At 42.6% G+C, this 43,114-nt stretch carries 40 protein-coding genes, 1 tRNA gene and 1 rRNA gene; 26 read left to right on the top strand and 16 right to left on the bottom strand.

Translation table 11 applies throughout. The features are described 5' to 3' along the window. Positions 1 to 309 precede the first annotated feature (309 nt). Entirely contained in the window at positions 310 to 1,653 is a 1,344-nt protein-coding gene (locus FZC78_RS22005) for a sodium-dependent transporter (protein WP_148942223.1), read from the bottom strand. Positions 1,654 to 1,815: 162 nt separating this feature from the next. On the opposite strand from FZC78_RS22005, the gene FZC78_RS22000 reads away from it, so the two are divergent. The 4 genes from FZC78_RS22000 to FZC78_RS21985 all read left to right on the top strand — a co-directional run bounded on the left by FZC78_RS22000 (position 1,816) and on the right by FZC78_RS21985 (position 5,740). Next, the gene (locus FZC78_RS22000) at positions 1,816 to 2,373 is read left to right on the top strand and encodes an RNA polymerase sigma factor (RefSeq protein ID WP_148942222.1); all 558 of its coding nucleotides are present in this window, start codon (positions 1,816 to 1,818) and stop codon (positions 2,371 to 2,373) included. Further along, entirely contained in the window at positions 2,366 to 3,601 is a 1,236-nt protein-coding gene (locus FZC78_RS21995) for a hypothetical protein (RefSeq protein ID WP_148942221.1), read from the top strand. The genes FZC78_RS22000 and FZC78_RS21995 overlap by 8 nt, the downstream gene beginning before the upstream one ends. 160 nt (positions 3,602 to 3,761) lie before the next feature. After that, on the top strand, positions 3,762 to 4,178 hold the full coding sequence (gene yugI / locus FZC78_RS21990) for a S1 domain-containing post-transcriptional regulator GSP13 (RefSeq protein ID WP_148942220.1): 417 nt from the start codon (positions 3,762 to 3,764) through the stop codon (positions 4,176 to 4,178). Between the two features lie 1,238 nt (positions 4,179 to 5,416). Beyond that, positions 5,417 to 5,740: a hypothetical protein gene (locus FZC78_RS21985; RefSeq protein ID WP_148942219.1), complete on the top strand. Its 324-nt coding sequence runs from the start codon at positions 5,417 to 5,419 to the stop codon at positions 5,738 to 5,740. A 111-nt stretch (positions 5,741 to 5,851) separates the two neighbouring features. Here FZC78_RS21985 and FZC78_RS21980 read toward each other — a convergent pair whose 3' ends face one another. Then, positions 5,852 to 7,261: a sigma-54 interaction domain-containing protein gene (locus FZC78_RS21980; RefSeq protein WP_148942218.1), complete on the bottom strand. Its 1,410-nt coding sequence runs from the start codon at positions 7,259 to 7,261 to the stop codon at positions 5,852 to 5,854. Between the two features lie 348 nt (positions 7,262 to 7,609). Between FZC78_RS21980 and pruA the strand changes: the two genes are divergently transcribed. The 4 genes from pruA (at position 7,610) to FZC78_RS21960 (ending at position 13,595) form a co-directional block, all read left to right on the top strand. Continuing rightward, positions 7,610 to 9,160 (top strand): L-glutamate gamma-semialdehyde dehydrogenase, encoded by a 1,551-nt coding sequence (gene pruA / locus FZC78_RS21975; protein ID WP_148942217.1) that lies wholly within the window; start codon positions 7,610 to 7,612, stop codon positions 9,158 to 9,160. Positions 9,161 to 9,272: 112 nt separating this feature from the next. Further along, positions 9,273 to 10,469, top strand: a complete 1,197-nt coding sequence (locus FZC78_RS21970) for an ornithine--oxo-acid transaminase (RefSeq protein ID WP_148942216.1) — start codon at positions 9,273 to 9,275, stop codon at positions 10,467 to 10,469. A gap of 120 nt (positions 10,470 to 10,589) precedes the next feature. Further along, on the top strand, positions 10,590 to 11,834 hold the full coding sequence (locus FZC78_RS21965; RefSeq protein WP_148942215.1) for a Glu/Leu/Phe/Val family dehydrogenase: 1,245 nt from the start codon (positions 10,590 to 10,592) through the stop codon (positions 11,832 to 11,834). Positions 11,835 to 12,197: 363 nt separating this feature from the next. Continuing rightward, positions 12,198 to 13,595 (top strand): aldehyde dehydrogenase, encoded by a 1,398-nt coding sequence (locus tag FZC78_RS21960; protein WP_148942214.1) that lies wholly within the window; start codon positions 12,198 to 12,200, stop codon positions 13,593 to 13,595. 348 nt (positions 13,596 to 13,943) lie between these two features. Here the strand turns inward: FZC78_RS21960 and FZC78_RS21950 are convergent, their stop codons facing one another. Beyond that, on the bottom strand, positions 13,944 to 14,177 hold the full coding sequence (locus tag FZC78_RS21950; protein WP_148942213.1) for a DUF378 domain-containing protein: 234 nt from the start codon (positions 14,175 to 14,177) through the stop codon (positions 13,944 to 13,946). A 287-nt stretch (positions 14,178 to 14,464) separates the two neighbouring features. Between FZC78_RS21950 and FZC78_RS21945 the strand changes: the two genes are divergently transcribed. From FZC78_RS21945 to FZC78_RS21930, 5 genes are all read left to right on the top strand, one after another. Then, positions 14,465 to 15,628 (top strand): iron-containing alcohol dehydrogenase, encoded by a 1,164-nt coding sequence (locus FZC78_RS21945; protein WP_148942212.1) that lies wholly within the window; start codon positions 14,465 to 14,467, stop codon positions 15,626 to 15,628. Positions 15,629 to 15,717: 89 nt separating this feature from the next. Next, on the top strand, positions 15,718 to 15,969 hold the full coding sequence (locus FZC78_RS21940; RefSeq protein WP_148942211.1) for an SGNH/GDSL hydrolase family protein: 252 nt from the start codon (positions 15,718 to 15,720) through the stop codon (positions 15,967 to 15,969). Positions 15,970 to 16,002: 33 nt separating this feature from the next. Then, positions 16,003 to 16,179 (top strand): hypothetical protein, encoded by a 177-nt coding sequence (locus FZC78_RS23955; RefSeq protein ID WP_187445057.1) that lies wholly within the window; start codon positions 16,003 to 16,005, stop codon positions 16,177 to 16,179. Between the two features lie 335 nt (positions 16,180 to 16,514). Beyond that, positions 16,515 to 17,864 carry a glucose-6-phosphate isomerase gene (locus FZC78_RS21935; protein ID WP_148942210.1) on the top strand — a complete coding sequence of 450 codons (1,350 nt, stop codon included), beginning with the start codon at positions 16,515 to 16,517 and terminating at the stop codon, positions 17,862 to 17,864. A 599-nt stretch (positions 17,865 to 18,463) separates the two neighbouring features. After that, complete coding sequence (locus FZC78_RS21930) at positions 18,464 to 18,868, top strand: YugN-like family protein (protein ID WP_148942209.1); 405 nt, start codon at positions 18,464 to 18,466, stop codon at positions 18,866 to 18,868. Here the strand turns inward: FZC78_RS21930 and FZC78_RS21925 are convergent. From FZC78_RS21925 to FZC78_RS21915, 3 genes are all read right to left on the bottom strand, one after another. After that, positions 18,860 to 19,876, bottom strand: coding sequence for a potassium channel family protein (locus tag FZC78_RS21925; RefSeq protein WP_148942208.1), 1,017 nt, complete (start codon positions 19,874 to 19,876; stop codon positions 18,860 to 18,862). The genes FZC78_RS21930 and FZC78_RS21925 overlap by 9 nt on opposite strands. A gap of 193 nt (positions 19,877 to 20,069) precedes the next feature. Next, complete coding sequence (locus FZC78_RS21920; protein WP_187445056.1) at positions 20,070 to 22,268, bottom strand: beta-propeller domain-containing protein; 2,199 nt, start codon at positions 22,266 to 22,268, stop codon at positions 20,070 to 20,072. Between the two features lie 81 nt (positions 22,269 to 22,349). Beyond that, positions 22,350 to 23,402: a class I SAM-dependent methyltransferase gene (locus FZC78_RS21915; RefSeq protein ID WP_148942206.1), complete on the bottom strand. Its 1,053-nt coding sequence runs from the start codon at positions 23,400 to 23,402 to the stop codon at positions 22,350 to 22,352. Positions 23,403 to 23,569: 167 nt separating this feature from the next. On the opposite strand from FZC78_RS21915, the gene FZC78_RS21910 reads away from it, so the two are divergent. Then, a tRNA-Ala gene (locus tag FZC78_RS21910) sits at positions 23,570 to 23,642 on the top strand. A gap of 285 nt (positions 23,643 to 23,927) precedes the next feature. Here FZC78_RS21910 and FZC78_RS21905 read toward each other — a convergent pair. Then, positions 23,928 to 24,815, bottom strand: coding sequence for a TetR/AcrR family transcriptional regulator (locus tag FZC78_RS21905; RefSeq protein WP_148942205.1), 888 nt, complete (start codon positions 24,813 to 24,815; stop codon positions 23,928 to 23,930). A 181-nt stretch (positions 24,816 to 24,996) separates the two neighbouring features. Between FZC78_RS21905 and FZC78_RS21900 the strand changes: the two genes are divergently transcribed. After that, entirely contained in the window at positions 24,997 to 26,526 is a 1,530-nt protein-coding gene (locus tag FZC78_RS21900) for a DHA2 family efflux MFS transporter permease subunit (RefSeq protein WP_148942204.1), read from the top strand. A 311-nt stretch (positions 26,527 to 26,837) separates the two neighbouring features. Here FZC78_RS21900 and FZC78_RS21895 read toward each other — a convergent pair whose 3' ends face one another. The 3 genes from FZC78_RS21895 to FZC78_RS21885 are packed head-to-tail and all read right to left on the bottom strand — an operon-like array spanning position 26,838 to position 28,796. Continuing rightward, positions 26,838 to 27,545, bottom strand: a complete 708-nt coding sequence (locus tag FZC78_RS21895) for a hypothetical protein (RefSeq protein WP_148942203.1) — start codon at positions 27,543 to 27,545, stop codon at positions 26,838 to 26,840. Next, positions 27,535 to 28,422 (bottom strand): ATP-binding cassette domain-containing protein, encoded by an 888-nt coding sequence (locus FZC78_RS21890; RefSeq protein WP_148942202.1) that lies wholly within the window; start codon positions 28,420 to 28,422, stop codon positions 27,535 to 27,537. The genes FZC78_RS21895 and FZC78_RS21890 overlap by 11 nt, the downstream gene beginning before the upstream one ends. Continuing rightward, the gene (locus FZC78_RS21885; RefSeq protein WP_148942201.1) at positions 28,419 to 28,796 is read right to left on the bottom strand and encodes a GntR family transcriptional regulator; all 378 of its coding nucleotides are present in this window, start codon (positions 28,794 to 28,796) and stop codon (positions 28,419 to 28,421) included. Before FZC78_RS21885 ends, FZC78_RS21890 begins: the two co-directional genes overlap by 4 nt. A gap of 328 nt (positions 28,797 to 29,124) precedes the next feature. On the opposite strand from FZC78_RS21885, the gene FZC78_RS21880 reads away from it, so the two are divergent. Both FZC78_RS21880 and FZC78_RS21875 read left to right on the top strand, forming a co-directional pair. Continuing rightward, positions 29,125 to 29,949, top strand: a complete 825-nt coding sequence (locus FZC78_RS21880; protein ID WP_148942200.1) for an aldo/keto reductase — start codon at positions 29,125 to 29,127, stop codon at positions 29,947 to 29,949. A gap of 477 nt (positions 29,950 to 30,426) precedes the next feature. Then, entirely contained in the window at positions 30,427 to 30,738 is a 312-nt protein-coding gene (locus tag FZC78_RS21875) for a hypothetical protein (protein ID WP_148942199.1), read from the top strand. Between the two features lie 901 nt (positions 30,739 to 31,639). On the opposite strand, the gene FZC78_RS21870 is transcribed toward FZC78_RS21875, so the two are convergent. Both FZC78_RS21870 and FZC78_RS23950 read right to left on the bottom strand, forming a co-directional pair. Further along, the gene (locus FZC78_RS21870) at positions 31,640 to 32,494 is read right to left on the bottom strand and encodes an STAS domain-containing protein (RefSeq protein WP_148942198.1); all 855 of its coding nucleotides are present in this window, start codon (positions 32,492 to 32,494) and stop codon (positions 31,640 to 31,642) included. A 232-nt stretch (positions 32,495 to 32,726) separates the two neighbouring features. Next, positions 32,727 to 32,870 carry a hypothetical protein gene (locus FZC78_RS23950; RefSeq protein ID WP_187442847.1) on the bottom strand — a complete coding sequence of 48 codons (144 nt, stop codon included), beginning with the start codon at positions 32,868 to 32,870 and terminating at the stop codon, positions 32,727 to 32,729. 174 nt (positions 32,871 to 33,044) lie between these two features. Here FZC78_RS23950 and FZC78_RS21865 point away from each other — a divergent pair, with 174 nt between their 5' ends. Both FZC78_RS21865 and FZC78_RS21860 read left to right on the top strand, forming a co-directional pair. Next, on the top strand, positions 33,045 to 34,439 hold the full coding sequence (locus tag FZC78_RS21865; protein ID WP_148942197.1) for a bifunctional metallophosphatase/5'-nucleotidase: 1,395 nt from the start codon (positions 33,045 to 33,047) through the stop codon (positions 34,437 to 34,439). Positions 34,440 to 34,694: 255 nt separating this feature from the next. Next, positions 34,695 to 35,126: a hypothetical protein gene (locus tag FZC78_RS21860; protein WP_148942196.1), complete on the top strand. Its 432-nt coding sequence runs from the start codon at positions 34,695 to 34,697 to the stop codon at positions 35,124 to 35,126. A 73-nt stretch (positions 35,127 to 35,199) separates the two neighbouring features. Here FZC78_RS21860 and FZC78_RS23945 read toward each other — a convergent pair whose 3' ends face one another. Then, positions 35,200 to 35,367: a hypothetical protein gene (locus tag FZC78_RS23945; protein ID WP_187445055.1), complete on the bottom strand. Its 168-nt coding sequence runs from the start codon at positions 35,365 to 35,367 to the stop codon at positions 35,200 to 35,202. 143 nt (positions 35,368 to 35,510) lie between these two features. Between FZC78_RS23945 and FZC78_RS21855 the strand changes: the two genes are divergently transcribed. The 3 genes from FZC78_RS21855 (at position 35,511) to FZC78_RS24430 (ending at position 38,437) form a co-directional block, all read left to right on the top strand. Beyond that, a complete protein-coding gene (locus tag FZC78_RS21855; RefSeq protein WP_148942195.1) occupies positions 35,511 to 36,674 on the top strand; it encodes a hypothetical protein in 1,164 nt (387 codons plus the stop codon). A gap of 153 nt (positions 36,675 to 36,827) precedes the next feature. Next, complete coding sequence (gene nagE, locus FZC78_RS21850) at positions 36,828 to 38,198, top strand: N-acetylglucosamine-specific PTS transporter subunit IIBC (RefSeq protein ID WP_148942194.1); 1,371 nt, start codon at positions 36,828 to 36,830, stop codon at positions 38,196 to 38,198. Between the two features lie 149 nt (positions 38,199 to 38,347). Continuing rightward, a complete protein-coding gene (locus FZC78_RS24430) occupies positions 38,348 to 38,437 on the top strand; it encodes a putative holin-like toxin (protein ID WP_240628433.1) in 90 nt (29 codons plus the stop codon). Between the two features lie 521 nt (positions 38,438 to 38,958). Here the strand turns inward: FZC78_RS24430 and FZC78_RS21845 are convergent. Next, positions 38,959 to 39,156: a cold-shock protein gene (locus FZC78_RS21845; protein WP_113930824.1), complete on the bottom strand. Its 198-nt coding sequence runs from the start codon at positions 39,154 to 39,156 to the stop codon at positions 38,959 to 38,961. Positions 39,157 to 39,409: 253 nt separating this feature from the next. Beyond that, on the bottom strand, positions 39,410 to 39,628 hold the full coding sequence (locus tag FZC78_RS21840; protein WP_148942193.1) for a hypothetical protein: 219 nt from the start codon (positions 39,626 to 39,628) through the stop codon (positions 39,410 to 39,412). A 204-nt stretch (positions 39,629 to 39,832) separates the two neighbouring features. Here FZC78_RS21840 and FZC78_RS21835 point away from each other — a divergent pair, with 204 nt between their 5' ends. From FZC78_RS21835 to FZC78_RS21825, 3 genes are all read left to right on the top strand, one after another. Further along, the gene (locus tag FZC78_RS21835; protein WP_148942192.1) at positions 39,833 to 40,549 is read left to right on the top strand and encodes an MgtC/SapB family protein; all 717 of its coding nucleotides are present in this window, start codon (positions 39,833 to 39,835) and stop codon (positions 40,547 to 40,549) included. A gap of 218 nt (positions 40,550 to 40,767) precedes the next feature. Continuing rightward, positions 40,768 to 41,676, top strand: a complete 909-nt coding sequence (locus FZC78_RS21830) for a DMT family transporter (protein ID WP_148942191.1) — start codon at positions 40,768 to 40,770, stop codon at positions 41,674 to 41,676. A gap of 5 nt (positions 41,677 to 41,681) precedes the next feature. After that, positions 41,682 to 42,239, top strand: a complete 558-nt coding sequence (locus tag FZC78_RS21825) for a GNAT family N-acetyltransferase (protein WP_148942190.1) — start codon at positions 41,682 to 41,684, stop codon at positions 42,237 to 42,239. A gap of 72 nt (positions 42,240 to 42,311) precedes the next feature. On the opposite strand, the gene FZC78_RS21820 is transcribed toward FZC78_RS21825, so the two are convergent. Continuing rightward, complete coding sequence (locus FZC78_RS21820; RefSeq protein ID WP_148942189.1) at positions 42,312 to 42,491, bottom strand: hypothetical protein; 180 nt, start codon at positions 42,489 to 42,491, stop codon at positions 42,312 to 42,314. Between the two features lie 367 nt (positions 42,492 to 42,858). Between FZC78_RS21820 and FZC78_RS21815 the strand changes: the two genes are divergently transcribed. Then, positions 42,859 to 43,114 (top strand): 16S ribosomal RNA (locus tag FZC78_RS21815); the annotation flags it as partial.

Raw genomic sequence — 43,114 nt, 5'->3', positions numbered from 1 at the left:
ACTTTCCCATTTTTTCGCAGAGGATATAACAAAAAATCGTATTAGATCGTGGGCTGATAACTTCCTGGCTGTGTCTTCATACCCCCACTTCTCACAAAGGTCGGCTACTTCCTCATCCGTAATGAAAGTTTGAAGAATCTCAGAAAGTTTGTTAAAGTTAGTCAATGAAACCACTCTCCTTTTTGTGTTGTTAGCGGTAACAATCATTCTAAAGGAGGGTGGTTTTTTTTGTCTAATGAAACCGTTTATTTTACATATTGTGGTTAATCAACACCCGTGAGGGACAGTCCCTTATCGTGCTTTAAAGGGTTAAAGGATATTCATTGAGTTCAGAAAAACGGCTATGATGGCAATCGGAACGGCGAAGCGGATCAGGAAATAGAGTATTTCAAACTGTCCGTCTGACATGCCGGATCCTCTCTGCAGTTCTTCTTTTACATCGGATTTCTTCAATACATATGCGGTGAAGATGCTGATCAGCAGCGCCCCGACTGGCAGGCCGATGTTGCTGGCGATAAAGTCGGCGAAGTCAAAAAATGATTTCCCGATGATTTGAAAATCGGTTAAGACTCCGAATGAGAGAGCACTTGGGATCCCGACAACAAATACAAGGGTACCCGCAAACCAAGCAGACTTTCCGCGCTTCCGGGGATTGCCTCTTTCCATAACGGCAACGATGATTTCAAGAATAGAGAAAGCGGATGTCAAAGTAGCAAACAGCAGCAAAACGAGAAAGATGGCAAGGAACACTCCGCCGAACGCAATTTCGTTAAAGACCGCAGGAATGACGACAAAGACCAGTCCTGGTCCTACATCAGGCTGGAATCCCAGCGCGAAAACGGAAGGAAAGATGACCAGTCCGGCGAGTAATGAGATAAGGATATTCAATCCGGCAACACTGAAAGCGGAATTTGGCATGTTTTCTGTTTTAGGCAAATAGGAAGAATAGGTGACCATTACAGAAATCCCGACACTTAGGGCGAAAAAAGCTTGTCCCAATGCAAGCAGAGCTGTCTCAGCCGTTAGATAGCTCCAGTCCGGCTGCAATAAATATCGAACACCTTCCATTGCCCCCTCCAATGTCAGTGAACGAACAACGAGGATAAAAAACAGAACGAATAGAGCAGGCATCATAAATTTACTGGCTCGTTCAATGCCTGCTTTTATGCCTCCTTTTACCACAAGGACCGTCAGCACCATGAAAACAAATTGAGCCAGCAGGACTTCCCATGGCCGGCTGATGATGCTTTCAAACAACGCTCCATAGCCTTGCTGTGACATGCCGGTCAGCCCTCCTGACAGGCTCCGCACCAGGTAAGAGAGAATCCATCCTCCCACCACACTGTAAAATGATAAAATAACCAATGAGATGAATGTACCGAAATAGCCGACCAGCGGCCAGAGTGAAGCAGGAGCAAGAGCCCGGTAAGAAGTGACGGCATCTCCCCCGCCGCGTCTTCCTATGACAAACTCAGCCAGCAGAATTGGGGTACCGATAAGTATAGTAAAAAGAATAAAGAGCAGGAAGAATACCCCGCCTCCATTGGTGCCGGCCATATAAGGGAATTTCCATATTGCGCCCAGTCCGATAGCGGAACCGGCTGCGGCCAGAATGAAGCCTAATTTGGATGACCACTGATCACTGTTTTTCAAAGTTTTTCTCTCCTTCCTTAAGATGATTTCACCATGTTACTATGATTTCCACTCAGTGTACAGACGATTTCTACTAATCAGATATATTTCCTTATAAATTGAAACAATTATTGGAAAACAAGCGTTACATAATGACAAAAGAAGAGAAAAGGAGGTCAGGAAATGGAAGATGCTTTTCTTATTAAGGAGGCTCAAAATGGGAATTTGTCTGCTTACAGTGAACTGGTTAAGAGGTTTTCACCGGTTGTCGAGCGGTTTGCGTTTCAATTGGGAGCTTCCCTCAAGGATATTCAGGACATTTCTCAAGAAGTTTTCATAAGAGTTTACCGATTTTTACATCAATTTACCCATTCAAAATTCACTACCTGGCTTTATAAAATCACCTTGAACGTAACGAGGGATTTTATAAAAAAAGAAAACCGCTACCTCTTCAAAGCAGAAAAGCTGGCTAAGGAACCCTTTCTCACTGATGAGCTTCCTGAAGACATGCTTTTCAAGGAAGAAGAGGAAAGGCTTCTTCATGAATGCATAAAAAAACTAGATGAAAAATACAGAATCCCGATTATTCTGCATTATTTTCATGATAAGAAGTACGAAGAGATCCAAGACATCCTTTTGTTGAATCTCTCGACTGTCAAGACCAGGCTGCTTAGAGGGAAGAACCTGCTGAAAAAAGCTCTTATAGAAGAGGAAAAGAAGGAAGGGAAGAAACATGGATGATCAATCATTGAAAGAACGGATGAAGAAGCTTAATGACCAGTATGAGAGGATGCCTGCTAAAACAGATGTATCTCAAGTCATGAAAGCCATCGAAAAAGAGCAAAAACCCGCAAAACAGAAACGGACTGGCATTCATTGGCCATACGCTGCAAGCTTTATCGGTGTTCTGATCATTGCCTCTATTCTAATGTTTCAATTTATTGGAGGAGAAAGCCCTGGATTGCTTAAAGATGTGAAACAGGCGGTGATGCCGGCTCAAGACCCGGCGGAGATTGCCCATGAAATAGAAAGCCATTACACTATCCGAAAAACACAGGCGGTTGGAAGCCTTGGCATGACGGAAAAAGGGTTCCGGCGATCAGAAATGGGGGGAGTTGCAGAAGATTATGTTTTCTTCAATCTGCAGCAGCTAAAAGAGGGAGAAGTGCCGGTACAGGACGGTAATCACTTGAAGAGAGTGAAGGAAAACCTGGATGCTATGTTAAAAACACCTCAGCAAATTCTGTTTGATATAAAAGGAAAAACACTCACGGAAAAAGAAGCAGGTCAGTGGGTAAAGGAGTATCATAAGATCCATCAAGGGCTTCTGCCGATATATGAAGATGAAATACAAAGATACAGAAAAGAGTGGGAAGCAGAGGCTTCAGATGGCAGCCTCGTGAGCCGTGACTTCTTGATGGATAGAGAGAGCAGTTATTCGGACGAATTGATTCAATTGGTGGAAGGTGCAACAGATAATGGGATTTTACTAACTTACTCAGAAGTTTCCGGCGGATTCCGGGCTGAAACTGATCTGGAATATATTTCATTCATACTTTCATCTTCTGAACTTCCCGAGGTATTTAGAAATGTCCTAAGACTTAAGGGTTTACCGGAAAGCCTGAATGACGGCATCATTACCACGAACTGGATGAGAGCGGGGGGAGACCTTCTTCTTTATGAAGAAACGCTTGAAGGTCTTCCTGAAGGCTCTGAATTTCTTGAAGAGTTCAAAATGGAATACAATACCTTGCTGAGGGCCTATACTAAAGGATCCCCTGCGCAGCCTCTTTTTCATGGAGATGGAACACTGAAAGAGGATATAAAAGAATCCTTTGAGAAAATGATTGAGCTTCATCCTGATTCAGAAACTGTTGGACGAATCATGCCTTACTATCAAAAGTTGAAAGAGAATGGTTTTACTGAACCAGATCACTGGGATGAATTTTATCTGCCTGATGAACGTTAAAATTAAGGAAAAAAAACGGTTGTGAAGATGTTTTATGATAGGTAAAACGGGAAAACTATCTAATAAGAAGTTGAGAACTTTTGCGTAAGCTTGCCAACTGTGATATAATTTATAATTGCGTAAAAAGGAGAAAATTTATATATAATTAGGAGTTGTTCCCATGAGTACAAAATACGAAACAGGAAACGTTGTAACAGGTAAAGTAACAGGCATTCAGCCATACGGTGCATTTGTTGCTCTTGATGAAAATACACAAGGACTTGTTCATATTTCCGAAATCACACACGGATTCGTTAAAGATGTCAATGAGCATCTTAGTGTCGGAGATGAAGTTAATGTAAAAGTCTTATCAGTTGATGAAGCGGCAGGCAAAATCAGCCTTTCTATCCGTGCGACTGAAGAGCCGCCTGCAGAAGAGCCAAAAGCTGCAGCAGCTGCGAAAAAGCCTAAGCGCCGTCAAGGAAGCGTGAAATCTGCTCCGGCAGCTGAATCTGCTCCAACGGGCTTCAACACTCTTAAAGACAAGCTTGAAGAGTGGATCGAGCAATCCGAGCGTGAAGACCTAATCAAGAAATAATGATTGAACAAGAACCGGAACCGGCTTTTTTCAGCCGGTTCTTTTTTTTGTGTAAAAAACTCTTCTTGTGAGTTTGGTTGTTATTTTTTGTGTCCCTTTTTGGTTTTTTGAGAGACACCAGAATGCGCTTTTGGGTGTCAGGTGACCCTCGTCGTTTTCTTGAGTGACACCAGAATGCGCATTTTGGGAGTCAGGTGTCCCTCATCGTTTTCTTGAGTGACACCAGAATGCGCTTTTTTGGTGTCAGGTGTTCCTCGTCGTTTTCTTGAGTGACACCAGCGTGCGCTTTTTACGTGTCAGGTGACCCTCGTCGTTTTCTTGAGTGACACCAGAATGCGCTTTTTGGGTGTCAGGTGTCTCTCATCGTTTTCTTGAGAGACACCAGAATGCGCTTTTTACGTGTCAGGTGTTCCTCGTCGTTTTCTTGAGTGACACCAGCGTGCGCTTTTTACGTGTCAGGTGTCCCTCGTGGTTTTCTTGAGTGACACCAGAATGCGCTTTTTGGGTGTCAGGTGTTCCTCGTCGTTTTCTTGAGTGACACCAGCGTGCGCTTTTTACGTGTCAGGTGTCTCTCGTGTTTTTTTTGAGTGACACCAGCGTGCGATTTTTACGTGTCAGGTGTCTCTCGTCGTTTTCTTGAGTGACACCAGAATGCACTTTTTGGGTGTCAGGTGTTCCTCGTGGTTTTCTTGAGTGACACCAGCGTGCGMTTTTTACGTGTCAGGTGTCCCTCGTCGTTTTCTTGAGWGACACCAGAATGCGCTTTTGGGGTGTCAGGTGTCCCTCGTGGTTTTTTTGAGTGACACCAGCGTGCGATTTTTACGTGTCAGGTGTCTCTTGTCGTTTTCTTGAGTGACACCAGAATGCACTTTTTGGGTGTCAGGTGTTCCCCGTCGTTTTCTTGAGTGACACCAGAATGCACTTTTTGGGTGTCAGGTGTTCCCCGTCGTTTTCTTGAGTGACACCAGCGTGCACTTTTTGGGTGTCAGGTGTCCCTCGTCGTTTTCTTGAGTGACACCAGCGTGCGCTTTTTACGTGTCAGGTGTCCCTCATCGTCTTCTTGAGAGAGACCAGCGTGCGTATTTTCTTATGTCAGGTTTCCCTCGTACAGGATATTGCGGAGTGAATCATCGGGCACCCAATCCTCTGCTCATTATAGTCTTTTGAAAACCAAGTTTTTAAAAGAGGGGGAAAAGGGTATAGAGTAATAGACACATAAATTGAAATGGAGGGTTACCATGAAAAAATCGACTAAGGGTCTAATCGTGGGATCACTGGTTTCAGCAGGTGGAGCAGCGCTGGCTACGGCAGCCATCAAGAAGAAGAAAGGTGATGATCCTGAAGTGATAGAGGATACGGATATGAGAAACAGCAAGAAGATCGATCAGAGAGAAAGTCCCGATGCGGATAAAACAGACGAGGAAAAAGGCCTTACAGAATTAGACCACGCTTATCGAGCTGAATGGTCGGCAAATGGCTTTCCTCAGACACACCAGGCTATGGAAGAGCTGAAGGAAGAAGACGAAAAAGATGAAAATGACGAAGAAGATAAAAAAGAGTAAAGCAGCCTTGCCAATATCGGCAGCTGACTAGTCTAAGGTACAAACAAGAAATCCCAACAACCAATAAAGCAGCTGGCCTATTTCGGCCAGCTGCTTTATTTTTATTCTTCTTTAATCTGGACGCCCAATATCAAATTTCTTGATTCGGTATTGCAGATTCTGCCTGCTCATCCCAAGAACCTTTGCGGTTTTCGTGATATTGTAATCGTGATGTAGAAGAGCTTTCTGGATATAGTAGATTTCCGCCTGTGCCATGTAATCTTCCAGCGGTTTGATCTCTTTGTCTCCGTCAAACAGAAAATCTTCAGCGTTAGTGTCCAGTTCCTTCTCGCTTGAAAGCTGTGTCCGCTGCCTGAAGTGGACCGGCAGCTGGTTGTAGCCGATGATGTCTTCGGTCCCCAGCAAATTAAAGGCGCCTTCAATAACGTGTTCTAATTCGCGAACATTTCCGGGCCAGTCATAGTTTTTGAATCTATCCAGCACGGAATCTTCCAGACCTTTGATTGCCATGCCGAAAAGGCCGTTATATTTCTCGATGAAGTAATGAATCAAAGTCTCCAAATCACCCATTCTTTCCCGTAACGGTGGAATAAAGATGGAAACGACGCTAAGTTGATAGTAGAGCTCTTTCCTGAGTCTGCCCTCCGAAATGGCATCAATGGGGTCCTCATTAATCGTGCAAACCATTCTGCATTTCAAAGGCCGGTCCACATTTGAGCCGAGCCGCCGTGTTTTTTTCTCTCTTAATGCTCTTAACAGCTTGGTTTGCAGCGTCAGGCTCAGCGTGTTGATTTCATCAAGAATCAATGTCCCGTTCGCAGCCTGTTCAAATAATCCTGCTGATTCCATGTCCTCTCCAGAATCCTTTTTATGGATCCCGAATAACAGTTCCTCCATCACTGAATCGGGTATGGAGGAACAATTCTGATTGATCACGGGTTCCTTTGCCCGAGGGCTGCCGTTATGGATGCTCTGGGCGAAAAGTTCTTTACCCGTCCCTGTCTCGCCGGAAATCAAGACAGGGGAAGATGTCCTGGAAGCACGCCTGCTATTTTCGATGACTTCCTTGAATTCGGTATCTTCCCCAATAATATGATCAAATGTATAGTGGAGATCTTCTTTCTTGCTGCGATTCTCGCGGATCAGTTTTTCCAATTTGGTAACATCACGTGCAATTTCCATCGCCCCTGTAAGCGCACCTTCGTTGAAAATCGGATAGGTGTTATTGATGGTGGTAATCTCGCTGCCTTTGATATTAAAATAAGTCTGCTTAACATTCAGCGCCGGGTTTCCAGTGCGCAGTACCTTCAACAGGGTGCTTTCCTCGCCGTAATGAAATTGAAAGACTTCAAGAAGGTTTTTATCGAGGACATCCTCGACCGCCATTCCTTCGATATTCATCATTTTTTTATTGTAGATGACCGTTTTTCCTTCTGAGTTAATAACATGAACGCCTGCATCTATGGAGTCCAATACTTTTTCATAGAGATATATTAACTCCTGCATCCCGTTCCCAAGCATATGGTTTCTCTCCTTTTTGTCTGCTGCCTCTGTAAAAATTTCAGGAAAATTTCAAAGAATCAGGTTTATAAGTTTGAAAGACTGTTTAACAGTGTAATAGTGTAGTGTGCAAGATAGTTTTTCAGCAAGCGTTGAAGCTTATCATGAATGGATGAAATTTCAGCTTCATACATATGAAGTCCAGCCATTTTTAAAAAATTATAAAAAAATCAAACAAAAAGCTTGAAAAACGCAACTATCTTTTGCATTATTATATATGTAAGGGTTTTCTGAATGCAAATATTTTTTGCTCTTTAAACTCTTCATAATTATGAAAATACTAAATTTTTATTTTAGATAAAGGGGGAAATGAAATTGATTCCGTACAAACATGAACCATTCACAGATTTTTCTAAAGAAGAAAATCAGCAAGCTTTTAAAGAGGGCCTAAAGCTGGTGGACAGCTATCTGGGTCAAGATTATCCTTTGACAATCGGCGGAGAAAAGATTACGACTGAAGATAAGATCGTTTCTGTGAACCCGGCAAACAAGGAGCAGGTTGTTGGACGTGTTTCCAAAGCAAGCCGTGAATTAGCTGAAAAAGCAATGAACGAAGCATATGACACGTTCCAGTCTTGGAGAAAAGTAAAGCCTGAGACTCGTGCAGACATTCTGTTTAAAGCAGCTGCGATTGTCCGCCGCCGCAAGCACGAATTCTCAGCTATCCTTGTAAGAGAAGCAGGTAAGCCTTGGAATGAAGCAGACGCGGATACAGCGGAAGCAATTGACTTCATGGAATACTACGGCCGCCAAATGCTGCGCATAGCAGAAGGCTTCAAAGTGGAAAGCCGTCCTGGCGAATATAATCAATTTAACTACATTCCATTGGGAGTAGGTGTAGTCATTTCCCCTTGGAACTTTGCATTCGCAATCATGGCTGGTACAGCTGTAGCGGCGATCGTTTCCGGTAATACAGTCCTTCTGAAGCCGGCATCAACGACTCCTGTTGTTGCAGCCAAGTTCATCGAAGTTCTTGAAGAGGCCGGACTTCCTAAAGGCGTAATCAACTTCATTCCAGGAAGCGGATCTGAGATGGGTGATTATATCGTGGATCATCCGAAAACACGTTTCGTATCATTCACAGGCTCACGCGATGTAGGTACACGCATCTATGAGCGCGCATCTAAAGTACAGCCTGGCCAAATCTGGCTGAAGCGTGTCATCGCTGAAATGGGCGGTAAAGATACAATTGTGGTTGATAAAGAAGCAGACCTTGAATTAGCGGCTAAATCAATCGTGGCTTCCGCATTCGGATTCTCAGGCCAAAAATGTTCTGCATGCTCCCGTGCGATCATCGTGGAAGATGTCTACGATCAAGTTCTTGAACGTGCCGTTGAACTGACAAAAGAATTAACAGTCGGCGACACAACAGACCGTGAAACATTCATGGGACCTGTTAATGACCAGGCTGCATTCGATAAGATCATGAGCTACATTGAAATCGGTAAAGAAGAAGGCGAATTGATGATCGGCGGAGAAGGTGACGACTCTAAAGGTTACTTCATCAAGCCAACGATCTTTGCACACCTTGATCCGGAAGCACGCATTATGAAAGAAGAAATCTTTGGACCTGTTGTCGCTTTCTCAAAAGCAAAAGACTTCAACCATGCGATCGAAGTAGCGAACAACACAGATTACGGCTTGACTGGCGCTGTCATCACGAACAACCGTGCACACATCGAGCAGGCACGTGAAGATTTCCATGTCGGCAACCTTTACTTCAACCGCGGATGTACAGGAGCAATCGTTGGATACCAGCCATTCGGCGGATTCAATATGTCCGGTACCGATTCCAAAGCGGGCGGACCAGACTACTTGCTTCTTCATATGCAAGCTAAAACAACATCAGAAATGCTATAAGACTGACAATATAATGGAGCCTTCAAGCGGAGGCTCCATTGATTATAAATAGACATATTTTCATGCAATTTTTTCATACTTACTAAAACTAATTGATCAGGAGGAAAATCGAATGTCAAAAAACTCTCAATCTATTATTGATCAAACCCAAGAATATGGTGCAAATAATTATCATCCCCTGCCAATCGTCATCTCTGAAGCTGAAGGTGTATGGGTGAAGGATCCTGAAGGAAACAAATATATGGATATGCTCAGCGCATATTCCGCGGTAAACCAAGGCCACCGCCATCCGAAAATCATCCAGGCCCTCAAAGATCAAGCCGATCGTGTGACCCTGACTTCACGCGCGTTCCACAACGATCAGCTTGGACCATGGTATGAAAAAATCTGCAAACTGACAAATAAAGATATGGCACTTCCAATGAATACGGGTGCTGAAGCAGTTGAGACAGCTATCAAAACTGCTCGCCGCTGGGCCTATGACAAGAAAGGTGTGGCCGATAATCAGGCTGAAATCATCGCTTGTGTAGGAAATTTCCACGGCCGTACTATGTCCGCTGTTTCCCTTTCTTCTGAAGACGAATACAAGAGAGGTTTCGGACCGATGCTTCCCGGAATAAACTTGGTGCCGTACGGAGATATTGATGCATTGAAAGAAGCCATCACTCCGAATACAGCTGCATTCTTGATTGAGCCAATTCAAGGGGAAGCGGGAATCGTCATCCCTCCTGAAGGATTCTTGAAAGCAGCATATGAGCTATGTAAAGAAAATAATGTCTTGTTCATCGCAGACGAAATCCAGGCCGGCCTTGCGCGTACTGGTAAAATGTTTGCCTGTGAATGGGAAGATGTTGAACCGGATATGTACATCCTTGGTAAAGCTCTTGGCGGCGGTGTGTTCCCAATCTCCTGTGTTGTGGCAGACAACGAGGTTCTGGGTGTATTCAATCCAGGTTCCCACGGTTCAACTTTTGGAGGAAACCCGATGGCATGTGCCGTATCGGTTGCGTCACTGGAAGTGCTGGAAGATGAAAAACTTTCCGAGCGTTCTCTTGAACTGGGAGAGTACTTTATGAACAAACTGAGGGAAATCGACAACCCTAAGATCAAGGAAGTCCGCGGAAGAGGATTATTCATCGGTGTTGAGCTGACTGAACCTGCCCGCGGCTACTGTGAACAACTGAAAGAAGAAGGCCTGTTGTGCAAAGAAACTCATGAAACAGTCATCAGGTTCGCTCCTCCATTGATCATCAGCCAGGAAGACCTTGATTGGGCTATCGAGCGCATCCAGAAAGTCCTTTCGAAATAAGAGGGGTGAATTGCAGCCTCAGGAACCTGTCAGTTTCAGGAGGAATCTATTAAGACATCATAAGGTTGTATGTTACAATAACATCGTTTTAGACTACACAATAAAGAGGCGAATTTTTCAATGGGAGAAAACCTGAATCTGTTTACATCTACTCAACATGTCATCAACGATGCGCTTGGCAAGCTTGGCTACACCGAAGAAATGTTCGAGTTGTTGAAAGAGCCGATTCGTATGCTGACTGTACGTATTCCTGTACGTATGGATGATGGAAAGATTAAAGTTTTTACAGGTTACAGAGCTCAGCATAATGATGCAGTCGGCCCTACAAAAGGCGGCGTCCGCTTCCATCCTGAAGTGGATGAAGAAGAAGTGAAAGCATTATCGATGTGGATGAGTTTGAAATGCGGAATTGTCGATCTGCCGTATGGCGGGGGAAAAGGCGGTATTATCTGTGATCCGAGAACGATGTCCTTCACTGAGCTAGAGAAGCTCAGCCGCGGCTACGTCCGGGCAATCAGCCAAATTGTCGGTCCAACGAAAGACATCCCGGCCCCTGACGTATATACAAACTCACAGATCATGGCTTGGATGATGGATGAATACAGCCGTCTGCGTGAAAATGATTCCCCTGGTTTCATCACAGGAAAGCCATTGGTTCTGGGCGGATCGCAAGGGCGTGAAAAAGCAACAGCTCAAGGCGTCACAATCTGCATCGAGGAAGCTGCCAAGAAAAAAGGCATCGATATTAAAGGCGCCAGGGTTGTCGTGCAGGGCTTCGGTAATGCGGGCAGCTTTCTGGCAAAATTCATGCATGAAGCAGGCGCGAAAGTCATAGCAATATCAGATGCACACGGAGCACTTCATGATCCTAAAGGCTTGGATATTGATTATCTGTTAGATCGCCGTGACAGCTTTGGAACCGTCACAACCTTATTTGATAACACAATCTCTAATCAGGAATTATTGGAGCTGGACTGCGACATTCTTGTCCCTGCGGCCATTTCCAATCAAATCACTGAAAACAATGCTCATAAAATCAAAGCATCCATCGTAGTCGAGGCAGCGAATGGCCCGACAACGTTTGAAGCAACACGAATCCTTTCAGAGAGGGACATTCTCCTGGTGCCGGACGTATTGGCGAGTGCCGGCGGAGTAACGGTTTCATACTTTGAATGGGTGCAGAATAACCAGGGTTATTACTGGACAGAAGAAGAAGTGAATGAAAAACTTCACTCCAAAATCGTGGATGCGTTCAATAACGTGTATGAAACGTCTATGAACCGCCGAGTCAACATGCGCTTGGCAGCCTACATGGTAGGAGCCCGCAAGATGGCGGAAGCTTCCAGGTTCAGAGGCTGGGTTTAAAGAAATGCCGATCAGGTTTTGTGCCTGGTCGGTTTTTTAGTTTTTGAGGAATGGCGGCTCACTGGTTGGAAGGTGTTGAAATCAGTAGGTATGAGATTTTTGAGAAATGTCGTTTGGCCGATAAACAGGTGGTTTTCGCCGATAAATTTTAAATAGCGCCGATAAACTTAAAAAACCGCTGATAAAAGAGCTGCGCTCGCCGAAAAACCCTCCTTTACCGCCGATATCCTGCCCGGCAGCTCCAGTATGGAAGTTGAATCACCTGTAACCAATTTAGAGAGCAGGCCAACCGAAGTTTAGAAGTAAATACTTGGGTAAAGGTATATAATGATACTAAATCACTCAATTCAAGGAGAGTTTTTAATGAGCGGGATAACCATACCAGAGAAATCAAAAGAGGAAGTGACGGAAGCGGTTGACCTTCAGAAAGCCTATTATGGATCAGGCAAAACAAGGCCGCTTCAAGCAAGAAAAGCACACCTCAAGAAATTGGGTGAAGTGCTTCGTGAGAATGAATCCAAAATCCTGAAAGCTTTGCATGATGATTTAAATAAATCTGAAAGAGAAGCCTACACGACGGAAATAGGGATCTTGCTTGAAGAAATCAACTTTACATTGAAGAATTTGGACTCCTGGGCAAAGCCGAAAAAAGTGAAAACAGCGGTGACTCATTTTGGGTCAAAAGGGTATCGTATACCGGAACCATACGGCGTTTCTTTAATCATTGCGCCCTGGAATTATCCTATCCAATTGGCGATTTCTCCGTTAATCGGGGCTTTGGCGGCAGGAAACACAGCTATTCTGAAACCATCTGAAATCACTCCGAATACCTCCAGGGTTCTGGCTGAACTCTTTGAGGGTTTTGAAAAGGGATTGATTCATGTTTTGGAGGGCGGAGTCGAAACGAATCAGCTTCTTCTGGATCAGCCATTCGACTATATTTTTTTCACAGGAAGTGTTCCTGTAGGGAAAATAGTGATGGAAGCAGCATCAAAGCGTTTGATTCCTGTCACGCTTGAATTAGGCGGGAAGAGCCCTTGCATTGTGCATGAGGATGCTGACTTGTCTCTCGCGGCAAAGAGGGTGGCATTTGGAAAACTGGCCAATTCCGGACAGACCTGCATAGCACCGGATTACCTGTTCGTCCATGAAAGTGTGAAAGAATCATTCATAGAAGAATATAAAAAAGCGGTTCATGAGTTCTATGGGAATGAACCTTTCCAAAGTGACCAATATGGTAAGGTAGTGAATGAGCGTCACTATACACGCTTGAAAAGCTATTTAAGTGATGGAGAAGTGATTTACGGAGGAGGATTCAGTGACGAGACCCTTCAGATTCAACCTACCCTGTTGAAGCCCCGGTCAACCGAAGTACCTGTCATGACAGAAGAGATTTTTGGACCGATTTTCCCGGTGCTTACCTATGGCAGCCTGGAAGAAGTTAAGTCTTTTGTTACAAGCAGGCCTAAGCCGCTTGCTCTTTACTTGTTCACTGGAAGCGAAAATGTGGAAAGGGATATTACTGAAAATCTTTCCTTTGGGGGCGGATGCATCAATGACACGCTCATGCATATCGTGACTCCCCATCTTCCATTTGGAGGTGTAGGGGAAAGCGGGATAGGCAGCTATCACGGTGAGAGCAGTTTCTCGACGTTTTCACATTATAAAAGTATCCTGAAGCAAACCACGCTTTTTGATTTTTCGTTTAAGTACCCCAATTCCCAAAATGGGCTGAAGATCCTGCGGAGGCTTCTAAAATAGAAACAAAAGCGTAAGCGCCTTGAACAGCCCCGACAGGCAAATGTTCCTCAGAGAAAAAAAGGCGGTCTTCCCTTTTATTCTCTGAGGGTTATTTGACCCCGAGGGGCTAGGCGCTGAAGCTGGACGGAACAAAAGCGTAAGCGCCTTGAACAGCCCCGACAGGCAAATGTTCCAAAGAGAAAAAAAGGCGGTCTTCCCTTTTATTCTCTGAGGGTTATTTGACCCGAGGGGCTAAGTCCGTTCCGGTGGGTACGGACCCTCAGGCGCTGAAGCTGGATGTGGTTAACGCAGTAAACTTGCCCCCAAAAAAGACAAACTCCCTTTTCCGGAGTTTGTCTTTTGTCATTTTTATCGAGTTGGACGGGCTTCAGGAGACTGCTCTGCTTCTTCAGAAGGAGCAAACAGAAGACCAATATTGATTAGGCCGGCAATACCGACTAAACCATAAACCAGACGGGCAAGCGCTGAATCTTGTCCGCCGAAGATAGCGGCAACAAGATCAAATTGGAAGAACCCTACAAGGCCCCAGTTGATAGCTCCAATGATAGTAAGGACCAGTGCAATGCGTTGAATTGTACTCATGTTGTTACCTCCTAATTGAGTAGGCGCCGGTTACGATAGAAAGTACACTCGGCACTTTTTATTTAATGTTTCACTAATAGCTTGTTGTTTTTCCCGCTTAATTATGCATCCCCTTTTTAAAAAATATCATTGTGCATTTTCTTTGCAATAAGGGAACATTATACTCGATAATAAAGACAAGGTATGGAAGCCCGGTTTTTTACATATGGGCCGGCCTTAATCAACAATAGTATTTAACAAGCACCAACGAATACAAATTCACCATAATAAATAGAGGAGGTAACAAAATGAACAGTTTTGCTTTTTATAATCCGACGAAATTGATCTTTGGTAAAGATGAGGTAGAAAAATTAAAGGAAGAAATTCCTCAGTACGGTAAAAAGGTTCTGCTTGTTTACGGAGGCGGAAGCATTAAACGCAATGGTCTTTATGATAGAGTGACGGGTCTTTTAAAAGAAATTGATGCTGAAGTCCATGAACTTTCCGGTGTCGAACCGAATCCGCGTATTTCCACTGTAAGAAGAGGAGTGGAAATCTGTAAAAACGAAGGCGTCGAGCTATTGCTGGCAGTAGGAGGCGGAAGTGTCATCGACTGCACCAAAGCGGTTGCTGCGGGTGCTAAGTATGATGGCGACGCTTGGGATCTTGTGACAAAGAAAGCTGCTGCTGAAGAAGCTCTTCCATTTGGAACCGTTCTTACCCTTGCAGCAACAGGATCGGAAATGAATGCTGGATCGGTCATCACCAATTGGGAAACACATGAGAAATATGGCTKGGGAAGTCCGGCTGTATTCCCTAAATTCTCGATCCTAGATCCGCAGAATACCTTTACAGTCCCTAGAGACCAAACCATTTATGGAATGGTTGATATGATGTCGCATGTCTTTGAACAATATTTCCATAACGCGACACATACTCCTTTGCAGGACAGATTGTGTGAATCCACCTTAAAAACAGTGATTGAAACGGCTCCACAGCTTCTGGAAAACCTGGAGAGCTATGAGCATAGAGAAACTATCCTATACTCCGGTACAATTGCGCTCAACGGAATGCTTCAAATGGGCTATCAAGGCGATTGGGCGACTCATAATATTGAACATGCCGTTTCAGCTGTCTACGACATTCCACATGCCGGCGGACTGGCAATCCTTTTCCCTAACTGGATGAGACATAATATTGACGTTAACCCAGCTCGTTTTGCACAAATGGCTGTTCGTGTTTTCGATGTGGATCCTGAGGGTAAAACAGATAAAGAAATCGGTTTGGAAGGAATTGATAAGCTCTCCGCATTCTGGAGCAGCCTAGGGGCTCCTTCAAAACTTGCCGATTATGACATCAATGACGAAAACATCGATGTAATGGCAGACAAAGCAATGGCCAATGGAGAATTTGGTAATTTCCGCTCCTTAAAGCATGAGGACGTAAAAGCAATTTTGAAAGCTTCACTATAAGATTACTATGGGACTGTCCTTTAAAGGTGCAGTCCCCTTTGTTCATTTTTCTCTCCATTACAGGAAAGGATTTTAATATGAGGCCTGTATTGCATACGATTTTGGGCATCTTCGTGGTTTCTGCTCTAGTGGGCTGGGCACACTATGAGGCAAAGGAGAAAACCATCGTTGCGTTTGGAGATTCCCTGACATATGGATTTGGAGATAAAGGTGACGAAGGATATGTTGATAAGCTGGAATCTGTCCTCAACCAGAAGTACGAGACAGGGCCGATTGAGATTGCCAATTATGGGATTGTCGGCCAGGAAACCAACGGCGTACTGAAACAGCTTGAGAGCTAAGAAACCAGGGGAGAGGTCTGCAAAGCTGATGGAATGATTGTATTCATTGGCACAAATGACTTGATCAACAGCAACGGAGGCGAAATGGATAATCTTCAAGAGGAGAAAATACGTGATGGAAAGGAAGATTATCAGCAAAACCTGACTTCCATACTGGACACCTTAAGAAGAAAATCCTTCAGCACCGATTCACTTAATCGGCTTGTATAATCCGTATCCCGGTAATTCGGAGATAGAAGGACACTTCAACCAATGGAACGCCTTGAATAAGAAGCTTGCGGCGGAGTATGAGGGAATCAATTTCATTCCCTTGAATGGAGTTTTTAAAAATAAGTCCAAAGCGGAATATTTCAGTAATTCCCTCCATCCAAATGAAAAGGGATATAAACTGATTGCATGGAGAATTTTGAACGATTCACGGCCATTTCGTGAAAGTTTTTAGAAAAAAACCATTTGGTATCGCTTTCAAGTCATGTCCTTTCTTGATTATCATCACAGCTTTCGATAAAGTGGTTTTAGGAATAATTTAATAGGAGGTAATAGATATGACACATGTACGCTTTGATTATTCAAAAGCTCTTTCCTTTTTTGGAGAACATGAAATTACATACTTAAAAGATGCTGTCAAAACGGCGCACAACTCTTTGCATGAAGGAACAGGGGCAGGAAGCGACTTTCTAGGCTGGGTAGACCTTCCGGAAAATTATGATAAAGAAGAGTTTTCCCGCATCCAGAAAGCTTCTGAGAAAATCAAGAACGATTCGGATGTCCTTCTTGTTATTGGAATCGGCGGTTCGTACTTGGGAGCAAGGGCAGCGCTTGAAATGCTGAACCACAGCTTTTATAACGCTCTTTCAGGAGAACAGCGCAAGACGCCTCAAGTCCTGTTTTTAGGAAACAATATCAGCTCCACGTATATGACGGATTTGATGGATCTTCTTGAAAATAAGGATTTCTCCATCAACGTCATTTCCAAGTCAGGAACCACAACGGAACCTGCCATCGCATTCCGTATTTTCCGTAAAAAACTGGAAGAGAAATACGGTGCTGAAGAAGCGAAAAAACGTATCTATGCAACGACTGATAAAGCAAAAGGCGCCCTTAAAACATTAGCGAACGACGAAGGCTACGAAACTTTCGTGGTACCTGATGATGTAGGAGGACGCTATTCTGTTCTTACAGCAGTGGGGCTTCTGCCAATTGCGGTTAGCGGAATCGATATCGAAGCCATGATGAAGGGCGCAGCAGCAGCACGACAGGACTTCAGCACGGATAACTTGGAAGAGAATCCTGCGTACCAATATGCGGCTGTAAGAAATGTCCTTTACAACAAAGGAAAAACAATTGAAATGCTCATCAACTATGAGCCGGGTCTTCAATACTTCTCCGAGTGGTGGAAGCAGCTGTTCGGCGAAAGCGAAGGAAAAGACCAAAAAGGAATTTTCCCTGCATCAGCTAATTTCTCCACTGATCTTCATTCCATGGGGCAGTATGTCCAGGAAGGAAGAAGAGACCTATTTGAAACGGTCATCAAGGTTTCAGAACCGCGCCATGAACTGACCATTGAAGAAGCGGATAGCGATCTTGACGGCTTGAACTACCTCGCCGGCCAAACAGTCGACTTCGTTAACAATAAAGCTTTCCAAGGTACATTGCTTGCCCATACAGACGGCGGCGTGCCGAACCTGATTGTCGAGATCCCGGCAATGGATGCTTACACATTCGGATATCTTGTGTACTTCTTTGAAAAAGCTTGCGCGATCAGCGGCTACCTGCTTGGAGTTAATCCATTCGACCAGCCTGGAGTAGAGGCTTACAAAGTGAACATGTTCGCTCTATTAGGCAAACCAGGATTTGAAGAAAAGAAAGCTGAGCTTGAGAAGCGTTTGAAATAAGAAATAGAAAAAGCTGACATCATTGGGTGTCAGCTTTTTTTGTATAAACTCAATCTCCACTGTGTTCATAACCCAAACAGAGTAAAAGTGGTAACTATTTTTGCAGAAGGATTTACGGACCAATGAGCAGTCCTTTTTTGGAGGATACCGGCACGTAACCAGGATTTGCGGGCCAATGAGCAGTCCTTTTTTGGAGGATAACGGCCCGTAACTAGGATTTGCGGTCCAATGAGAACCCCTTTTTGGAAGGATAATGGCCCGTAACCAGAATTTGTGGGCCAATAAGCTCCCCATTTTCGAAACCAGGATTTGCGGGTCAATGAGCAGCCCTCTTTTGAAAGATAACGGCCCGTAACCAGAATTTGCGGACCAATAAGCAGTCCTTTTTCGAAGGATACCGGCCCGTAACCAGAATTCCAGGGGTGGCTGATGGAAAAAATTTGTCCTCCAGTTCCACAACAGCGCTTAGTAATTATCTGAACGGAATGATTTCTACTCTAGACGCCTCCACACTTTTGATCACTCAATGACTTTTTGTGTTTAATGACTTATTCCAGCCACTCTGGGAAAAACTAACGTAAAAGAAAGGAGTGTTTGGAATGATTGAACTTCCTTCTAAACTGGAGGGGCAGCATTTTCAGTTATATAAGCTAGAGCAGCAGCTTAAGCCTTTAGGGTATGATATTGGCGGCAATTGGGATTATGATCATGGCTATTTTGACTATAAAATTGATGATGAGGTAGGGTATCAATTTTTAAGGCTGCCGTTTGCTGCAGTGGACGGACAGCTGGATTCCCGTGGAGCCACTGTGGAATTCGGAAGGCCGTTCCTGCTGTCGCATAAGTACCAGATCGGGCTGGATGATCATGCTTCCACAGGAACATTTTCCGGCACGACCAACCAGTTCTCAGAACCGCAGGATCCAGATGCCAGTTTTCCAGAAGAATATATTGCTGTTGGCGTTGAGCTGGTGAAGGAACTGGAAGACCAGCTCCTAACCTGATTTCTTTTTGCCTTTCTCAGTGGAAATCACCAGTAGTCCGTCGTCAGCATAAATGATTGTTTCCAATGGAGGGTTCACGATTGTGCGCTCTCCTTTTTTTAATCCCAAAAGGATAATATTCTGCTTCAGCAGCAAATTGCTTATTTCTTGAAAGGTTTTATTATGGCATTCTTCAATAGGGTCGATGACTTGAAGATTATTTCCCTTTAAATGATTCAAGAGCTCAAGGATGGTTGTGCTCATACCCTTGGATAAGATACTGTCCATGATGATATAACTGGTCTGTTTATTCGTTTGGATGACTTCATCAGCACCTGCTCTCTCAGCATTGGCGATATGATCGCCTGTCAAAACTTCAGCTACGCAATAAAGCTTTGGGTTGATTCCTTTCATTGCCAGCAGAGTCATCACTGTGTTCATGTCAGCATCGATTTCATTTTTATTCTGATCGGCGGTGATGACTGCAATTTCAGCAGTATTGACTCCTGCCTTTTTTAAAATATCATCCCTAAATGACTGCCCTTTTATAAAATGGATGAGAGGATTTTTATAAGGATTCTCCGTTAAGGAATCATCGATTAAGGTAACCAGATTGCTGCCGTCAAAGGAAAGCAATTGATCAATGATTTCTCTTGACCGTTCGTTCCAGCCGACAATGATTGTATGTTCTTTTCCCATAAAAGAAGCTTTCCCTTCTAAGTAAGCATTTTGCTTGGTAACAGTAGAGGCAGCCAGCGTGACAAAATAGGTTGTCAGAAAACCGGCTCCCAGAAAAATGAGCAGCATGGCAATGATTCTTCCAGAAGTTGTTAAAGGGACGTAATCTCCATATCCGACTGTTGAAGTCGTAATCAACGCCCACCATATGCCATCAAAAATAGTAGGGAAATTGACAGGTTCTATAATATGTATTAGGATTCCAAAAGCAGAAATGGCTGTAAGGGCGATGACCAAAGTTCTCACAAGGATTGGCCATCTCAGAAATCGCTGATAAAAAGAAACACTCATATGCAAAGTCTCCTTTCCGCATTGCTATCCATTATTGCCTTTATACATAAAAAATAGGCTATTATTGTAAAAAAAGTTGAAGTGGTTTATATCCTATTACTATGAGCAAAGGTTTTTCAGAGATAAATAAATCCGTAAATATGAAAAAGAGGATGAAATGGTTACAAATTTCATCCTCTTTTTATAGTATTGTCTATTGAATCTCAAGCTCTCCCATTTTAGTGAAGTCATTCAGTTTGTAGGCATGAATCTGATCAGGAGAAAGGGTGTAGAGATTTTCTCCGATATAGAGCATCCGCTGCACCTGATGCTCCCAGTGCTCATAGATCTCATCTTCTTCAGAATTCGTTATCTGCGCCTTTCTGATGATTCCATTTTCAGGGGTGATTTCGTAAACAAGAGAACCTTGGTAATCAAAAATTTGTTCATACATACTTCCTTCTTTATCCTGATAAACGGAAACAGGGAACCCGAACAAGCTTTTTTCTCGATGTTGAAAGAGAGCTTTGTGATCCTCCATTAAATAAGAATGTGTTCCGCGGCCGCCGATGATCTCGGTATCCTTTTCTTTTGGATTATGGAAATCAGAGACATCAAACAGAGAGATTTTCATGCCGCCTGTCAGGACCAGTGGCTCTGTATTAGACGATTTGTCATCCTTTACAAGCTTGGTGTCATAGCCGAAACCGATTAGATGGTTTTCATCCAATGGGTGGAGGTAGTTGCTGAACCCGGGGATCTTCAACTCTCCGAGAACTTCAGGTGAGTAAGGGTCGCTTGTATCAATGACAAAGAGCGGATCCACCTGTTTGAATGTAACCATATACGCTTTGTCTCCCATAAACCGGACTGAATAGATCCGCTCCCCCTTGGCGAGGTCTTCGACTTTTCCAATATGCTTCAAATTTTCATCAAGGATGTACAGGTTATTGGTCGATGGATTTCTGTCATCTCCCCATGTGTTTCCTTTTGTTGTAGCAATCCGGAAATTCCCTTCGTGTTCATCCATCGAAAACTGGTTGAGGATTGTTCCTCTTACATTCGCCATGCCGGAAAATTCTATGCTGGATTCGTCTATGGAAAACTTATAAACTTCCGTGTCTGCAGACGCCATTGGATTTTCGCCTGCAGGGTAGTATCTGGATAATGCCATATAAAGATTTTCTTTCGACATATAGATTTGATGGCCGCTTCCCAGATAGGATTCGACGAGGATGTCGGAAGTAACCTCATCAAGATTGATTGCCGAAAGCAGGGTAAAGTTGGTTTCGGTGGACTGCGGCATATATTTAATATCTTTATATTCCAGGAAAGCCGGTGACTCACTGTTTAAGCTGTCGGTAATCCGCGGTCTCAGCTCAACGTCATCCTTCTCCTCAAGCATCCAGTAGTCTGGGTGGTGGCTGGCGGCAAGGTAGACATAAGAACCTACTTTACGGGCTGCAACATAATTTCCTTCCATGCCGAACTCCCTTAACAGCTCTGGTTTTGTCTTGTCGGAGATATCGTAAATATGTGTTTTCATCACGCTGTGCATCGGCATTAGATTAGCTTCTACAAAATTTTTTTCGGCATGAGGTCTGTCCTGGTATCCGTCATTCCAGCTATTTCCGATGACTACCAGTTTGTCGTCCTGTAGAAACAGGTGCTGAGGGGAGAAGGTATTCTCATAGGGAATGGATGAAACGACCTCCATATCACTGACTGGCTCAGCCTTTGTTATGACCAGCTGCTGTGAGGCGATCTGATAGATGTAGGTGCCGTCCGTTTTGACGATATCAGCTTCGTCCACTCCCTGCACCTGGTTATTGGTCATGCTGTGCTCATTGGAAGAAGACGCCTGCTCCGTCTCCATCGCTCCTTCAGCTGCGGAACCGCTGTCGTCTGCAGAGTCTTCTGAGACTCCTCTGTCAAAAATAGAAAACTTCGGCCTGTTTTCTTTTTCTCTCTTAATGGCGTATTTGAAATACTGTTGAAGGTCTTTCTGTGATTTTACTTCCGGGAGGGTAGGGACGACTGCAAATTCAACTGTTTTATCTCCTCGGACCGGAAGTCCCAAAGAGGATTTGACCGCAGAGGAAATGTGCAGAGTGAATGATTCTGTTTCGGTAGAATAGCCTTCTTCAGGCGGATGGATGAGGACGCTTTTACGGTCATCGCTGATGGTGATGTTAACAGGGACCTTTTCGCCATTTTGATTTTTTACATAAATAGCATCTTTACTGAGTTTCTTAATGGGCTGAGAAAACTCAAGGTTCCAAGTTTTATCAGAAAGGACAATATTTCTATCGTTGCTTTGAGCGCCGGTCTCTACAGCAGGCTGCTTAAAATAAATAAACACGAGTGCAGTAATGAGCAGGAGACCCCCAGCTCCGATCCATCGTTTTTTCACCTTCATCACTCCAATCATTTCATTTATTACTGAAGTAGACGGAGATGAAATGAAAATGTTACATAGGAGGAAAAATAAACCTTAGCGAGCTTTGGCAATGATGCCATTATGAACCTTGATATAACCGGATTTCACTATATCTAATCCGTTTTCATACATATATAAACCCATCTGTTCGACCGTCATCAGCTCACGGTATGTGTGATTCATCACGTCAGCAAAGATATTATAGTAGATTCGCGACCGCAATTGATTACGCGGCGTAGTCATGACCACATAGCCATTCGGTTTGAGAAATTTCCGGTGCCAGTCCACTACTTCCGGTTTATACTCGTCAGGGAAATGCTCGAGCAGGCCAACCGATATGACAATGTCAAATTCCTTTCCATAAGAAAGGTTGCGGATATCGTCTATGACATACTCAATATTTAAATCATCCTTATAATAGACTTTGGGCTGCCCGGTTTGAGGGTTTTCACCAAGAAAAGGGTAGGAATCCGGAAAGTGCTCAAACCTCGTAGTCTTGCAATACTCATCATAATCCACCATCGTCACTTTGGACCCTGGGTACATGGCGGCAAGCTGCATTGCTTCATACCCCTCGGCTGCACCGAGAAATAGAATCCGCGGCTTGGACACATCAAGGCCCTCGAATAATGCCCGCTTTCCACGCGGATCCCAGATGCCGTCCTGTATTCGGTGGACATAATTCCATAGCTGTATCCGGACAACATCGCCAAGTGCTGACTTTACGGTGCCGGGCTGGAAGGACTTGAGGCTTTTTAAGAATTTTTCTTTTTCTTTCTGCTTTTCCAGAGGGACATCCTTCGAAAACCACTCATGAAAAGATCTGTTGAAATACTGCCAGGAAGTATGAACGCTCATCGGTTTGCCATGCTCTTCTTCATATTGATGTCTATCCACAGAATAATTTTTCACCTCAAACGGGCGGCCGACATCTTTCCAGGACAGCAAAGACCAGTCACTGACCGTATTCACCCTGACAAACTTGTTATACTCTTTTTCAGAAAATGTGCGAAGATCCACTCGATAGCTTTTGTGCATCTCACTGGTTCCTAAATGAGACTCGTTGAACGGCTTTTCCTGTTCCGGCAAAACTTCAGCTTGCAGCATAGAATCCTCCTTGTAGATATCTGAATTTTCTTTCATTATAGAAGGTAGAGAAAGCGTTTACAACACTTTCGAGAAGAAGAAAAAATAAAAATAGAAAATTTTCGCCAAACTACTTGCTAAAACAGAATAATCTTTATATAATAAAAAACGTCGCAACATTCTATTGCGGGGCATTAGCTCAGCTGGGAGAGCGCCACGCTGGCAGCGTGGAGGTCAGCGGTTCGATCCCGCTATGCTCCATACTTGGAAAACGCAACCTTATGGGTTGCGTTTTTTACTGTTCTCGCAAAGGTTCTGGCTCTATTTATGTGTTTGATTTTTACTTCATGCGCAGAAATCCGCAGGTATCATAAGCTGGTTGCTGCTAATTACTTTGGATTTTATATAGTAGATGACTAGAGAAGTTATAACTATCGAGATTTAGGGGTGTAAGCCGGCCATAAAGTGAATCCTGAAGGTGAAGGAGAACAAACACTTGAGGATATACTGCAGGCAAAAAGAGATGCACAAATTTTGTGCATCTCTTTACATCTCTACTATAAACTTTCCTATCAGCTCTTCCAGCTTATTAAAATGGTTCTCCTCAAACATTTCTTCTCCTTCTTTTAAAGAAGAGAGTGCACTTTTAACGAGAAACTTCCGTGGAGATTGGCTGTGGAGCAATTCTTCCTGGATAAAATCCAATAATTCCTGGTACTTTACTTGATCAGGGGTGTCGGTGATCTGCTGTTTCAAAAATAAAACAGTATGCTGCAGCTCCTGTTTTGAATCCTGGATGCCGCACTGATGTTCAGGGAACCAGACTTTCAGGAGTTCAGGCTGAAACAGCGGTTTATGTCCTTTACCTAGTTCCTCGGCGATGTTGACGATTCGATCAAAACTGTAATGGACGACACGGTGAAGGCCAGCGGTCGTGTTGTTGACCATCGAATAATATCGAAGGTTGTGATGAAGGATGCCGAGGAATGTGATCGCACAGTCCAAAAGGTATGGCCTCTTGCTCTCGCCGAAGATGTCCAGGAATCGGCTGTGAAGCCAATAGATCATCTTCAATTGCCCTCTTTTGACCGAGTTTTTCAAGTCCTCGTCATTTGACATCATGACTTCCTCGTAGAGCGGGATCAGTTTATTTTCCTTATTTTCAATCATTTGTATTGCGATTTGCTTAATGAATATTTCTATATTGGAAGGATCCTGGCTGATCAGCAGGTCATTTCGTTTCTTTTCAATTTCACTGTAAATGGATTTGAACAGTTCTATCAATAACTCATTCTTTGAAGAAAAGTAATTGTAGAACGTTCCCTTTGAGATGCCGCTGTCATCCAAAATGTCCTGTATGGATGTCTGCTGAAATCCTTTTTCGATAAACAGCCCATGTGCTTTGGTGATGACATGCTGCTTTCTTTTATTCATGATTTCCTCCTTGACTATACTGACTGTATAAAGTCGATGATACCCCAATAACGCTTCTTCTACAAACTTTTATAGAAAAAATAAAATTTCCAATTGATATTTTTGGACCGATGGTATATGATATATCTTGTTTAAAATGACAGTATAAAAAAATGGACTGTTAGTATAAGGAGGAGAATAAATGGAGAGTACAAAAAAGAATGTACGTCCTCAATATGGGATATTGGCTGTTTTAATGGTTGGAGCTTTTATCGCATTTTTAAATAATACATTATTGAACATAGCACTTCCGTCTATAATGGTGGAGCTGGAGATTGAAGCATCTACCGTCCAATGGCTGACAACCGGCTTTATGCTGGTGAACGGAGTGCTGATCCCGACAACTGCATTTCTAATTGAAAAGTATTCTGTCCGCCGGTTATTTTTGGTGGCAATGGGCTTGTTTACAGTTGGTACCCTTCTTGCAGGGATAGCCCACGTGTTCCCTGTCTTGCTTGCCGGCCGAATGATTCAAGCATCCGGGACTGCGATCCTTATGCCGCTGCTGATGAATGTCATGTTAGTCAGCTTCCCGGTTGAAAAAAGGGGAGCGGCAATGGGGATGTTCGGATTGATCATGATGGCGGCTCCTGCCATCGGCCCGACACTGTCCGGCTGGATCGTAGAGAATTATGACTGGAGAATGCTATTCCACTTTGTCACACCGATTGCCATAATCGTCTTTTTACTCGGCCTTTTCTTATTGAAGGATAAAAAGGAAAAGGTGGATATCCGCCTGGACATCATTTCAGTGATTTTGTCCAGTGCCGGTTTCGGAAGCATATTGTATGGCTTCAGCTCAGCAGGTACAAAAGGCTGGGATAGTCCTTGGGTTTACGGGACGATTGCTCTAGGGGTTGTTTCCTTAGTGGTATTTATCCTTCGTCAATCAAAAATGAAAAGACCTATGCTTAACTTCGGAGTCTTCAAGTATCCAATGTTTGCTTTATCATCGTCCATTACGATGGTATTGAATATGGCTCTGTTTTCCGGAATGTTAATGATCCCGATCTATGTACAGACAATCAGGGGAATTTCTCCTTTGGATGCCGGTTTGTTGATGCTGCCAGGTGCTCTTGTAATGGCATTCATGTCACCAATCACCGGGAAGCTGTTCGATAAATTCGGCGGCCGGATTTTAGCGACAAGCGGATTGATGATTACGGTCGTGACTACGTACCTGTTCAGTAAATTGACTCAGGATACATCCTACACGAACTTGGTCGTTTTGAACTCGATCAGGATGTTCGGTATGTCGATGGTCATGATGCCTGTTTCCACAAATGGATTGAATCAGCTTCCTGCACGTTTTTATCCTCATGGAACAGCTATGAATAATACGTTGAACCAAGTATCCGGTGCGATAGGGACAGCCTTGCTGATCACGATAATGTCAAACCGGACTGTCACTCACACCAAAGAATTGATGCAGGATGCAATGAAAAACCTTTCAGGACAACCGACAGAAGCTGCTATGGCGCAAATGCAGCAGCAGGTCGGTATGGAGGCAATGCTCCAAGGAATCAATGATGCATTCCTAGTGGCTTCTTTTATTGCCGGAGCAGCCTTGATTCTATCCTTCTTCATTAAGCGCTCGACACCAGCGGAAGATCCGTTGGAAGAGATGCCTGTGAATAAGAAGGTTGCGGCAGAATTGGCTGCTGGGAAGTAACTACAAAAATGGAGGATGAATCATAACGGATTCATCCTCCATTTTTTGTTTTTTACTCTTTTAAAATGTTCTATTCTAAAAAATATTTTTTATCGGCCCTTATTCATCCCTTTCATAATCTGTGATCCAACCGCTCCGATAATCAAGATAAAAAAAGGAAGCGGATTGTAGTCCACAAAGAAGGTTGTAAATGGAATATCTAAATGCCTGAATGCTGCGGTAATCAACCGTCCAAACATAAAAATCAGGCCGATTACCAACATCCAATTAAATAATTTTTCTAAAAAATTTATATTGTTCTCCTTGTCAACTTATTTCAGCTTAATCTGGACCCGTTTGGTTGTGCTCTTTATGATCCATAAAGTTACAGCCAGCAACCCTGCTGTCAAAATGAATGATGTTGTTGCTGAGAAGCCATGGTGATGGCTGATGTCTAACAAAAATTTCAGCGGCTCTTTCAGCTCGGACTCCCAAAGAAAATCCAAAAGCGAAAGAATGAGGATGCTAGCAAAAATATACAACATACCGCCCATTCCACCGAAACGGTAAAACCCGGCGCCAATCAGCCAGCCGGCGGTATAAGAAGCAAGGATATTAATACTGAATGCCAGTACAGTCACTAGTAAAGAGGCATCCGGTCCGACAAATGATGATGTCACTATATCTGGATCTATCACTTGTTCAATTGCTGCGATAATACCGGCAATAGTCATGAGCACTAACGACACAACCACCGAGGAAACAGCTGCTCCTTTAAAATAGTCCCTCCTGGTAACTCCATTTTTAACGTAAAATGTCAAGAATGCATATACGGAGATAATGCCTATCACCAGCATGTAAATCTTTGAAGGGCCATAAATAAAGGTAAGGAAGCTTTGCTCATTCACTCTCTCATTGTCAACGACTCTCTGCAGGATCAAGTAGGCAGTGAACACAAAAGACATGAACCATGCAGACCAGATCAGCTGTAAGAAAGACATATCAACAGCGACTTTGACAGATTGATTATTATTGGCCATTTTCGTTAACCTCCTCACCGGTTAAATGGATGAACAGGTCCTGCAGAGAAACAGGTCCCACTTCCAAGCCGATATTTCTTGCTTCCTGTCTTTTTACTTCTGAAATCTCTCCATACACCATCACAGATTTTGTCCCGCCAAGCTTTTGGGAACTTAACTGCCTCATACCGCGGACAAATGCATCTACATCTTCAATAGAACCTGTAATGGAAGCTCCGCGTTCCATCAGTATGTCAACTGGTTCTTTGAGAAGTACTTTTCCTTCATGCAAGAAGATAGCTTCTTCAAATAAGTAGTCCATTTCAGAAACTAGATGGGTGGAGAGGATGATCGTGCGAGGCACTTCTTCAAAATCCTCAAGTACCTTCTTATAAAATAATTCCCGGGTAGGTGCATCCATGCCGTTATAGGCTTCATCAAATATTGTGATGGGAGACCTGCTGGCGAGCCCCATCGTTACATTCAGTGCAGATTGCATTCCTGTCGAGAGGTTCTTAACCTGTGTGTTAAGAGGTAGTTTGAATAACTTCACCAACTCATCCGCAAGTTCTTTATTGTATGTTGGACGATATCGTTCACAAGCTTCTAACATCCCTTTCACTTTTTCCGTTTCATCACTGTAATCGGTGTTATAGACGAAACTGATTTGGGACATGATTTCGGCATTTTCAAATGGTTCCTTTCCGCCGATCCTTAATGTGCCTTTATGAGGTTCCGTGAAAGAAGCCAATAAAGAAAGCAGAGTAGATTTTCCTGCGCCATTTCTGCCTATGAGACCATAAATCTTTTTACTTTCAAGTTGGAGATTGATGTCTGTCAGGGCTTCCTTCTTTCCGTATCTCACTGTTACATCTTTCATATTAATATCAAAAGTCATTTTTTATCACGTCCTTTCAATTGCTTCAACAGGTCTACCAGCTCATTCTCTGAAATGCCTAATTTCTCGGCTTCCTGGATAAGCGGCAGCATATATTGGTCAACGAATCCTTCTTTCCGATGCTCTACAAGTAATTCCTTTGCGCCCTGAGCTACAAACATTCCAACACCTCTCTTCTTATAAATGATTCCTGCATCCACTAACAGGTTGATTCCTTTTGCTATAGTTAAATGGTTTATTTTATAAAATTTGACCAGCTGGGTGGTCGACGGGATCTGGTCATGCTCTTGTAGTTGATCATTAACAATCTGATCCTCTATCCGTTCTTTGATCTGGATAAAGATAGGCCTGTTATCATCAAATGGCTGGCTCAATCGTTCATCACCACAACATTCACTCCTTAGTGTTATATGGTTATATAGTTATATATATAACCATATAGGAGTTGTGCTTGTTAGTCAATGAAAATGAGAAAAAATGATGAATAAGTTAAGGCGGTAATTTTTGAAGAGGTAAGAGAGTTATTGAAGAGGAGAAAATAATTATAGTGATGTACGAGTCTAAATTCTTTAATAAGTCACCCAGGCTTTTGTATAATGGCAATAAGCCTCATGGTGATAGATTGAATAAAGAATGCTTGAGGGGTAAACCTTATAATTGTCCTTCACTTATAAGGAATTTATGAAAAAGGAGAAATGTACAATGAATTTCGTGACTCTAAATAATGGTCTTAAAATGCCGCAGCTTGGGTTCGGTGTATGGCAGGTAGAGAATGATCAAGCGACGGCTGCAGTCTCAAAGGCTATTGAAACTGGTTATACATCAATCGACACTGCCATGATTTATCAAAACGAAGAAGGTGTAGGAAAAGCACTGAAAGAAACTTCTGTTCCCCGTGAAGAGTTATTCATCACGACGAAAGTCTGGAACAGTGATCAAGGCTATGACAATACACTGCGTGCTTTTGATGAGAGTTTGGAAAGACTTGGCCTTGATTATGTTGACCTGTACCTGATTCATTGGCCGACTCCTGAATTTGATGAGTATGTGGACACATATAAAGCACTTGAAAAGCTTTATAATGACGGTAAAGTTAAAGCGATCGGTGTCTGCAACTTTGAGATTGAACATTTGGAGCGCTTGTTGAATGAGTGTGATATCAAGCCTGTCCTGAACCAGGTGGAATGTCATCCACATCTTGCTCAAAATGAATTGAAGGAATTCTGTGAGAAGCATGATATCTTTGTTGAAGCTTGGAGTCCGCTGGAGCAGGGCGGTGAAGTTCTGCAAAATGAAGTGATCACCAAGATTGCTGAAGCTCATGGGAAGTCACCTGCACAAGTAGTGCTTCGCTGGCATCTGCAAAACAATACGATTGTCATCCCAAAATCAGTCACTCCATCCAGAATTGAAGAAAACTTCAATGTCTTTGACTTTGAACTTTCTGCTGAAGAGATGAAGCAAATTGATGGATTGAACAAGGATAGACGCAAAGGTCCGCATCCGAATGAAATGAATGTAAGATAACTTATATACGAAAAGACCCCAATCAACATTTGGTGATTGGGGCCTTTTTTTATTAGGCTGTTTTCGCATAGATTGTTGCTTTCGGATAAATCCCAGGAGCCGGTTTTTCCCCTGATACTAAGGGGTTTTTCTCTCATCGGGGAAGTAGCACTTTTCTTTTCATGATCACAAGGTTATTAAGGTGAATTATGAGTAGTTTTTTAGTATCGAAAAGCAACAAAGTTTACGAAAAGAGCCTTTTATTAACAGGCTTTCTTGGATGAAAATGCACAAAGGGACAGTCGCTCTTTTTTTACCCTGCTTATTCTGCCTCCAGGGGGGCAATTAGAGAAATATAAACAAAAAGAATAATTAAAACAGCAGCTGAATTTCAAAGAATTGGAAGGATTGTTCGGAGGTATAAGAGAATAGAGCTATATGATAAAGCTAGAATAAGAGAAAATGAACTAGTTTTTTAGTGAAAGTACAGGGGAGGCAATGATGGTTAGTAAAAAAGCACCAATAAGTATGGCAGGCGTAATAATGGCAGCAGGACTAATAGGTGTCGAAGGAGTTTCAGCAGCAGGATCTGAGGAAGCAGCAGAGATCCAAGCTGAAGATGAAATCAGCCCCTTGTATGTTCCGATAGGAGAAGGACACACATGGAAATACGTCAAAACGACCTACACTTCTACCGGGTATATAAAAATATACAGCGACAAAGACTCTCAATGGTACTATATGAAAGAAGTCTTCTACAACACTAGCGGTAAATACATTAAAACGGTGTATGATAAATTTGCTATATAAAGGAAAGGCAGGAAGGTAAGGTATTTTACTGAATAAAGAAGGGATAACATTTTTTAGGTTGATAGGAAGCTTTGTAATGATTGAAAGAGGATTTAAAATAAGACTATATTCTCGTGTGATTTCCTCTCTAAACATTCAATGTATCAAGTGCCTGGCTTTGGATGATTTGAAACATAAGGAACTTACCTCAATGCACCCCGCCCATTAGTACGATTGAAAACACTCATGTATCCCGTAATCGCCCTACTAAAAAGAAGAATCGCCACTTTAGTATAGTGTTTAGGCGGTAATCGCCCTACTAAAAAGAAGAATCGCCACTTTAGTATGGTGTTTAAGCGGTAATCCCCCTACTAAAAAGAAGAATAGCCACTTTAGTATGGTGTTTAAGCGGTAATCCCCCTACTAAAAAGAAGAATCGCCATTTTAGTATGGTGTTTAGGCGGTAATCCCCCTGCTAAAAAGATAAATTGGCCTTTTAGTATGGTGTTTAAGCGGTAATCCCCCTACTAAAAAGAAGAATCGCCATTTTAGTATGGTGTTTAGGCGGTAATCCCCCTGCTAAAAAGATAAATTGGCCTTTTAGTATGGTGTTTAAGCGGTAATCCCCCTACTAAAAAGATGAATAGCCATTTTAGTATGGTGTTTAGGCGGTAATCCCCCTACTAAAAAGATAAATTGGCCTTTTAATAGGGTGTTTAGGCGGTAAATAACCTAGCAAAAAGATGAACTGGCACTCTAGCATGTTGTCGAAGCAGTCGACACCCTACTATAAAGGTGATTTCGCATTCTAGCATGGTGTGTATCTCCCTTATACTTCAATCAGTCCTTCATTAAGTGCAGCTTTCTTCAAATACAATAAAAAAGGCAGCCACGTTATACCGGGCCTGCCTGGAAAAACCATTTAAGATAGAGAATAAAATTTAAGATCCTTCAGTGCCTGGTGAAGAGTTCCTTTGATCGTCAGGTGATTCAGGTCGACTCCTAAGGTCACCATAGTATGGGAGACCTCAGGGCGGATCCCCGTAATAATTGTCCTCACCCCGATGAGCGACAAGGCTTCAATTACTTTGAATAATTGATCGGCTACCATGGTATCGACGGTCAGGACCCCTGACAGGTCGAGGACGAGGATGCTCAGTTTTAAACTTTCGGACTGCCTCAGTGTTTCTTCCATTAAAAGCCTTGCTCGTTCCGTATCAATATTTCCAATCAAAGGCAAGATGCCAACTTCCGGCCCCAGTGGAACAACAGGTACTGATAATTCCATAAAAGCAGAACGGGCATTTTCCATCGACCGCTGAAAGCTGTCAACGTAATTGAGACTGAAATAATAGACGGCACTATCCAGTAAAGGATCAATGATAAATACAATCTCAAAAAGGGTGTCAGATGAAATCGGACTCTCTTCAGCTGCCTTCCTAATTGCCTTCCAAATATACTCTCTGTAAAAACTAGTGTCTCTGAGTGCTTCTTTCAACGGTGCACCCAAATGGAAAAAATATTCCCCGTTCCTGGTCCCCCACTCACGGACCTGCTCTATCGCTTTTTGTTTATCCTCATGTTCAACTAAAGCTTCCCCAAACAGACCGATGAATTCTGCTCGTAATTCAAGGATCTTCGGTTCAATTTTTGCAAAATTGCGTTTTTGTGTTTCAGTCAGTGGCACAGCAGCCATTCTATCTCTATGTATCTCTAATGCAATATCGTGCTTCTTTATTAATAACATTTTACCCAATGCTTGAATTTCAGTCGTCATTTTTTTCCTCCAGCAATATAATTAAGAGCATCTCTGGTATACTCAGTGGGCTATCGATATAATATTACCACATGAAATAGATTAGTAACTGCTAACCTGATCAATCTAAGTGAAAAGATCCAAATATTTCAAAGGAGGAAGCAGAAAAAGGAATCTTCTGCTTTAACATACTAAAGTTAGAAACAAAAAATAAGCCTCCTCCAAAATTTGGATAAAGGCTGTTATGGTAAAGTTAGTTTGGATGTATAATCTGGGTTAACAAATTTATATCGTCCTCTATAAATGCTTTCAATTGAATGTCAGGACATCTTTTATAATCATCGAGCAATCTGCCCAGCTCTTTGATAAACATCAGGGTTTCAATGTCTTTGTTCATATATAACATCTCCGTTCCTATAGGTATTATAGCCTAATTGAGATAAATTTAAACAGTAAAGAAAGAAGAAAATGGAATTAAAATATTGTGAATTTTTATTTTTTGCAGGAATATGGAAAAGTTTTTAGAAAGGGTAGAGATGGACTGGATATCTATAGAAAAATGAGGTGGAACATGAAATTAAAAATCTTGCATACAAACGATCTGCATAGTCACTTTAATCACTATTCGAGAGCTGTATCGCTGATAAGAAAGCTTAAGGATGAAAATACACTGCTCCTGGATGCGGGTGATTTTGCTGACTTTAAAAGTATTGAACTACAAGGAACACGGGGAGCGGCTGCGATTGAACTGCTGGAGTCTGCCGAATATGATGCCATCACCATCGGCAATAATGAAACGTTCAATGGAGTGGAGACACTGCAATTTATGGCAAGCAGAAGTTCAGTTCCATTCATCAGCAATAACCTGTTAAGAAAAGATAAGTCTGTTCTGGACGGAGTGGTCACTTCAACCATCATAGAGAAGAATGGCCTCCGGATATTGATTACGGGATCTTCTCCGGATCTTGGAGATTTTAATGATGGGTTGGGAGTCCATATCAGTCCTTATAAAGAAGCACTTCTTCAGGAATTGAATCGGAATAAAGGTAAATATGATATCAGCATTGTGCTGAACCATGTTGGCTCCTTTGCGGATGATGAACTCGCAAAGGAATTGGACGGCATAGATATCGTCATTTCTTCTCATGATCATCAGCTTTATTCAAAAGCCAAAGTCATCAATGGTACGATTTTGAACAGTGCTGGCTGCTATGGTGAACATATCGGTCTTATCGAAGTGGAAGTGTCAGCGGAAGGAGTGAAATTGATTCATTCTGAAACGCTGCCGACCAGGGATGAACAAGAGGATGAGGAAGTGGTCTGCCTTTTAAAACAGAATAAAGCAAAAGCCATCTCCGTACTAAGCCAGCCGCTCTATCCTCTGCCACGACCGCTTTGGCATGATGTGGTAGAGGAAAACCCAATCAGCAACTTAATCGCAGATGGATTAAAAGATATGCTGAATGCTGAAATTGGGTTGATCAACAGCGGTATTGTGAATGCAGGAGCTTTCGATTATCTTTCAAATAAAAAGCTGATAGAGATTTGTCCATCGCCTTTGAACCCGACAATCTTTGAAATACAGGGGAAATATTTAAAAGCAGCGATCGAGCAGTCGCTTGATGCACAAGTCTGCCTGGCAGATGGAAGAGGGCCGGGGTTCAGAGGGAGATATGTGGGGAGGCTTCATGTTTCAGGAGCAAAAATAGAGCATGACGGTACAAGGGTTAATCATATCCTGATTGGAGAAAAGCCACTTGAAGAAGATAGGTGGTATAAAGTAGGCTCATCGGATTACTTACAGAGAGGATCAGGTTACCCGGATCTGGCTCATAATCGCAATGAGAAATACCTGTCAGAGGAAATCAAGGATGTTATCCGCTTGTACGGCGAAAACAAATCTTTTATCGAGAGTGCTTTTACCAATAGGTGGCATTCATCAAGTCCGGTCACGGTTCATAGCTGAGGGGGAAGGTTTGTTGAAAGAGTCTTTTTATAAAGTTTCCGGCTGTTAGCTAATGAAACGGAAAAATCCTCTTAAGCAAGAGAGAAAAACACTCTCTGTTGGTACAAGCAAAAACCAAAGTATCCAGGGGGAAATACGGATTCTGGGACTCATCTGAACCAAAATGCAGGATCAACCACTATACATGTATCACACCCTTTTCTATATTGTTATAATGAAAAGAAATAATTTTCAGCGAGAAATGGGTGAGAAGAATTGAGAGATGGCATAAAGCTGCTGGCAGAAGCGGTGAATGGACTTCATGATATTTTGATTAGAATTTCCAATGATGTACTGGGGCTTAATTTAACAGACAAAGAATTGCATTTCTGGATTATGGGAGTTATCGGGATCGGTGTCTTTTTCTTTATCTTTGCGGTAACGAAGTGGCTGTCAAAAATGCCTTTTGGAATTACGATGATATCCTTTTTATATACGATGACTTTCATGTTCGTACTAGTGTTTGCAATCGAGATCCAGCAGGCCATCACAAATAGGGGCAATATGGAATTTGCAGATGCAGTCATCGGGTTATGGGGATTCCTGGTTCTGTTTATGGTATATGCAGCGTTAGCGCTGCTCGTCATTGCAGGAAGACATTTATTTAAGAAGTATGACAATGACCGAAACCCGAATGTAAAAATGTAGCCTTCCTTATTGGGGAAGGCTGTATTTTTGAGCTATCTGATTGTAGCTGCCTTTGAAGAGCGGGCCTATGTTTTTACACGATTTTCGTTTTGCCGCATTCTCTGCACTTACGGTAAAACATACCGTCTTTAACAGTCGATTTGAACAGCTTATTTCCGCATTCGCACCTGCCGCTGACTTCATCAGGTTCGTCTTTATAGTAAACAATGTTTTCGTTTTGGTTCTCGTCATGGCTTGTCATATCACAACATCCTTTCGTTGCTTGTCTACCTTTATAATATAGCAAGATTTTAAGGGGATTTCTATTCCTGAGACATTATAGCATAGGGATGCATATGAGATAATGCTTCAGATGAAAGGAAGAATTATAAGGATAACATAATAATGGGGGCGCTGTTTCTGCTTCAGGCGATGGGCATTTTCTATATTTATTCCAGACCTAAAACAGACGAACCGCATATTTTGCTTAAATTAGTCGGCTGCAGCATTCTTGGGGCATTTTCATTTGGCTTCAATTCTATAAAGCTGCCACTCGGCTTCATCATTTTTATATTATTTTTAAGGCCTAACACAAATTTTCAAAGAAAGCGGGAGGCTGCCTTTCTTGGTTTTGCCGTCTTTCTGATCTCTCTGGCGATTCCCCTTTTACAAAAAACAGCTTATGAATGGCCTAGGGTGGTTGAGTTGGAAAGTCATCATTTGGATAAAATCAGTTTTGAAGAAGAGTGGAAGAAAGTGCAGGAGGAGCTGGGGCAGGGAAGCTATGCTGTCGTTGAAAGTTTTGAAACGACTTTTGACAAGGACGGCGAACTTTATTCTCTGAATATAAAGCTGACAGAGCTGGCTCCCGATGGTTATGTCAATTACCATCTTCAACTTGACGAGGAAAAAAACCTGGAAATAAATCGATACCGGCAGGAAAAAGGAATGTTGATCTCTGAAGAATCGGAAGCCATTCACTTCTTCAGCCATCTTGATGCTCTATCATCTGCAATGTTTAACCATTCGGGAATTCAGTATTACACCATCAGTTCTGAAGGAAACCGGCATGGATATGCGGTCAGGGAAGCGCAGAAATTCTCAGTGACTGACAACGGGCTTGAAAAAATTAAAAACCATAGACTTCCTCTTGAAGGAATCATGCTCGATGTATGTGGTTACGAGGGTCAAAATAATCAAGAAACCTGTACGCTGAATCAACATTTTCTCTTAAATGTTACGTTCCCAGAAACGGAAGTTACCGAAGAGAATATCCTTGACCTCGCAAGGAGAGACCGGGAGATCAATGAATGGTTCGAAAATCATACCGGGGAGTCTGTCGGTACCGAAGAGAATGGTGTGTACATTTTGAAAAAGGATGGAAAGAACGTAGAAGTGAATCAAGACGAGTATGTGACTGCATTCAAGGAAACACCCTATGTTACTATCAATCAAACTGATCAATTTTGGCTAGAAGAAGTTGAACAGCCCTATGGGTCAGCTCCTCATAGTATTGAAATTAGAGTGAATGCCGAAAAAGGAGGAGTCATAGACTATTTCTTCCGGTAACCCCATAGCACCTATTTACCGGCATGTTAAGAGCGCTTTCTTGATGAAGCGCTCTTATTTTTTGGTAATGTTCTAATTTGACCTCTCTTTCTCATATTTTAGAGTACGGGCCCTTATAAGGATTACTACTATTATAGGAAAGAGGGGATTGACATGTTGGGATTTTTGCAACGAATCGGTAAAGCATTGATGCTTCCGATCGCTGTCCTTCCAGCAGCTGCATTGCTTTTGCGGCTGGGACAGCCGGACTTATTGGATATTGCCTTTGTTTCTGCTGCGGGTAAAGCAATTTTTGACCATTTGGCCTTATTATTTGCCATTGGTGTTGCGATCGGTCTTTCCAAGGATGGAAACGGTGCAGCCGGTTTGGCGGGTGCCATTGGATTTCTTGTATTAGGTGAGGGAACGAAAGCGATTAGTGCTGATATTAATATGGGGGTTTTGGGAGGAATCTTATCAGGGGTGGTAGCGGGCCTGCTTTATAACCGATACCATGATAAGAAGCTGCCTGATTACCTTGGCTTCTTTGGGGGCCGCCGTTTTGTTCCAATTATAACCTCACTGGTGATGATCCTGTTGGCCGGTGTATTTGGTTATGCGTGGCCGCCGATTCAAGATGCAATCAATGGGATTGGTGAATGGATTGTCGGAGCAGGTGCACTGGGGGTCGGCATGTTTGGCTTCTTAAATCGACTACTTATCCCGCTTGGACTGCATCACGTTTTAAATACTTTGGTATGGTTTGAGTTTGGGGAATTTACGAACGCAGCTGGTGAAGTCGTCAAGGGTGACTTGACGCGATTTTTCGCAAAAGATCCGGATGCAGGTGCCTTTATGACCGGCTTCTTTCCTGTCATGATGTTCGGTTTGCCTGCAGCTGCTTTGGCCATGATTGCTGCAGCGAAAAAAGAAAGGCGTAAGTTAATCAGTGGAGCGATGATAGGAATTGCCTTTACCTCCTTTCTGACAGGAATCACTGAACCTATCGAGTTCTTGTTCATGTTCTTGTCGCCTGTCCTTTATCTTGCGCATGCCGTGTTAACAGGAGCTGCTATGTCACTGGCTTATGTTCTCGATATACATCACGGATTTGGGTTCTCAGCCGGAGCGATTGATTATATCCTAAATTTTAATATTGCCCAAAAGCCTCTTTTGCTCCTGGGACTTGGTCTCGTATATGGAGTCCTTTACTTTGTGATTTTCTACTTCATGATCATCAAATTTAATTTGAAAACACCAGGCCGCGAAGTCGAGGTGGAAGGAGAGTTCTCTCCAGGTGCAGTTGGGAATTATAAAGAGATGGCTGAAAAATATCTTGCCGCTTTGGGAGGGAAAGAGAATCTTATTTCTATCGATAACTGCGTGACCAGGCTGAGACTTGTGGTGGAAGATACAGGACTCGTGAACGAACCGGAGCTGAAAGGCCTTGGTGCCAAAGGAGTCATCAAACTGAATCAAAAAGATCTGCAAGTGGTCGTCGGTACAGATGTAGAATTCCTGGCAAATGAACTGAAGAGATTATAACGGAGAAAGCGGAGGTGATTTGCAGCCTCTGCTTTTTTGAGGTCTTTTTGCCGAGTTATAAAAAGCCTGTGGATGGTATAATAGAGATACAGTGAAATACAGGATGGGGCAGCGGCTCATACTCCCGGATGAAGGGAGGTGATACGCTTATGGTTGCTATTGGAGACGTTCTTCAGATCATGATTGCGTTTGGTACTCTGGTTGTCGCGATTATCGCGGTGACAGAAAAAAAGAAGTAACCATCCCATCCCCGGCCAAAGGTTTTAGATGATTACTTCTTGTATTCAGCTTAAAGTTGAGCCGCTGCATGTCCATGCAGGTATTCGCTGTAAGAGAGTCCTGATTGCCGTCAGGGCTCTTTTTTTATTTTATGATGATATGTTCATTATATACTTACCTGATTTTTTCGTAAAGCAAACTAAAATAATTGGGTTCTCCCTGGTTAGTTAGTAAGAATGCTTTTAGTGAACGTGCAGTGGTTAATAGTGCGCTTCCTTTGCAACCGCACCAATATCTTTGTGCTGCCCAGACTTAATGGTACGTTACTCTGTTAATCATACCAATATCTTTGTGGTGCCCAGACTTAATGGTACGTTACTCTGTTAATCATATCAATATCTTTGAAGTACCAAGACTTGATGGTACGTTTACTAGCTTATCGTACCATTATCTTCAGGTCCTTCTTTCTGAATGGATTATCCACTCTAAGAAGAAAAAGACATAAAAAAAGGACCCCGAAATTGGGAGTCCTTTTGCATTATTACTTAGTTACGTTAGCAGCTTGAGGTCCGCGAGCGCCTTCTTCGATTTCGAAAGAAACTGTTTGACCTTCATCTAGAGATTTGAAACCTTCGCCTTGGATAGCAGAGAAGTGAACGAATACATCTTCTTGACCTTCAACTTCGATGAAACCGAAACCTTTTTCTGCGTTAAACCATTTTACTTTACCTTGTAACATATGTGTTTCCTCCTGCGTGGCTTTAGGCCACAATGTATTACCATTCTTGCTCTAAACAATCTATCAAGACGAATCTTTCAGTGTTACCGAACAAAAACAATTAAGTTAATCCTATCACCCTTGAATTATTTCGTCAAGAGGCATGGATGTGGCGGTTCTGCTGTGGTTTTTAAGGCAGAAGCCCTGTTGGAGAAGGCTTTTTATTCCTCCCGACTGCCAGATAAGGCAAGGAGTAGGGTGTTTCCAAATATTCTCAGTCGGATGTCTGTGAAATATTCTCTATCTGATTTAAATGGAGGGAAAGGACCGTTTTTGTATCGTCATCATAAAAGATGACTGATTGGTTTGCGGGGGAGTATTGAAGTAAACGGCCGGCAAAGGAGAATTTCCCCTTTCTTTCAATGAGGTATTCTATATTCAAGAGCTTATTTTCCTGCTGCCATTTTTCGAAAAGATTCTGCCACTCTTCCATAAAGCCCCCTTATATAATTCGTAATAACTTTAATGAAGACGGTAGATCTGCATATAAATAGTAAAGACAGGTGATCAGCTCTGCCGCCGCGCATTTCGAGTATTCCCTGGGAGCCAACTGTTTAATCAAGCATCTTTTAGGTTAAATAATATGAAAAAATGCAGAGCAGAAAAGTGAAAGTGTAAGGGAGAGGCAGGAGAATAGATGTCTTTTTTTACTGATGAAATGTTAATTTCTACTATTAGGTTACTGGTTATTGTACTTTTGAGCGGGCTCATTGGTATTGAGAGGGAGGTCAAGAATCACCCAGCAGGATTGAGGACCCACATCGTGGTGGGGGTAGGGTCATGTATGCTGACGCTTGTGTCCCTCTTTGGATTCGAGGATTATATCAGAGCCCACGAGGATATGAGAGGTTTTGACCCGAGCAGGATCCCCTCTTACATCATTTCCGGAATTGGATTCCTTGGAGCAGGGACCATACTCGTTCAGGGGGGCATAACGGTCAAAGGACTGACCACGGCTGCGAGTATTTGGGTTGTGGCAGGTCTCGGGATTGTGGTAGGGATAGGTATGTATTATGAAGCAGTTCTGGCAACAATCATCATTATTACAACATTATTCTTTTTGAACAGATTTGAAAAACTCTACAAAAAGAAAGCAGATACGAAAGAGCATTTGCTCATGACGATTACCCTGAGTCGAGGGGAAGGACATATAAAGAAGATTAATGCTGAACTTTCTTCACAATATATTGAGATTTCCCAGTATAATATTGAAGAAGATAAAACGGATGATAAAGGAATGCTAAGATATACTCTTACCTTATCCATTAAGCAGAAAACCAATTTATCTGATTTACTGGAGAAACTGCAGGGGATGTCATTTATCACTTCCACCAATATAAATAAAAGAACTTGAGAAAACCGACCAGAAGACGGTCGTTTTTTTTGTGTTCTTATGTATGAAAAAAACTCTTTAACTTTAATCCTTGATGAGGAAGAATCAGCAATGCTGAGCTTAAGAATTTACTTTTCAAGAGTTCATGAAGGACATTTTTGTATAAGGGTAGAATTAAATACCTCCTGAGAGTAGACTTGGGAAAGATAGGACTTCCCTGTGTGAAAGGAGACGTGGAGATGCCGGAAATCCGCATGAATCCCTATTTCATTCTTATGATTGGGGTAATATCAGTATCAACATCAGCCATCTTAGTAAAAGTGTCCAGCTCAGATGCGGGAGTCATTGCATTTTACAGGCTGTTATTCACCATCTTACTGATGTCACCAGTGTTTCTATTGAAATATAGAAGAGAACTGAGGAGTATAACAATCAGAGACTGGGGATATACAGTCGCAGCCGGATTCTTTCTGGCTTTTCATTTTATTCTCTGGTTTGAGTCATTGAACTACACATCTGTTGCCAGCTCTACAGTATTAGTCACGCTGCAGCCTCTCTTCGCTTTTGCTGGGACTTATCTTTTCTTCCAAGAAAAGTTCAGTAAAACGGCTCTGCTTTCAGCTCTTCTCGCTATTGTAGGAAGTTTTATCATCAGCTGGGGGGATTTCCGTATAAGCGGAATGGCTTTGTGGGGAGATCTGCTTGCACTTTTGGCATGTGCATTGGTAACGGCCTACTTATTGTTCGGCCAGAATGTAAGAAAACGGCTGTCTGTGATTACATACACATTTATCGTATATCTAATGAGTACAATTGTGCTGTTTTTCTATGTACTAATTAAAGGAGAAAAACTTGGCCCTTATCCAAAAGAAGAATGGATTTACTTTATACTGCTGGCCATCATACCCACCTTGCTTGGGCATACCTTGTTTAATTGGTCTCTGAAATGGGTCAGCACCTCAACCATTTCCATGGCAATCCTTTTTGAGCCGATCGGCGCTTCAATACTAGCTTATTATCTTTTAAGTGAATCAATTATTTTGTCTCAGGTAATTGGCGGAGGAGTTATTCTGCTGGGTATCTTCTTCTTTGTGAGAGAAGAGCGGAAAATAAAAAAACGAGCAGCATTAGAAATAAAAGGAGGATGATACCAATGGAGAATGGCTTTAATAGGTTCCCGGTACTGGAAACAGAAAGGTTAAAGTTAAGGGAAATAAAAGCGGAAGATACCAACGCCATATATAAAAATTTTTCCGATGACCGAGTAACCGAATACTATGACCTGGAAACTTTCACGGAAGTCGCTCAAGCGGAAGCGCTCATAGAAAAAATTGCTGCTGGCTTCAAGACTCATACCCAATTGAGATGGGCGATCACTCTTAAACATGAAAAGGAATTAATAGGAACCTGCGGCTTTCATGAAATGGAAACAGAACATTTTAAAGTAGAAACTGGATATGAACTTAGTCCCGATTACTGGGGAAGAGGAATAATGAATGAAGCGTTGAATGCCATATTTACATACGCATTCGAAGAGATGGGAGTTAATCGGATCGAAGCCTTTTATGACCCTGCAAATGATAGGTCAAGAAATGCTCTTGAGAAGTGCGGCTTTCTATATGAAGGAACACAGCGAAAACGTTTCTTTGAAAAAGGGAGGTTTGTAGATGCATCCCTCTCTGCACTATTGCAAGAAGACTATGAAAAATAATGAGATAATACTATTCGGCTCCACATAAAAAATGGAGGAAGGACACCTGGCGGGCCTTCCTCCATTTTAGTTTTATTGAATAAAAACATAAGTCAGTCCAGAAAAAACAAAAGCCATGACTACAGAGAAAATGAATGTCCCGCCTTGGACTTCTGTTTCGGATTCTCCGATTTTGATGGCATGTACAAAAGAAAAGGCAAATAAATATATAGCCATGATGAATGAAAGAATAAGGGCTGCTTGTACGACCATGAGATAAAACTGGCTCCTTTCCCTCGATATATTTATTAAGAAACGTATGCAGGCAGGAAAAAAATTATGATTTTCAAAAAAGATTTCAAAAAAGTATTGCGCGAATAATATTATCATGATATATTATTATTCGTCGCTGCAAACGACAAAACAAACACACTGCTTAAAAAAACATTTCAAAAAAATGTTTGACATTAAAGCAGCACGGTGTTATGATAATAAAGTCGCTTTTGAAACACGGCGAACGAAGAATGAACCTTGAAAACTGAACAAAACAACAAACAAAACGTCAACGTAAATCTAGTAAGAACATGTTTCTTACAAAGTTGCTAATACTTTAAAAATAGCAAATGAGCAAGTCAAACTTCTTTCGGAGAGTTTGATCCTGGCTCAGGACGAACGCTGGCGGCGTGCCTAATACATGCAAGTCGAGCGGACTGATGGGAGCTTGCTCCCTGAAGTCAGCGGCGGACGGGTGAGTAACACGTGGGTAACCTGCCTGTAAGACTGGGATAACTCCGGGAAACCGGGGCTAATACCGGATAGTTCTTTTCCTCGCATGAGGAAAAGTGGAAAGGCGGCTTCGGCTGCCACTTACAGATGGACCCGCGGCGCATTAGCTA

Origin of the sequence: Rossellomorea vietnamensis, assembly GCF_008180415.1 — a bacterium.
Classification (GTDB): domain Bacteria; phylum Bacillota; class Bacilli; order Bacillales; family Bacillaceae_B; genus Rossellomorea; species Rossellomorea vietnamensis_C.
Note: the sequence above shows the minus strand (reverse complement) of the source record. Positions and strands in the feature narration are given on the sequence as shown.

Bases quoted from the DNA above. Each gene is read 5' to 3' on its own strand.
- FZC78_RS21950 (WP_148942213.1), bottom strand. From the start codon at position 14,177: ATGAGTACAATTCAACGCATTGCACTGGTCCTTACTATCATTGGAGCT.
- FZC78_RS21905 (WP_148942205.1), bottom strand. From the start codon at position 24,815: ATGAATAAAAGAAAGCAGCATGTCATCACCAAAGCACATGGGCTGTTT.
- FZC78_RS21820 (WP_148942189.1), bottom strand. From the start codon at position 42,491: ATGGTCGTACAAGCAGCCCTTATTCTTTCATTCATCATGGCTATATAT.
- FZC78_RS21900 (WP_148942204.1), top strand. From the start codon at position 24,997: ATGGAGAGTACAAAAAAGAATGTACGTCCTCAATATGGGATATTGGCT.
- FZC78_RS21985 (WP_148942219.1), top strand. From the start codon at position 5,417: ATGAAAAAATCGACTAAGGGTCTAATCGTGGGATCACTGGTTTCAGCA.
- FZC78_RS21825 (WP_148942190.1), top strand. From the start codon at position 41,682: ATGGAGAATGGCTTTAATAGGTTCCCGGTACTGGAAACAGAAAGGTTA.
- FZC78_RS23945 (WP_187445055.1), bottom strand. From the start codon at position 35,367: ATGACAAGCCATGACGAGAACCAAAACGAAAACATTGTTTACTATAAA.
- FZC78_RS21875 (WP_148942199.1), top strand. From the start codon at position 30,427: ATGATGGTTAGTAAAAAAGCACCAATAAGTATGGCAGGCGTAATAATG.
- FZC78_RS21855 (WP_148942195.1), top strand. From the start codon at position 35,511: ATGGGGGCGCTGTTTCTGCTTCAGGCGATGGGCATTTTCTATATTTAT.
- FZC78_RS21890 (WP_148942202.1), bottom strand. From the start codon at position 28,422: ATGACTTTTGATATTAATATGAAAGATGTAACAGTGAGATACGGAAAG.
- FZC78_RS21995 (WP_148942221.1), top strand. From the start codon at position 2,366: ATGGATGATCAATCATTGAAAGAACGGATGAAGAAGCTTAATGACCAG.
- FZC78_RS21930 (WP_148942209.1), top strand. From the start codon at position 18,464: ATGATTGAACTTCCTTCTAAACTGGAGGGGCAGCATTTTCAGTTATAT.
- FZC78_RS21835 (WP_148942192.1), top strand. From the start codon at position 39,833: ATGTCTTTTTTTACTGATGAAATGTTAATTTCTACTATTAGGTTACTG.
- FZC78_RS23950 (WP_187442847.1), bottom strand. From the start codon at position 32,870: ATGAACAAAGACATTGAAACCCTGATGTTTATCAAAGAGCTGGGCAGA.
- nagE (WP_148942194.1), top strand. From the start codon at position 36,828: ATGTTGGGATTTTTGCAACGAATCGGTAAAGCATTGATGCTTCCGATC.
- FZC78_RS24430 (WP_240628433.1), top strand. From the start codon at position 38,348: ATGGTTGCTATTGGAGACGTTCTTCAGATCATGATTGCGTTTGGTACT.
- FZC78_RS21880 (WP_148942200.1), top strand. From the start codon at position 29,125: ATGAATTTCGTGACTCTAAATAATGGTCTTAAAATGCCGCAGCTTGGG.
- FZC78_RS21980 (WP_148942218.1), bottom strand. From the start codon at position 7,261: ATGCTTGGGAACGGGATGCAGGAGTTAATATATCTCTATGAAAAAGTA.
- FZC78_RS21970 (WP_148942216.1), top strand. From the start codon at position 9,273: ATGTCAAAAAACTCTCAATCTATTATTGATCAAACCCAAGAATATGGT.
- FZC78_RS21915 (WP_148942206.1), bottom strand. From the start codon at position 23,402: ATGCTGCAAGCTGAAGTTTTGCCGGAACAGGAAAAGCCGTTCAACGAG.
- FZC78_RS23955 (WP_187445057.1), top strand. From the start codon at position 16,003: ATGATTGTATTCATTGGCACAAATGACTTGATCAACAGCAACGGAGGC.
- FZC78_RS21935 (WP_148942210.1), top strand. From the start codon at position 16,515: ATGACACATGTACGCTTTGATTATTCAAAAGCTCTTTCCTTTTTTGGA.
- FZC78_RS22000 (WP_148942222.1), top strand. From the start codon at position 1,816: ATGGAAGATGCTTTTCTTATTAAGGAGGCTCAAAATGGGAATTTGTCT.
- FZC78_RS21960 (WP_148942214.1), top strand. From the start codon at position 12,198: ATGAGCGGGATAACCATACCAGAGAAATCAAAAGAGGAAGTGACGGAA.
- pruA (WP_148942217.1), top strand. From the start codon at position 7,610: ATGAAATTGATTCCGTACAAACATGAACCATTCACAGATTTTTCTAAA.
- FZC78_RS21870 (WP_148942198.1), bottom strand. From the start codon at position 32,494: ATGACGACTGAAATTCAAGCATTGGGTAAAATGTTATTAATAAAGAAG.
- FZC78_RS21840 (WP_148942193.1), bottom strand. From the start codon at position 39,628: ATGGAAGAGTGGCAGAATCTTTTCGAAAAATGGCAGCAGGAAAATAAG.
- FZC78_RS21865 (WP_148942197.1), top strand. From the start codon at position 33,045: ATGAAATTAAAAATCTTGCATACAAACGATCTGCATAGTCACTTTAAT.
- yugI (WP_148942220.1), top strand. From the start codon at position 3,762: ATGAGTACAAAATACGAAACAGGAAACGTTGTAACAGGTAAAGTAACA.
- FZC78_RS21925 (WP_148942208.1), bottom strand. From the start codon at position 19,876: ATGAGTGTTTCTTTTTATCAGCGATTTCTGAGATGGCCAATCCTTGTG.
- FZC78_RS21965 (WP_148942215.1), top strand. From the start codon at position 10,590: ATGGGAGAAAACCTGAATCTGTTTACATCTACTCAACATGTCATCAAC.
- FZC78_RS21830 (WP_148942191.1), top strand. From the start codon at position 40,768: ATGCCGGAAATCCGCATGAATCCCTATTTCATTCTTATGATTGGGGTA.
- FZC78_RS21895 (WP_148942203.1), bottom strand. From the start codon at position 27,545: ATGGCCAATAATAATCAATCTGTCAAAGTCGCTGTTGATATGTCTTTC.
- FZC78_RS21845 (WP_113930824.1), bottom strand. From the start codon at position 39,156: ATGTTACAAGGTAAAGTAAAATGGTTTAACGCAGAAAAAGGTTTCGGT.